Source organism: Nocardioides sp. (genome assembly GCF_030150155.1).
In the GTDB taxonomy this organism is placed as follows: Bacteria; Actinomycetota; Actinomycetes; order Propionibacteriales; family Nocardioidaceae; genus Nocardioides.
The window spans coordinates 1-56818 of record NZ_JASLGR010000047.1; the positions used below are offsets into that span (position 1 = coordinate 1).

53 protein-coding genes and 2 pseudogenes (1 of these 55 cut by a window edge) are annotated in these 56818 nt (G+C 70.2%); 15 read left to right on the top strand and 40 right to left on the bottom strand.

Going from position 1 to position 56818, the window contains the following annotated elements; translation table 11 throughout:
• Positions 1 to 263: 263 nt before the first annotated feature.
• From Q1V88_RS15115 to Q1V88_RS15175, 13 genes are all read right to left on the bottom strand, one after another.
• On the bottom strand, positions 264 to 935 hold the full coding sequence (locus Q1V88_RS15115) for a response regulator transcription factor (protein ID WP_300682122.1): 672 nt from the start codon (positions 933 to 935) through the stop codon (positions 264 to 266).
• 80 nt (positions 936 to 1015) lie between these two features.
• A complete protein-coding gene (gene raiA, locus Q1V88_RS15120; protein WP_300682123.1) occupies positions 1016 to 1636 on the bottom strand; it encodes a ribosome-associated translation inhibitor RaiA in 621 nt (206 codons plus the stop codon).
• Positions 1637 to 2043: 407 nt separating this feature from the next.
• Positions 2044 to 2793, bottom strand: a complete 750-nt coding sequence (locus tag Q1V88_RS15125; protein WP_300682124.1) for a phosphoribosyltransferase family protein — start codon at positions 2791 to 2793, stop codon at positions 2044 to 2046.
• An 81-nt stretch (positions 2794 to 2874) separates the two neighbouring features.
• Positions 2875 to 4623: an LpqB family beta-propeller domain-containing protein gene (locus tag Q1V88_RS15130; RefSeq protein WP_300682125.1), complete on the bottom strand. Its 1749-nt coding sequence runs from the start codon at positions 4621 to 4623 to the stop codon at positions 2875 to 2877.
• The gene (gene mtrB / locus Q1V88_RS15135) at positions 4620 to 6227 is read right to left on the bottom strand and encodes an MtrAB system histidine kinase MtrB (RefSeq protein ID WP_300682126.1); all 1608 of its coding nucleotides are present in this window, start codon (positions 6225 to 6227) and stop codon (positions 4620 to 4622) included. The genes Q1V88_RS15130 and mtrB overlap by 4 nt, the downstream gene beginning before the upstream one ends.
• Positions 6228 to 6247: 20 nt before the next feature.
• A complete protein-coding gene (gene mtrA / locus Q1V88_RS15140) occupies positions 6248 to 6943 on the bottom strand; it encodes an MtrAB system response regulator MtrA (RefSeq protein ID WP_300682127.1) in 696 nt (231 codons plus the stop codon).
• Between the two features lie 10 nt (positions 6944 to 6953).
• Positions 6954 to 8405 carry an adenosylhomocysteinase gene (gene ahcY / locus Q1V88_RS15145; protein ID WP_300682128.1) on the bottom strand — a complete coding sequence of 484 codons (1452 nt, stop codon included), beginning with the start codon at positions 8403 to 8405 and terminating at the stop codon, positions 6954 to 6956.
• Between the two features lie 81 nt (positions 8406 to 8486).
• Positions 8487 to 9170, bottom strand: coding sequence for a cyclodeaminase/cyclohydrolase family protein (locus Q1V88_RS15150; protein WP_300682129.1), 684 nt, complete (start codon positions 9168 to 9170; stop codon positions 8487 to 8489).
• A 1-nt stretch (position 9171) separates the two neighbouring features.
• Positions 9172 to 10098, bottom strand: coding sequence for a DUF808 domain-containing protein (locus Q1V88_RS15155; RefSeq protein WP_300682130.1), 927 nt, complete (start codon positions 10096 to 10098; stop codon positions 9172 to 9174).
• Positions 10099 to 10153: 55 nt separating this feature from the next.
• Entirely contained in the window at positions 10154 to 11179 is a 1026-nt protein-coding gene (locus tag Q1V88_RS15160) for an SIS domain-containing protein (RefSeq protein ID WP_300682131.1), read from the bottom strand.
• Between the two features lie 2 nt (positions 11180 to 11181).
• The gene (locus tag Q1V88_RS15165; protein ID WP_300682132.1) at positions 11182 to 11388 is read right to left on the bottom strand and encodes a Trm112 family protein; all 207 of its coding nucleotides are present in this window, start codon (positions 11386 to 11388) and stop codon (positions 11182 to 11184) included.
• Positions 11385 to 12758: a phosphomannomutase/phosphoglucomutase gene (locus tag Q1V88_RS15170; RefSeq protein ID WP_300682133.1), complete on the bottom strand. Its 1374-nt coding sequence runs from the start codon at positions 12756 to 12758 to the stop codon at positions 11385 to 11387. Before Q1V88_RS15170 ends, Q1V88_RS15165 begins: the two co-directional genes overlap by 4 nt.
• A gap of 47 nt (positions 12759 to 12805) precedes the next feature.
• Positions 12806 to 13159 carry a DUF3499 domain-containing protein gene (locus Q1V88_RS15175; RefSeq protein ID WP_300682134.1) on the bottom strand — a complete coding sequence of 118 codons (354 nt, stop codon included), beginning with the start codon at positions 13157 to 13159 and terminating at the stop codon, positions 12806 to 12808.
• 51 nt (positions 13160 to 13210) lie between these two features.
• Here Q1V88_RS15175 and Q1V88_RS15180 point away from each other — a divergent pair, with 51 nt between their 5' ends.
• Complete coding sequence (locus Q1V88_RS15180; RefSeq protein WP_300682135.1) at positions 13211 to 13678, top strand: metallopeptidase family protein; 468 nt, start codon at positions 13211 to 13213, stop codon at positions 13676 to 13678.
• Between the two features lie 14 nt (positions 13679 to 13692).
• Here the strand turns inward: Q1V88_RS15180 and Q1V88_RS15185 are convergent, their stop codons facing one another.
• The 3 genes from Q1V88_RS15185 to Q1V88_RS15195 all read right to left on the bottom strand — a co-directional run bounded on the left by Q1V88_RS15185 (position 13693) and on the right by Q1V88_RS15195 (position 18354).
• On the bottom strand, positions 13693 to 15120 hold the full coding sequence (locus tag Q1V88_RS15185; RefSeq protein ID WP_300682136.1) for a DUF5719 family protein: 1428 nt from the start codon (positions 15118 to 15120) through the stop codon (positions 13693 to 13695).
• Positions 15117 to 18005, bottom strand: coding sequence for a glycosyltransferase family 2 protein (locus Q1V88_RS15190; RefSeq protein WP_300682137.1), 2889 nt, complete (start codon positions 18003 to 18005; stop codon positions 15117 to 15119). Before Q1V88_RS15190 ends, Q1V88_RS15185 begins: the two co-directional genes overlap by 4 nt.
• A gap of 94 nt (positions 18006 to 18099) precedes the next feature.
• Entirely contained in the window at positions 18100 to 18354 is a 255-nt protein-coding gene (locus tag Q1V88_RS15195) for a WhiB family transcriptional regulator (protein ID WP_300682138.1), read from the bottom strand.
• 264 nt (positions 18355 to 18618) lie between these two features.
• On the opposite strand from Q1V88_RS15195, the gene cofD reads away from it, so the two are divergent.
• From cofD to Q1V88_RS15210, 3 genes are read left to right on the top strand one after another with little or no spacing between them, the layout of a single operon-like run.
• Positions 18619 to 19662, top strand: a complete 1044-nt coding sequence (cofD, locus tag Q1V88_RS15200; protein WP_300682139.1) for a 2-phospho-L-lactate transferase — start codon at positions 18619 to 18621, stop codon at positions 19660 to 19662.
• Entirely contained in the window at positions 19662 to 20636 is a 975-nt protein-coding gene (gene cofE, locus Q1V88_RS15205; protein ID WP_300682140.1) for a coenzyme F420-0:L-glutamate ligase, read from the top strand. The genes cofD and cofE overlap by 1 nt, the downstream gene beginning before the upstream one ends.
• A 57-nt stretch (positions 20637 to 20693) precedes the next feature.
• On the top strand, positions 20694 to 21497 hold the full coding sequence (locus tag Q1V88_RS15210; protein WP_300682141.1) for a DUF3105 domain-containing protein: 804 nt from the start codon (positions 20694 to 20696) through the stop codon (positions 21495 to 21497).
• Between the two features lie 98 nt (positions 21498 to 21595).
• Here Q1V88_RS15210 and Q1V88_RS15215 read toward each other — a convergent pair whose 3' ends face one another.
• The gene (locus Q1V88_RS15215; RefSeq protein WP_300682142.1) at positions 21596 to 22696 is read right to left on the bottom strand and encodes a sugar phosphate nucleotidyltransferase; all 1101 of its coding nucleotides are present in this window, start codon (positions 22694 to 22696) and stop codon (positions 21596 to 21598) included.
• 69 nt (positions 22697 to 22765) lie between these two features.
• On the opposite strand from Q1V88_RS15215, the gene Q1V88_RS15220 reads away from it, so the two are divergent.
• Entirely contained in the window at positions 22766 to 23488 is a 723-nt protein-coding gene (locus tag Q1V88_RS15220; RefSeq protein ID WP_300682143.1) for a TIGR03089 family protein, read from the top strand.
• Here Q1V88_RS15220 and Q1V88_RS15225 read toward each other — a convergent pair.
• The 5 genes from Q1V88_RS15225 to glf all read right to left on the bottom strand — a co-directional run bounded on the left by Q1V88_RS15225 (position 23485) and on the right by glf (position 31711).
• Positions 23485 to 26499 (bottom strand): FG-GAP-like repeat-containing protein, encoded by a 3015-nt coding sequence (locus Q1V88_RS15225; protein WP_300682144.1) that lies wholly within the window; start codon positions 26497 to 26499, stop codon positions 23485 to 23487. The genes Q1V88_RS15220 and Q1V88_RS15225 overlap by 4 nt on opposite strands.
• A 265-nt stretch (positions 26500 to 26764) precedes the next feature.
• Positions 26765 to 27544, bottom strand: a complete 780-nt coding sequence (locus Q1V88_RS15230) for an ABC transporter ATP-binding protein (RefSeq protein WP_300682145.1) — start codon at positions 27542 to 27544, stop codon at positions 26765 to 26767.
• Complete coding sequence (locus Q1V88_RS15235; RefSeq protein ID WP_300682146.1) at positions 27544 to 28449, bottom strand: ABC transporter permease; 906 nt, start codon at positions 28447 to 28449, stop codon at positions 27544 to 27546. Before Q1V88_RS15235 ends, Q1V88_RS15230 begins: the two co-directional genes overlap by 1 nt.
• Positions 28450 to 28457: 8 nt before the next feature.
• Entirely contained in the window at positions 28458 to 30506 is a 2049-nt protein-coding gene (locus Q1V88_RS15240; RefSeq protein ID WP_300682147.1) for a glycosyltransferase, read from the bottom strand.
• The gene (gene glf / locus Q1V88_RS15245; protein ID WP_300682148.1) at positions 30503 to 31711 is read right to left on the bottom strand and encodes a UDP-galactopyranose mutase; all 1209 of its coding nucleotides are present in this window, start codon (positions 31709 to 31711) and stop codon (positions 30503 to 30505) included. Before glf ends, Q1V88_RS15240 begins: the two co-directional genes overlap by 4 nt.
• Before the next feature lie 70 nt (positions 31712 to 31781).
• On the opposite strand from glf, the gene Q1V88_RS15250 reads away from it, so the two are divergent.
• Positions 31782 to 32864 carry a phosphatase PAP2 family protein gene (locus Q1V88_RS15250; RefSeq protein WP_300682149.1) on the top strand — a complete coding sequence of 361 codons (1083 nt, stop codon included), beginning with the start codon at positions 31782 to 31784 and terminating at the stop codon, positions 32862 to 32864.
• Here the strand turns inward: Q1V88_RS15250 and Q1V88_RS15255 are convergent.
• The 4 genes from Q1V88_RS15255 to Q1V88_RS15270 form a co-directional block, all read right to left on the bottom strand.
• Positions 32800 to 33732: a glycosyltransferase family 2 protein gene (locus Q1V88_RS15255; RefSeq protein WP_300682150.1), complete on the bottom strand. Its 933-nt coding sequence runs from the start codon at positions 33730 to 33732 to the stop codon at positions 32800 to 32802. The two genes, Q1V88_RS15250 and Q1V88_RS15255, sit on opposite strands and share 65 nt — an antisense overlap.
• Positions 33729 to 34673, bottom strand: a complete 945-nt coding sequence (locus Q1V88_RS15260; protein ID WP_300682151.1) for a glycosyltransferase family 2 protein — start codon at positions 34671 to 34673, stop codon at positions 33729 to 33731. Before Q1V88_RS15260 ends, Q1V88_RS15255 begins: the two co-directional genes overlap by 4 nt.
• Positions 34674 to 34718: 45 nt before the next feature.
• Positions 34719 to 36197, bottom strand: coding sequence for an LCP family protein (locus Q1V88_RS15265; protein WP_300682152.1), 1479 nt, complete (start codon positions 36195 to 36197; stop codon positions 34719 to 34721).
• A 111-nt stretch (positions 36198 to 36308) separates the two neighbouring features.
• On the bottom strand, positions 36309 to 36785 hold the full coding sequence (locus Q1V88_RS15270) for an acyl-CoA thioesterase (protein ID WP_300682153.1): 477 nt from the start codon (positions 36783 to 36785) through the stop codon (positions 36309 to 36311).
• A gap of 24 nt (positions 36786 to 36809) precedes the next feature.
• Here Q1V88_RS15270 and Q1V88_RS15275 point away from each other — a divergent pair, with 24 nt between their 5' ends.
• The 4 genes from Q1V88_RS15275 (at position 36810) to Q1V88_RS15290 (ending at position 40870) form a co-directional block, all read left to right on the top strand.
• Complete coding sequence (locus Q1V88_RS15275; protein WP_300682154.1) at positions 36810 to 38030, top strand: LCP family protein; 1221 nt, start codon at positions 36810 to 36812, stop codon at positions 38028 to 38030.
• A 50-nt stretch (positions 38031 to 38080) separates the two neighbouring features.
• Complete coding sequence (locus Q1V88_RS15280; protein ID WP_300682155.1) at positions 38081 to 38962, top strand: enoyl-CoA hydratase-related protein; 882 nt, start codon at positions 38081 to 38083, stop codon at positions 38960 to 38962.
• A 9-nt stretch (positions 38963 to 38971) separates the two neighbouring features.
• Complete coding sequence (locus Q1V88_RS15285) at positions 38972 to 39715, top strand: dienelactone hydrolase family protein (RefSeq protein ID WP_300682156.1); 744 nt, start codon at positions 38972 to 38974, stop codon at positions 39713 to 39715.
• A gap of 114 nt (positions 39716 to 39829) precedes the next feature.
• Positions 39830 to 40870: a GGDEF domain-containing protein gene (locus Q1V88_RS15290; protein WP_300682157.1), complete on the top strand. Its 1041-nt coding sequence runs from the start codon at positions 39830 to 39832 to the stop codon at positions 40868 to 40870.
• Here the strand turns inward: Q1V88_RS15290 and Q1V88_RS15295 are convergent.
• From Q1V88_RS15295 to Q1V88_RS15320, 6 genes and pseudogenes are all read right to left on the bottom strand, one after another.
• Positions 40842 to 42059, bottom strand: coding sequence for a lipid-transfer protein (locus Q1V88_RS15295; RefSeq protein ID WP_300682158.1), 1218 nt, complete (start codon positions 42057 to 42059; stop codon positions 40842 to 40844). The genes Q1V88_RS15290 and Q1V88_RS15295 overlap by 29 nt on opposite strands.
• Positions 42060 to 42061: 2 nt before the next feature.
• Positions 42062 to 43234 carry a thiolase domain-containing protein gene (locus Q1V88_RS15300; RefSeq protein ID WP_300682159.1) on the bottom strand — a complete coding sequence of 391 codons (1173 nt, stop codon included), beginning with the start codon at positions 43232 to 43234 and terminating at the stop codon, positions 42062 to 42064.
• Positions 43231 to 44301, bottom strand: coding sequence for a lipid-transfer protein (locus Q1V88_RS15305; protein ID WP_300682160.1), 1071 nt, complete (start codon positions 44299 to 44301; stop codon positions 43231 to 43233). Before Q1V88_RS15305 ends, Q1V88_RS15300 begins: the two co-directional genes overlap by 4 nt.
• Positions 44294 to 45247 carry a Zn-ribbon domain-containing OB-fold protein gene (locus Q1V88_RS15310; protein ID WP_300682161.1) on the bottom strand — a complete coding sequence of 318 codons (954 nt, stop codon included), beginning with the start codon at positions 45245 to 45247 and terminating at the stop codon, positions 44294 to 44296. Before Q1V88_RS15310 ends, Q1V88_RS15305 begins: the two co-directional genes overlap by 8 nt.
• Positions 45248 to 45266: 19 nt before the next feature.
• Positions 45267 to 46475, bottom strand: a complete 1209-nt coding sequence (locus Q1V88_RS15315) for a hypothetical protein (protein ID WP_300682162.1) — start codon at positions 46473 to 46475, stop codon at positions 45267 to 45269.
• 196 nt (positions 46476 to 46671) lie between these two features.
• Positions 46672 to 46896 (bottom strand): annotated as a pseudogene (locus Q1V88_RS15320) (acyl-CoA dehydrogenase family protein); the annotation flags it as partial.
• Between Q1V88_RS15320 and Q1V88_RS15325 the strand changes: the two are divergent.
• The 3 genes and pseudogenes from Q1V88_RS15325 to Q1V88_RS15335 all read left to right on the top strand — a co-directional run.
• Positions 46896 to 47270 (top strand): annotated as a pseudogene (locus tag Q1V88_RS15325) (IS3 family transposase); the annotation flags it as partial. The pseudogenes Q1V88_RS15320 and Q1V88_RS15325 sit on opposite strands and share 1 nt — an antisense overlap.
• Before the next feature lie 279 nt (positions 47271 to 47549).
• Positions 47550 to 47843: an SH3 domain-containing protein gene (locus Q1V88_RS15330; protein WP_300682163.1), complete on the top strand. Its 294-nt coding sequence runs from the start codon at positions 47550 to 47552 to the stop codon at positions 47841 to 47843.
• 16 nt (positions 47844 to 47859) lie between these two features.
• Positions 47860 to 48321: a hypothetical protein gene (locus tag Q1V88_RS15335; RefSeq protein ID WP_300682164.1), complete on the top strand. Its 462-nt coding sequence runs from the start codon at positions 47860 to 47862 to the stop codon at positions 48319 to 48321.
• Between the two features lie 670 nt (positions 48322 to 48991).
• On the opposite strand, the gene Q1V88_RS15340 is transcribed toward Q1V88_RS15335, so the two are convergent.
• Complete coding sequence (locus Q1V88_RS15340) at positions 48992 to 50164, bottom strand: acyl-CoA dehydrogenase family protein (protein WP_300682165.1); 1173 nt, start codon at positions 50162 to 50164, stop codon at positions 48992 to 48994.
• 14 nt (positions 50165 to 50178) lie between these two features.
• Positions 50179 to 51021 carry a 3-hydroxybutyryl-CoA dehydrogenase gene (locus tag Q1V88_RS15345; protein ID WP_300682183.1) on the bottom strand — a complete coding sequence of 281 codons (843 nt, stop codon included), beginning with the start codon at positions 51019 to 51021 and terminating at the stop codon, positions 50179 to 50181.
• A 94-nt stretch (positions 51022 to 51115) separates the two neighbouring features.
• Between Q1V88_RS15345 and Q1V88_RS15350 the strand changes: the two genes are divergently transcribed.
• A complete protein-coding gene (locus Q1V88_RS15350; RefSeq protein WP_300682166.1) occupies positions 51116 to 51814 on the top strand; it encodes a TetR/AcrR family transcriptional regulator in 699 nt (232 codons plus the stop codon).
• Here Q1V88_RS15350 and Q1V88_RS15355 read toward each other — a convergent pair.
• Entirely contained in the window at positions 51798 to 52853 is a 1056-nt protein-coding gene (locus Q1V88_RS15355) for a hypothetical protein (protein WP_300682167.1), read from the bottom strand. The two genes, Q1V88_RS15350 and Q1V88_RS15355, sit on opposite strands and share 17 nt — an antisense overlap.
• Positions 52854 to 53053: 200 nt before the next feature.
• On the opposite strand from Q1V88_RS15355, the gene Q1V88_RS15360 reads away from it, so the two are divergent.
• On the top strand, positions 53054 to 53497 hold the full coding sequence (locus tag Q1V88_RS15360) for a CoA-binding protein (protein WP_300682168.1): 444 nt from the start codon (positions 53054 to 53056) through the stop codon (positions 53495 to 53497).
• Here Q1V88_RS15360 and purE read toward each other — a convergent pair.
• The 5 genes from purE to Q1V88_RS15385 all read right to left on the bottom strand — a co-directional run.
• On the bottom strand, positions 53488 to 53994 hold the full coding sequence (gene purE / locus Q1V88_RS15365; protein ID WP_300682169.1) for a 5-(carboxyamino)imidazole ribonucleotide mutase: 507 nt from the start codon (positions 53992 to 53994) through the stop codon (positions 53488 to 53490). The two genes, Q1V88_RS15360 and purE, sit on opposite strands and share 10 nt — an antisense overlap.
• A gap of 18 nt (positions 53995 to 54012) precedes the next feature.
• Entirely contained in the window at positions 54013 to 55194 is a 1182-nt protein-coding gene (locus tag Q1V88_RS15370; protein ID WP_300682170.1) for a 5-(carboxyamino)imidazole ribonucleotide synthase, read from the bottom strand.
• 46 nt (positions 55195 to 55240) lie between these two features.
• Positions 55241 to 55552: a winged helix-turn-helix domain-containing protein gene (locus Q1V88_RS15375; RefSeq protein WP_300682171.1), complete on the bottom strand. Its 312-nt coding sequence runs from the start codon at positions 55550 to 55552 to the stop codon at positions 55241 to 55243.
• A 104-nt stretch (positions 55553 to 55656) separates the two neighbouring features.
• Entirely contained in the window at positions 55657 to 56586 is a 930-nt protein-coding gene (locus Q1V88_RS15380) for an adenylate/guanylate cyclase domain-containing protein (protein ID WP_300682172.1), read from the bottom strand.
• A 19-nt stretch (positions 56587 to 56605) separates the two neighbouring features.
• Positions 56606 to 56818 carry the 3' end of a biotin--[acetyl-CoA-carboxylase] ligase gene (locus tag Q1V88_RS15385; protein WP_300682173.1) on the bottom strand. It continues 570 nt past the right edge of the window, so only the last 213 of its 783 coding nucleotides appear in the window; the start codon falls outside the window, past its right edge; the stop codon is at positions 56606 to 56608.

Here is a 56818-nt window from a genome sequence, read left to right on the forward strand (position 1 = left end):
GTGCGACACAAGCGCATGCACGAACGACGCAAGCAGGCGGCGGACCGAGAGTCACAGAAGTCGCAAAGCGCTCCAACATCTCGGCCCGCCAACACCAAGCCTACGAGCGTCCAGGTGGCTTGACGTTCCTTAGGAACTCAGTTCCCGACCAGACAGGCCCCTGGCGTCCGGCGGGTGCGCTGGCAAGGCGGCGACGCGAAGGCGACCTTCAGAGCGCAGCGGTCGTCGAGCGTCGCCAACGCCGCCAGCGTGCCCGCCGGGCGTCAGGGAAGGTCGAGGAGCTTCTCGCGGACGGCGTACATCACGGCCTCCATCCGGGAATGCAGCTGCAGCTTCTCCAGGATGTTGCGGACGTGGTTCTTCACGGTGTTCTCGGAGATGAAGAGTTGCTTGGCGATCTCGCGGTTGTTGAGCCCCTTGGCCACCAGTCGGAGCACCTCGAGCTCGCGCTCGGTGAGCTTGAAGCCGCCGCCGGACTCACGCTCGGGGCGCGACATCTGCTTGAACTCGTCGATCAGCTTGACCGCCATCGAGGGGCTGATCAGGGACTGGCCGTCGGCGACCACGCGGACGGCCTGGGCGACCTCCTCGACCGAGGAATCCTTGAGCAGGTAGCCGCTGGCGCCGGACTTCACGGCGTCGTAGAGGTCGGCCTCCTCGTCGGAGACGGTGAGCATGATGATCTTGGCCGACGGCACCGCCGCCTTGATCGCCGAGCACGCCTCCAGGCCGGTGCGACGCGGCATCCGGATGTCGAGCAGGACCACGTCGGGGGCGGTCTGGGCGGCCAGCGCGGCACCCTGGTCCCCGTCGGAGGCCTCCCCCACGATCTCGATCCCGGTCTCGCTGCCGAGCACCATCATCAGGCCGCGCCGGAAGAGCTCCTGGTCATCAACGATGAGCACCCTGATCGGGGCTACGGACGCGACGGACATGTGCTCATCATGGCACGTTCGGGTGGTCCGGTTCGCCTTGTGGCGTCCCAGGACCACCCGAACGGGCTATCTGCTCCGCGTCACTCGGACAGGTCTAGTCCGATCACGCCGTAGTCGTAGCCGCGGCGTCGGTAGACCACCGACGGACGCTCGCTCTCCTTGTCCACGAAGAGGAAGAAGTCGTGCCCGACCAGCTCCATCTCGTAGAGCGCCTGGTCCAACGTCATCCGGGTCGCCGGGTGGACCTTCTCCCGCACCACCAGGGGCCCGTCACCCATCACGGTGATCGGACCGACCTGGCGCTCCTCGTCACCGCTCGTCTCCATCGCGGCGCCGTCGACCGGGGCACTGACCGAGGCCAGCGCCTGGCCGACCGAGACCGGGGCACGACGCCCACGGTGCACGCGACGACGGTCGGAGGCACGGCGCATCTGCGCCGTCATCTTGTCCAAGGCGAGATCGAGAGCTCCCATCTTGTCCGCGGCACACGCCTCGGCCCGCACCACGGGGCCCTTGGAGTAGGCGGTGAGCTCGACGCGGACGGCGCCCTTGTTCTGGCGCGGATTGGGTTCGCAGTCGACTTCGACATGCACCCGCATCAACCGGTGGTCGTGCTTCTCGAGCCGGAGCAGCTTGTCGGTGACATGCGTGCGGAACCGGTCGGTGACCTCGCAGTTGCGAGCCGTGACAACAATGTCCATGAGGACCTCCTAGGCCCGGCGATTCAACGCCGGATTGAGTGGAGCTGGTGTTGCTGGACCTTCCTGAGGGCATGGAGATCCGCCCGGCCGACCTGATCTTTGACCCCACACTCGCCTGCTGCGGTTTGGCGGCTTACCTGCCACGCCACCGTCTCCGGCCGGTACGCGATATCTGATCGCGTGGGCCGGGCAGGACTTACGACTAAGCCGCACCATGCTCCCCTCGCCACCAGGTGGCTCGGATTACGTGGGCCGTTTTGCCTGCGACTGGCATCGGCTTGTCGCACTGGGGCTCGGAAACCGGGCGCCTGTGCGACGCAATCACGGACCCGAACGGACTCCATGAAGAGACGTTAGACCGCCCCGGCGCTCGGGCCAACCCCTGGCCCGGATTCGGGACCAAGGACTTACTGAGAATCACCTCCCGGATGACGGCGCACGGTCGCCGCGACCACCGCGATCCCTGCCACCGGCAGGCCGACGGCGGCCAGGGCTCGCTGGGCCTCCCGGGCCGTGGAGCCGGTGGTGAGGACGTCGTCGCAGACCACCACCGAGGCCCGCGGGGTGATCCGGGCCAGGCGTCGCAGGGTCGTGGCACTGCAGCGCATCGAGCCGGTCAGGTTGGCGTGGCGGTCCTGGGCATCGAGCCCGGCCTGGTCCCGCACCCCCGGCCGCATCCGGAGCAACGGCACCGCGAGCACGGCGCCGGTCCCGGGCCCGGTCCCGTGCCCCCAGTCCCGGGTGGAGCCGGCCAGCGCCGCGGCACCGCGCGTGATCGTCCAGGTGCTGTCCAGGGCCCGCTCCCGGACGCTGGCAGGGCGTGAGGGCACCGGGACCAGGACGATCGGCCCGGGTGGCCCCAGGGCCTCCTGCAGGTCCCTCACCGAGGCCGCGAGCAGGGCCGACAGCGGCTCGGCCAGACTCCACAGCCGGTGCTCCTTAAGCCCGAGGACGAGGGCGCGGAGGGTGCCGTCGTACGGGCCGAGGGCGAACGGCGGCGCGAGACCCGGTGGCGTCGGGGTGGGCCAGGCCAGGTGCGCCCGGGTCGGCAGCGCGGCGCGGCATCCCGGGCACAGCAGTCGTCCCGGCCGCGAGCACCCGACGCAGCGGGTGCCCAGCGCGAGGTCGGTCAGGGCGTCGACGGCGGAGCTGGACACCTCCCCAGTCCATCGGCGCGAGCACTGCCGCACCACCGGCCTCACCGGGGCTGTGGACAACGTCGACGAGGACGGCGCCTGTCAGCCGACGTAGGTCAGGGCTGTGACTCCTGGGGCGATGGTCTCGTCGCGTCCCACCGTCGAGAGGCTGATCAGGTCGCGACCGTCGACGCCGTACGTCGGCTGCCCCGACGCCGGGGAGCCGATCAGTCCGGAGAGGACCTGCCCGACCAAGGTGCCGCCGGGCATCAGGGCGACACCGGCGCCGTCGACCGGCAGTGTGGTGACCCGGGCGGAGTCGTCGAGGCGGTGCAGCACCGTGACGCTGGTCGGGGACGCCCACACCATGTCGTCGATCTCGCCGAGGTCACTGCTGACCACCCGGGCCTCGCCGACAGCCCCGATCACGCCGTCGCTCGACGTCGAGATCCGGCTGACCACGACCCGGTCCACCATCCCGTTGCGGACCACGGCCAGCACCCGGGTGCCGTCGCGTGAGACCAGCAGCCGGCGTACGTCGGCACCGCTGATCCCCGGCAGCGTGACCTGCCGCGTCTGAGCGTCGGCGACCACGCTGATCCGGGCTCCGGTCCGGCGGCGGTCGACCAGCCAGAGCCGTCCCTCGCCGTCCCAGACCGGCTTGAGCAGGTCACGGCCGCCGCGCAGCACGGTCGTCACCGGCTCGTCCTGCTTCGTGGTCGCGGTCAGCAGCACCTCCTGGCCCGAGCCGGTCACCGCGGCGATCCGGGTGCCGCTCAGGTCGACGCCGATGCTGCGCAGGTCGTGCCGGCTCTGACCGAGCGGGCCGCGGGTCGAGGAGAGCTGCGGCAGCGTGCCCGCGACGACCTTGCGGTCCTTGACCCCGAACAGCAACGGGCTGGACTGGTAGCCCGCCGGGTCGAACTGCGGCCCGGCACTGGAGACGTCGAACTCGGTGCGGCCGTTGCTCAGCGAGACCGGCTGGCCGCCGATCGAGAGCTGCATCCGGGAGATATCGGAGTCCTGACGCAGGGTCCAGGCGAGCTGGGCGATCAGCTTGTTGGTGGCGTCGGCCGAGCGGACCTGGTCGTCGCCGTTGCCGCTGAGCTCGATGCTGGCCACCCCGTTGGCGTCGATCGGCACCGAGAGCCCCTGGGAGACGTCGGCGGGCACGACGGAGTGGATCAGGCCCTCCAGCTCCTTGCCCGGCCCGAGCAGCAGGTCGCGGACCAGGACGGTGGCGAGCTCGTTGCCGCGTGGCACGAAGACCGGCTCGGGGACGAGCTGGGTCTCCGAGGCATTGAAGTAGTACAGCGACATCTGGCTGTAGCGGCCCTCGAACCACCAGTCCGGCACGATCAGGGCGTTGGGCACCTCAGCGATGCGCCACTGGCCGTCCTCCTTGGTCATGGTGAAGGTGAGCCGGCGTTCGGTGGTCGCCACCGCGCCCTGCCACACGCCGCGGCCGTCGATCCGCCAGGTCGGGCCGAGCTGGACGCTGACGTCGTCACCGGAGGCGACGGCCGAGGCCTTCCCGGAGTACACCAGCACCTGGTCGTCGGGCTTCCAGCCCTTCTGCGCGTCGGCGGTGAGGAACTGGCCGGCGGTGCTGGTCTGCAACGGGGTCGCCAGCAGGGCCTCCAGGAAGCCGTCGACGATCTCGTTGGGGCCCATCCCCTTGCGCGGCGGTCGCGGGTCGATGGCGATGCCGGTCGCCCCGGAGGAGGTGGTGCCGGAGCCCACGGAGACGACCTGTCCCCCGGTCGGCACACCGAGGCAGGCGCTGGTGAGGACGGCGACCGCCGCCAGGGCGAGGGCGGCGCGGACCGCACGCCAGGACCGAGCGTTCATCGCCTCCCCCTCGTCGAGGTGCCCGCACCCGCCGGGATCAGCGGCAACGGGCTGTGCCGGAGCACCGAGCCGGTGCGCCGGGGAAGAGTCAACCGGAAGACCGCGCCGTGCCCGGGCTGACCCCAGGCCTGGAGCCAGCCGCCGTGCAGGGTGGCGTCCTCCAACGCGATCGCCAGACCGAGACCGGTGCCACCGCTGGTGCGCGCCCGGGCCGGGTCGGCACGCCAGAACCGGTTGAACACCATCGCCGACTCCCCCGGGGCCAGGCCGACACCGAAGTCACGCACCGAGACCGCCGTACCGGCGTCGTCGGAGGCGACCTGCACGAGTACGTCGCCACCGGGATGCTCCCCGGGCGGGGCGGCATGGTCGATCGCGTTGGTGACCAGGTTGCGCAGGATCCGCTCCACCCGACGGGCGTCGGCCTCGGCCAGGCAGGGCGTCGGCGGGGCGATCACCCGGATCTCCAGGCCGCGCTTGGCGGCCAGCGGGCGGGCTGCCTCGACGACCTGACGGCTCAGCTCGACCAGGTCGACGTCCTCGGTCTCCAGGGCTGCGGCACCGGCGTCGAACCTGCTGATCTCGAGCAGGTCGGTGAGCAGCCGCTCGAACCGGTCCAGCTCGGTCTGGAGCAGCTCCGCCGCCCGGGCCGAGGCCGGGTCGAACGTGTCGCGGGAGTCGTGCAGCAGGTCGGTCGCCATCCGCACCGTGGTGAGCGGCGTACGGAGCTCATGGGAGACGTCGCTGGTGAACCGGCGCTGGAGCCGGCTGAGATCCTCCAGCTGACGGATCTGGCGCTGCAGGGCGTCGGCCATCTGGTTGAACGACAGCGCCAGTCGCGCCAGGTCGTCCTCGCCGTGCACGACCAGCCGCTCCTGGAGCTGGCCGTCGGTGATCCGCTCGGCGACCTGACGGGCCATCCGGATCGGGGTGACGACGTGCCGGGCGACCAGCCAGGCCGAGGCGGCCATGAAGAGCAGCAGCAGCGCACCGGCGGCGAGCAGGGCGCGGTTGACCAGCGCGAGGGTGTCGGCCTCGTCGCTCATCGGGTAGAGGAAGTACAGGACGTAGCTCTTGCCGTCGGCCGGCAGCGTCACCAGCGAGCCGACCACGACCCCGGGGATGCGGGTGGTGCCCTCGCCGGTCGAGGACCTGATCGTGGTGTAGGTCCAGGCGGTCGAGGTGTCGCCGGCGAGGAAGTGGTCCTCCAAGGAGCGGGGCACGCTGGCGGTCTCCAGGCCGGGTGAGAACTCGGCACCGCCGTCGGCGATCCTGCCGCCGCCCTCGGCGAGGGGTCCGGCCATCACGACCTGGTAGCCGCGGGTCGCACCGCGCTGGATCATCGGCTCGATCAGGTCACGCTGCTGGCCTGCGGAGTCGCGGTCGATCGTGGAGGCGGCCGAGAGCCGGTCCTTGGCGTCGTCGATCTCGGTGGCGGTCTCGGCCACCACGGCGCTGACTCGGTGGTGCAGCAGGCCCTCGCGGACCCGGGAGACCAGGAACCAGCCCATGATCGAGCACGCGAGCAGGGAGAGCAGCACGGTGCTGATCACGACGCGCGCCTGGAGCGAGCGCCGCCAGAAGCTGCCCCAACCCGGGTACATGGCGACCGTGAGCCGTGCCGCTAGGACTGGCCGGCTTTGTAGCCCACGCCGCGCACGGTGAGGACGATCTCGGGGTTCTCCGGGTCGTGCTCGACCTTGGAGCGCAGTCGCTGGACGTGCACGTTGACCAGCCGGGTGTCGGCGGCGTGGCGGTAGCCCCAGACCTGGTCGAGCTGGACCTCGCGGCTGAACTCCTGCCACGGATTGCGCGCCAGGCAGAGCAGCAGGTCGAACTCGAGGGGGGTGAGCGCGATCGGCTCGCCGCCACGACTGACGACGTGGCCGGCGACGTCGATGCTGAGGTCGCCGATCTGGAGCGCCTCGGCGCTGACCGGGTCGAAGCGCCGCATCCGGGCGCGGATCCGGGCGATCAGCTCCTTGGGCTTGAACGGCTTGACGACGTAGTCGTCGGCGCCCGACTCCAGCCCGACCACGACGTCGACGGTGTCACCCTTGGCCGTCAGCATGACGATCGGTACGCCGGACTCGGCACGGATCTGCTTGCAGACCTCGATCCCGTCCAGGCCCGGGAGCATCAGGTCGAGCAGCACCAGGTCGGGGCGATAGGAGCGGAAGACCTCCAGCGCCTCATCGCCCCGACCGGTGACATGGGAGTCGAACCCCTCCTGACGCAGCACGATCGCCAGCATCTCGGCGAGGGAGGCATCGTCGTCGACGACGAGGATGCGCCCGCGCGCCTCAGGAGTGTTCGTCATCCCTGCTCGCTTAGTACCGGTAGTGGTCCGGCTTGTAGGGGCCTTCCACCGGCACACCGATGTACTCGGCCTGCTCGGCCGAGAGCTCGGTGAGCTCGACGCCGAGGGCGTCGAGGTGGAGGCGGGCGACCTCTTCGTCGAGCTTCTTCGGCAGCACGAAGACGCCGATCTCGTACTCGTCGGTCTTGGTGAAGAGCTCGATCTGGGCCAGCACCTGGTTGGTGAAGGAGTTCGACATCACGAAGGACGGGTGACCGGTCGCGTTGCCGAGGTTGTAGAGACGACCCTCGGACAGGATGATGACCGACTTGCCGTCGGGGAACGTCCAGGTGTCGACCTGCGGCTTGATGTTGTCCTTGACGATGCCCGGGACCGCGGCCAGACCGGCCATGTCGATCTCGTTGTCGAAGTGACCGATGTTGCCGACCAGGGCGTTGTGCTTCATCTTCTCGAAGTGCTCGACCCGGATGATGTTGAAGTTGCCCGTGGTCGTGATGAAGATGTCGGCCTCGCCGACGACGGACTCGAGGCGCTTGACGGCGTACCCGTCCATCGCAGCCTGGAGAGCGTTGATCGGGTCGATCTCGGTGACGATGACGCGAGCGCCCTGGCCACGCAGTGCCTCGGCGGTGCCCTTGCCGACGTCGCCGTAGCCGCAGACCACGGCGACCTTGCCGCCGATGAGCAGGTCGGTGCCGCGGTTGATGCCGTCGATGGCGGAGTGGCGGGTGCCGTACTTGTTGTCGAACTTCGACTTGGTGACGGCGTCGTTGACGTTGATCGCCGGGAACAGCAGGGCGCCGTCGTTGAACCGCTCGTAGAGGCGGTGCACGCCGGTGGTGGTCTCCTCGGAGACGCCCTTGATGCCGTTGGCGATGGTGGTCCAGCGGGTCGGGTCGGCCTCGACGGAGCGAGCCAGGACCCGGAGGACCTCCTTGAACTCGGCGTTGTCGGTGCTGTCGACGGACGGCACGGAGCCGGCCTTCTCGAACTCGACGCCCTTGTGCACGAGCAGCGTGATGTCGCCGCCGTCGTCGAGCAGCAGGTTCGGGCCGACCGGGTTGCCCTCGGCGTCGGTGAAGTCGAAGACCTTCTCGGCGAGGTCCCAGTACTCGGCCAGGGTCTCGCCCTTCCAGGCGAAGACCGGCGTACCGGCGGGAGCCTCGACGGTGCCGCCCGAGGAGGCGGGGCCGACGACGACCGCAGCGGCGGCGTGGTCCTGGGTGGAGAAGATGTTGCACGAGGCCCAGCGGACGTCGGCGCCGAGCGCGGTCAGCGTCTCGATCAGGACGGCGGTCTGGACGGTCATGTGCAGCGAGCCGGCGATGCGGGCACCGGCCAGCGGCTTGGTCTCGGAGTAGCGGGCGCGCAGCGCCATCAGGCCCGGCATCTCGTGCTCGGCGAGCGTGAGCTCCTTGCGGCCGAACGCGGCCAGGCTCAGGTCAGCAACCTTGTAGTCCATGAATGCATCCTTCATGTCCGAAGTTGTGGACTGCGGTGCATCTGCACTCGTTCGGGATCTCCCGCGCAGCACCTGATCAGGCTACCCACGAACGCGGTCCACCACCGCATCGAGACGAGCGACGATCTCGCGGTGCGCCGCGAGGATCTCGGCCATCGGGCCGGCGCTCTCACCGGCCAGCCTGAGGTTCGCGGCGAGGTTGATCCCGGCGATCCGGGCAGCGGCCCCGAGACCGGCGGCGGCTGCGGCGATGTCGGCGCGGAGCACCGGGTTGCCCCGCTCCTCGAGCTCGGCCAGCAGCGGCAGCGCCGCCACCCCGAGGCCGAGGATCTCGGCGCTGGTCCGGGCGCCTTCGCGGGCGGTGTCGGGCAGGTGGGCGAGCTTGGCCCGCCAGGCCAGCGCCAGGTCGGCCGAGGCCCGGGCGTCCTCGTCGATCAGGGTGACCGCACGCTCGCGCAGCAGACGGGTCTGCTCGACCAGGGCCAGCGTGCGATCGTCGTACGTCGCCACCATCTCGGCCAGGGCCAGGCCGGTCGCCGCCATCAGGGCCGCCCCGGCCCCGCCACCGGGGTTCGCGCCGTGGCCGGCGAGCCGGTCGAGCCAGCCGCCGATGGGCTCCTGGGCGGCCGGTTCCTCGGGCTCGGTCTGCTCGACCACCTCGGGGACGACCCCGGCCTCGAAGAACGCCTCGAACGCCTCGGCGCCCGGCGCCGGCTGTCCCGGTGCTGCCTGTCCCGAGGTCGGCCGCCCCGGCTCGAGGGTCATCTCAGTGTCCCTTGCGCGGGATCAGGTGCAGCACGCCGACCACGATCGCACCGATCACGCAGCCGATCGCGGCGGAGACCAGGGTGTTGAAGACCCAGCCGAGGATCGCGCCGATCCCGCTGACGTGGTGGCTGATCGAGTGCTGGACGTCGTGCACCCAGCCGTAGGGCTGGTGCAGGCCGAGCTCGTGGCTGCTGGACAGGATCAGGTGGCCGCCGACCCAGATCATCGCCGCGGTGCCGATCACCGACAGCGAGGTGAGCAGCACCGGCATGAAGGTGACCAGGCGGCGACCGAAGCGGGCCAGCAGCGGACGCTCGCCGCGGGCGAAGTGCAGCCCGACGTCGTCCATCTTCACGATCGCGGCGACCACGCCGTAGACCCCGATGGTGATCAGGACCGCGACCACCACCAGGATCATCAGCCGGGTCCAGATCGACTCGTCGGCGACCTCGTTGAGGGCGATCACCATGATCTCGGTGGACAGGATCAGGTCGGTGCGGATCGCCCCGGCGACCATCCTCTTCTCGGCCGCAGCGTCGACCAGGGCAACCTCGGTCTCCTCGTGCCCGCCACGCAGCGCCTCGACGACCTTCTCCACGCCCTCGAAGCAGAGGTAGAGGCCACCGCAGATCAGGATCACCGGGATCACCCCGGAGGCGAACTGGCTGAGCAGCAGTGCGATCGGGAGGATGATCAGCAGCTTGTTGCGGATCGAGCCGAGCGCGATCCGGCCGACGATGGGCAGCTCACGGTCGGGCTTGAGGCCGGCGACGTACTGCGGCGCGACGGCGGTGTCGTCGATCACCACGCCGACGGTCTTCGCCGTGGCCCGGCCTGCTGCCGCCCCGACGTCGTCGAGGGAGGCGGCCGCCAGCTTGGCGATCGCAGCGACGTCGTCCAGGAGTCCGAAAAGGCCCGCGCTCATGGTGCGAAGGGTAACGATTCCTCGGTCGCCGCCCGCTCACCGGGCGGCCGGTTCCTCACTCGGCGGCGAACCCGAGGTGGAGGTACTCGGCGGCGTAGCGCCCCGAGAGCAGCAGGTGGGCGTAGCGGGCCAGCGCTCCCCCGCTCTCGGCCGAGATCACCTCGACCCGGATCGTGCGGGCGTCGGCGGAGCCCACCAGCGCCCGTCGTTCGGCCAGCAGTGCCGGCGAGGAGGCGTGCTCGACGCCCTCGTCGAGCAGGAGCAGGGCCGGTCGGGCGGCCAGGCCGTCCTCGATCGGGTCGTCGAAGATCGACGCCACCCGGGTCGCCTCCAGGATCGGCAGCAGTCCGTCGGCGTCACCGCTCAGGGCCGGCCGTCCCGCGGCACGGCGCAGCAGCACCGCGACCTGCCGGGCGGCGTCGGCGGCCAGCACCGACCCGCCCCAGACCAGCGGCACCGACTCGCTCAGCGCGATCGAGCAGAGCTTGGCCGGGTTGAGGCTGAACTCGCGGAACGGCGTGCACTCCAGGGCGACCCGGTCGAGCACGTCGGCGATCTCCTGCACGCCCGGGGGCGCGGTCAGGCGCAGCGCGGCGAGGAAGTCGAGCGCCGCCACCCCGACCGCGAACGCGTCGGCGGTGGCGACCGGCAGCAGCACCGAGTCGGCACCGCTGACGTGGTCGGCCAGGATCGAGGACTCCGGCGCCGAGGCGACCACGCGGCACCCGCGCCGGCTGGCCTCGGCCAGGGTCAGGGCGAGCTCGGGGTCGCCGCCGTCGGGGGCGACCGCCAGCACCAGGTCGAGGGCGCCGACCCAGCCGGGCAGTCCGACGCCTCGCCAGACCACCATCGGCACCGGCGCGGAGATCGCCCCGGCCAGCTCGACCAGGCGGGCGCCCGAGCCGATCAGGATCACCGCCCGGGGTCGCTCCCGGAGCCGTTCGGGCAGGTGCGCGAGCACCTCGGCGACGGCGGTCGCCTCCCGGCGGACCCGGGCACCGGACTCGGCGAGGCCGCGCAACCGAAGATCGGCCGTGCCGAGCACAGCCGCATCATCGAGCCGGGCCTCGTCGAAGTACATCGTCAGGCGGGCTTACGGGCCTCGTCGACGAGGAGGACCGGGATGGAGTCCTTGACCGGGTAGGCGTAGCCGCAGCTGCCCTGGCAGACCAGCTCGCCGTTGGCGCCTTCGAAGCTGGTCTCGGTGCGCGGGGTGAGCTCGCCGTGGCACTGCGGGCAGACGATGATCTCGAGCAGGGCGGCGTCGAGGCCGAGGGAGGGGCTGGTCACTGGACATCCTTCGTGATGATCGCGAGCGCTTCGTCGCGAATGGCTTGCATGGTGGCGGTGTCGATGCCCTCGGCGTTGAGCCGCAGCAGCGGCTCGGTGTTGGAGGCACGGACGTTGAACGCCCAGTCGGGGTGGCTCACGCTCAGCCCGTCGAGCTCGTCGATGGTGACGCCGTCGCGGCCGGCGTACGTCGCCTTGAGCTCGGCGATCACGGCCTGGGCGTCGGGAACGGTGGAGTTGATCTCCCCCGACAGCGGATAGCGCTCGTACGGCGCCAGCAGGGCGCTCAGCGGGGCGTCGGTCTCGGCCAGGGCGGCCAGCGCGTGCAGGGCGGCCAGCATCCCCGAGTCGGCCCGCCAGAAGTCACGGAAGTAGAAGTGACCCGAGTGCTCGCCACCGAAGACGGCGTCGGTCTGGGCCATCACCGCCTTGATGAAGGAGTGGCCCACGCGGGTGCGCACCGGGGTGCCGCCGAGCTCGGTGACGATCTCGGGCACGGCGCGGGAGGTGATCAGGTTGTGCACGATGCTGGCGCCGGGGTCCTTGGCCAGCTCGCGGGCGGCGATCAGAGCGGTCAGGGTCGAGGGCGAGACCAGCTCGCCGCGCTCGTCGACCAGGAAGCAGCGGTCGGCGTCGCCGTCGAAGGCCAGTCCGATGTCGGCGCCGGTCTCGCGGACCTTGGCCTGCAGCGCGACCAGGTTCTCGGGCTCGATCGGGTTGGCCTCGTGGTTCGGGAAGGTGCCGTCGAGCTCGAAGAAGAGCTCGGTGACCTCGATCTGGGGCAGCTGGGCGAAGACGGCGGGGGCGGTGTGCCCGGCCATGCCGTTGCCGGCGTCGACGACGACCTTGAGCGGGCGACCGGTCACCGGTGCCAGGGCGAGCAGGTGGTCGACGTACGCGCCGAGGACGTCGGTGGTGCTGATCGTGCCCGGGGTGGCGGCCGGCTCGGCGAACTGGGCCGAGAGCACCAGGTTGCGGATCTCGGCCAGGCCGGACTCCATCCCGACCGGGGCGGCGAAGGCGCGGCACTGCTTGATGCCGTTGTACTGCGCCGGGTTGTGGCTGGCGGTGAACATCACGCCGGGGATGCCGAGGTGGCCCGAGGCGAAGTAGAGCTGGTCGGTGGAGGCCAGGCCGATCAGGACCACGTCGGCACCCTGGGCGGCGGCACCCTCGGCGTAGGCCTGGGCCAAGGCCGGCGAGGAGGGGCGCATGTCGTGCCCGATCACGATCCGGTCGGCGTCGAGCACCTGCACGAACGCGCGCCCGGTCGCGGCCGCCAGGGCCTCGTCGATCTGGTCCGGGACGGTGCCGCGGACGTCGTACGCCTTGAAGACGGCGTTGATGTTGTCGGGGTCCAGACTGGCCATGGTGCCTCAGCCTAGCGGCCGCACCACGGCGCGGTCAGCGACTCGGCTCACTCGCTGCTGAGCACGCGCAGGTGACCGTGTCGCTTCGTCTCCCGTACGCCGACCTCCGGCTCGGGCGCAGCGGCGGGCGTGGAGCGCCCCGCCTCGCGGACGGCGTCGGCCAGGGCGAGCAGGTCGTCGTTGCTCGGGGCGGGCTCGGTCGGGATGTTCGCGAGCCGCAGGACCTCCCAGCCGCGCGGGGCCGAGAGTCGCTCGGAGTGCTCCGAGCAGAGGTCGTAGGCATGGGGTTCTGCATGGATCGCCAGGGGTCCCAGCACCGCGGTCTGGTCGGCATAGACGTACGTGAGGGTCATGACGGCGGGACGGGTGCAGGCCGTGCGCGAACAACGACGAGCAATCACAACCGGTGACGTTACCCGCTTCGCCTCGATTCGCTGACTAGGCTCGCTGATGTGCCGATCACGTACACCCCTGGCCCGCCCGGGCCCGACCGCCGCTCGGACCGTCCCTCACGTCGGGATCGGCGCGGTCGGGGCATGCGCGGCCCCGGGGTGGTGCCCGTCGTCCCGGGCACTCCGAAGCTGCGCACCGCGCGGGACCGGTTCGACTCCCTCGCCCTGGCGGTGATCAGCGAGATCGACGGGCGTTGGTCGAGTCGGCTGGGGCTGGTCGAGTACGCGGTCGAGGACACCCCGCAGGTGCCCGACGACTGGCGCACCGACCAGGTGCCGCTGTCGTCCCTGATCCGTGGCACCGGTGCCACGCCGAGCCGGATCGTGCTGTTCCGGCGGCCGATCGAGCATCGCTGCGAGACCCGCTCGGATCTGGAGGCGATGGTGCTGACGGTAGTGATCGAGCAGGTCGCCGAACTGCTCAACGTCGAGCCGCAGGTGATCGACTCCCGCTACCAGCAGGACTGAGGCCCCGGGACCGCTCAAGGGCCGAAGGAGACCGCCGGCACCGCACCGGAACGCTGCAGGGTGCGCAGCCGCAGGACCGCCGCCCCCTTCGCGCCCCCGGTGCCGGTGATCAGCACCGCGCCACTCACCCCGGTCCGCTCCGGTGTGACCTCGACTGAGCGCACCCCGCCGGGCAGGGTCAGCACCGACGCCTTCTTCGGGGTCAGCGAGACCCGCTGCGAGATCAGCTGCGTGCCGTCGGCACCGCGGCCCACCACCGTGGCCACGCCGAGGGCGTCAGCACCGGCCAGGACCAGCTTCTTCGCGCCGGCGGGCACCAGCAGGGTGGTCGCCTCCGAGACCGTCTCGCCCGGCACCAGGAAGCTCAGGTCGCCGTCGACGACCGAGCGCAGCGAACTGGTCACCGGCGCACTGGCATCGATCTCCACACCGACGGCGTCGCCGCCCTTGTCGGCGCGCAGCACCGCGTCCAGGGCGGTGCTCACCACCGTGTGCGGCGCCACCGAGATGGTCGTGAGACCGTCGGGGGCGAACGTCGAGTCGGCGGTGATCAGCTTCACCGTGGCGGTGACCTGGTCCTCACCCGGGTTCGCGATCACCAGGCTGTGCCGACCCGACCCCGACTGCAGGCCGAGCAGCCGACTGGTCGCTGCGGGCGCGACCTGCGGGGCCAGCCACTCCTCGGTGGTGGTCCCCCCGGTCAGGCGCTCCCCCCGATCCCGTACGGCGACACCGACCTGTCCCCGCACGACGCTGACGTGCAGCGCCATCACGCCGGTGCGCGGCACCAGGGCGCCCAGGTCGAGCTGGACCGACCTGCGTGAGTCGACGGCGACGCCCCGCAGCGCGGGGACCGAGAGCAGGCCCTCGTCGCTGAGCACCTCGATGTCGGCGATCGCGGGACCCTGGTTGGGGTTGACCAGCTCGATCACCGACGCCTGGGTGGGGCCGGCACCGACGCCGGTGAACCACTGGTCGCCCAGCGGCTGGGTGCAGTCCCAGGCGGTCAGGTGCGTCTGGGTGGTCACCGAGCCGAGCAGGCCAGGGGCGACGTCGCCGGTGGCACCGACCACGACCGGGGCCGTGTCGGCGGAGCGGGTCAGCACCCGCTGCCCGGTGAGCGCGACCTTCGTCGGGGCGCTGCGGCTCCCGCTGGGCTGCTGCGCCACCTGCGGGGCCCGGGTGAGGGTGCCCGCGCCGGTGGTGCCGGCGTCGGTGGCCGAGCCGAGCGCGAGCGTGGCCGCCCCCGAGGCCTTCGCCGAGAGCGCGCCGGGGCAGATCACCTCCGCAGAGGTCAGGGCCGCGCTGGAGGGCGCGGTGGTGAGGATCTGCGGTGCGTCGGGCCGGGTCAGCGCGAGCGCCCCAGCGATCACCAGCGGCAGCGCCGCGGTCAGGACGACGGTGGCGTCCAGGCGGCGCCCGCCGTGACGTGAGCGGTTCATCGGCTCCTCCTCGCCACGCTCGGCGCAGCCATCACGACGACCACCGCCAGGCCGATCCCGGCGATCACCAGCAGCGTCCAGCGCAGCCAGTCGAACGGCCCGTCCAGAGCGACAGCCGAGGGCTCGGTGTCGAGCTGCCAGGCGCGGGTCGTGCGCGACTCCGTGCTGGCCTGGGAGAGGCCACCGGTGGCGTCGATGGTGGCGGCCACGGTCGCGTCGGCGGGGGCGGGCGCGACGACGTACTGGATGCCGTTGGCGGCCAGGCTGGTCACGGTGGCCTCGTCAGGACGCGACACGAAGGTCTGGATCAGGCGGGCGAACGCCGCCGGGGGCTTACTCAGTGCCAGCACCTCGTCCTGGCCCAGGGTGACGCCCTCACCGCGGACCACCTCGTAGCGCACCCCGTCCTCGACCGAGCCCCGCAACACCAGGATGCCGTGCGCGGCGCCCTTCTGGGAGTCCTCCAGCATGTACCCCGGCAGCACCCGGCTGACGGTGTCACCGAGGGCGCCGTGGCCTCCCACGGCAGCCCAGCCGAGACCTCCGAGGACCGGGACGACGGCAACCAGGGCGACCAGACCCGCCAGCACCCGGCGCTCGCCGCGCAGGCCACCGGCCATCGCGCCACCGAGCGCCCCCTGGGTGCCGACCACGATCGCTACGATCGCGCAGCCCTGCAGCAGCACCATCGGGAAGCCGGTGCCGACCGGAGCGGCCTGCGCACCGAAGTGGAGCACGACGAAGGAGAGCAGCAGAGCGACCACCGCGGCGATCACCCCGACCAGCCAGCAGACCAGCACCGGGATCCGGGTGCGGGCCGGGATCAGGGCGAGCAGGGCGAGCACCGGGAGCACCAGGCCCAGCCACCACGGGGCGCCCAGGTCGGTGATCCGGCCCAGGGCCAGGTGCCAGCCGTCGACGGCGTGGGCCGGCGGTCGGCCGGCGTCGAGCAGCAGCGAGACGCCCGCGCCGTGGCGCAGCGCCGAGACCCACCACGGGGCGAGCAGCACCACGGGGACGGCCATCGCGATCGCGGGCGGGCCCCACAGTGTGCGCTCGGGACGGAGCCGGAGCAGCACCAGGGCGACGGCCACCACGACGACGGCGAGCAGCACACAGACCAGCCAGGCGGTCGGGGTGAAGGCGACGATCAGGGTGAGCAGCAGGCCGGTGCGCCAGGCCGCGCGCCAGCGTCGCTCGGCGGTCGGGTCGGCGAAGCCGAGAGCGGCATGGGCCAGCCAGGGCAGCAGCGCGCTGGCCACCACGGGACCGAGCCGGCCGTCGCTCCAGGCACCGGAGACCAGGGGCACCGCGGCCCACGCGAGCGAGCCCCACAGGATCAGCCAGCGCGACGCGCCGCGAATGGAGAGTAGGCGCCCGACCACCCGCATCAGGCGCCAGGCGCCCCACAGTGCGAGCAGCGGGGAGACGATCAGCACGACGCTGACCGCGGCGGCAGGCTTGCCGCCGAGGACCGTGGCCAGCAGCGTCAGCGGGCCGAGGTACGGCGACGCCGGGACGCCGGTGCCCTGGCCGAGCTTGTGCCAGGAGTCCACCAGCAGGCTCCACCACGAGCCCACCCCGCTCGGGGCGGGGCTCAGCCCGCCGCCCACAGCGGTCCCCCACGCCGTACGGGTGGCGATCAGCAGGACGACGACCCCGAGACCGAGCAGCACGGCGATCGGGTTGGTCAGGAAGCGGGCCACCACGCCGGTGTCGCGCAGCATCGCGTCCTCGTCGTCGAGGTCGCTGGTCTCGCCCGCGGTGGAGTGGTGCCGGGCGGCGAAGGAGGCGGGATCGGCCTCGGCCGCGGCGATCCGACGGCGTTCAGCGACGTCGGCGGCTTGGTGAGTCAGGGCCGAGGCGAGGTCGCCGACGGCGTCGAGGCCGTGCCGGTAGGGCAGCCACCAGGGCGCCAGCAGCGCCCTGACCTGTCCCGGTGGCACCGCGTCGAGCTGTCGTCGGGCCCGGCGGGCGGCATGCACCGGACCGGGGCGGAGGTAGATCGAGACCAGGGCGGCGAGCTCGTCGAGCGCCTGCGGGACCTGGCGGACCAGGATCAGCCCGAGCACCCGCAGCAGCGAGCCGAACAGCGTCCGGACCAGCTGGAAGGGCAGCGAGCGTGCCCGGGAGTTGGCCAGCAGCGTGTAGAGCGCCGCGCGGCGCTCCTGGTAGTGCGGATGGCGCCCGGTCAGGGCGGTGCGCCGCAGGCCGCGGTGGGCGGCCTCGGCATGGAAGACGACGGCCTGGGGCACGATCATCGTGGTCAGTCCGGCCCGCGCAGCACGCCAGCCGAGGTCGATGTCGTTGCCGAAGATCGGCAGCTGCGGGTCTAGTCCACCCAGGGTGTCCAGGGCGCTGCGCCGGATCAGCATGCCGGCGGTGTTGACCGCCAGCACGGTGCGGATCTCGTCGTGCTGACCCTGGTCGTACTCGCCGCGCTCCAGACCGGTCTCGCGGCGGCCGGTGCCGGAGATGGTGACGCCGAGCTCCAGCAGACCGCGCAGCGAGGGCCACTCGCGCAGCTTGGGACCGACGATGTCGACCTCGGGGAACTCCTCGGTGGCGATCATCAGGGTCTCCAGCGCCGCCGGGTCCGGGGTGGAGTCGTCGTGCAGCAGCCAGAGCCACTCGATGTCGTCGTGGAGCTGGGCGCGGGCGTGCTCGATCGCCGCCGGGTAGGAGGTGGTCGAGCTCAGCACCTCGACCTGGCCGTAGGCGTCGCGCAGCAGATCGGCGCTGCCGTCGAGGGATCCGGTGTCCACGGCGACCAGCTGGTCGGGGGCCCGGCGTTGCGCCGCGATCCCCTCCATCACGGTCGACAGCCAGCGTGCTCCGTCATGACTGACGAGCACCAGTGCTACGCGCCCCCCGGTCTGCTCCACGAGGCACGACCCTAGCCCGGTGGACCACACCCCAGAAATGCGAAGACCCCCGGCGGGGCCGGGGGTCGTCACATCGCGTCACATCGCGTGGTGGTCAGACTGCGCGCTTCTTCAGCTTGCGGCGCTCCCTCTCGGAGAGACCGCCCCAGATTCCGAAACGTTCGTCATTCATCAGTGCCGACTCGAGGCAGTCGTCACGGACATCGCAGGTCTGGCAGACCTTCTTCGCCTCGCGGGTCGAGCCGCCCTTCTCAGGGAAGAACGCCTCGGGATCGGTCTGCGCGCACAGGGCACGCTCCTGCCAGTTGCCTTCCTCGGCGTCAGGTCCGAGGAGAAACAGCTCTCTCATCGTTCATTCGCCCTTTCGACCCGTGCGTGTTGGCAGCCCTGGGTGGACTCCCGGAAAGCCCCTGAACCCGCCCCTTCTCATCGTGCCGAGAAAGTGTGGATCAGGGAGAACAACACAGGCGCAATTACATGCCTGTCGTTCCGCCAAGTCAAGCCCGAGGTCTGCTACAGCATCACGCAAGCCCGAGGGCTGTGACGAAGGCGATCCCGACGCCTCCCCCGACCACCCCGCATGTTGGGTACGGGCTCGGGGGAGGATATGGCAATGAGTTCGACGCTGCGTTCCCTCACTGTCCTGTCCGGCGGTGTCGGTGGTGCCCGCTTCCTCCGCGGCCTGCTGCACGGCATCGCGTCAGGGTCCCTGCCCGGTGTCGCCCCCGACGCGCAGGTCACGGTGATCGCCAACACCAGCGACGACCTGTGGCTGCACGGCCTCAAGATCTGTCCCGACCTCGACACCGTGATGTACACCCTCGGCGACGGCATCGACCCCGAGCGCGGCTGGGGCCGGCGCGAGGAGACCTGGCACGTCAACGAGGAGCTGAGCGCCTACGGGATCGAGAACACCTGGTTCGGCCTGGGCGACCGCGACGTGGCCACCCACCTGGTGCGCACCCAGATGGTCGAGGCGGGCTACCCGCTCTCCGACGTCACCCGAGCCCTCTCCCGGCGCTGGCTGGAGCCGACGTACGGCGACCGGCTCACGCTCCTGCCGATGACCGACGACCGCACCGAGACCCACGTCGTCATCGCCGACGCCGAGTCCCCCAGTGGCAAGCGGGTGATCCACTTCCAGGAGTACTGGATCCGGCTGCGTGCCTCGGTCCCGGCCGAGACCCTTCTCTTCGTCGGCCTCGACGAGGCCACCCCGGCGCCGGGCGTGACCGACGCGATCACCGGGGCCGACCTGGTGATCGTGCCGCCCTCGAACCCGATCGTCTCGGTCGGCACCATCCTCGGCGTGCCCGGGATCCGGGAGGTGCTGCGCGCCACCACCGCCCGCGTCGTCGGCCTCTCCCCCATCATCAAGGGCCACCACGTGCACGGCATGGCCGAGCAGATGCTCACCTCGGCCGGTGTCGAGGTCAGCGCCGCCGGGGTCGGCGGGCTCTACGGCGCCCGCGCCCACGGCGGCGTGCTGGACGCCTGGCTGGTCGACAGCGCCGACGCCGACGCCGTCGAGCCGCTGAGCGCCGCCGGACTGCCCACCGTCGCCGTGCCGCTCCTGATGAGCGACCTGGACGCCACCGCCGCGATGGCCGCTGCCGCGATCACCGCCGTCACCTCCGGCCCCGGGCAGGCGCACTGATGCTGACCGTCTGGGCCCCGGCCGGGGTCGGCGAGATCGCCGCGGGCGACGACCTGGCCGCCACCCTCCTCGCCGCTGTCGCGGCCGACGGGGGCGCACTGCGCGAGGGCGACATCGTGGTGATCACCTCGAAGGTGGTGAGCAAGGCCGAGGGCCTTCAGCGCCATGCCACCCGCGACGAGGCGCTGCCGGGCCAGACCCGCCGGATCGTGGCCCGACGCGGCCCCACCCGGATCGTGCGCAACCTGCTCGGCCTGACGATGGCCGCGGCCGGGATCGACGCCTCCAACGTCGAGGCCGGCACCATCCTGGTGCTGCCCACCGACCCCGACGCCACCGCCCGCGCGGTGCGCGCCGCCCTCCAGGCCGCGACCGGCCTCACCCTCGGCGTGATCATCACCGACACCGCCGGCCGGGCCTGGCGCGACGGCCAGACCGACATCGCGATCGGGGCGGCCGGGCTGACGGTGCTGGAGAGCTTCGCCGGGGTCGAGGACGCCTACGGCAACCCGCTGGTGGTAACCGCCCCGGCCGTCGCCGACGAGCTGGCCTCGGCCGCCGAGCTGGGCCAGGGCAAGCTCGGCGCGCGACCGTTCGCGGTGATCAGCGGCCGCGCCGACCTGGTCCTGCCCGCCGATCAGGACGGCACCGGGGCCGGGGCGCTGATCCGGGCCGAGGGGTCCGACCTGTTCGGCTACGGCGCCCGCGAGGCCGTCGTACGGGCACTGAAGGGTGACCCCGCCGACCGGCTCCCGTTCGGTGCGCCCTCGCCGGCAGCGGACCTGATCGAGGCGCTGGCCGAGCTCGGCGTCGCCGCCGATCCCAGCGCCGTCGGGGCCGACGGCGAGACCGTCGAGCTGGCCCTCGCCGCGGGCACCGACACCGACCGTCTGGCGCCGCTGTTCTTCGCGTTCGGCTGGAAAGTCGACACATTCACAGACGCTTGTCCCCACGTCTCACCGCAAACTCCGTAGACTCTGCCCGTCCTGCACCGTGCAGCACTGACGCACCACCACAGCGAGGAAAGCCCCGTGGCCAAGAAGACCGCCGCCCAGAATTCACGTCGGGCGGTTATCGACGACATCCGCAAGAAGCAGTCGAATGCCGACAAGCGACGCGGGCTGACCATCATCGTTCCGCTGATCCTGGTCGCCGTGCTGATCGTGGTCGCCGCCGCCTACCGGCCGGTCAAGGACTGGTGGGACGAGCGCCAGTTCGCCGACACCAACCTCGCCTCGATCGGTGCACCGGCCTCCTCGTGCACCGACATCACCACCAAGGCCGCTGAAGGCAACCAGCAGCACGTCGCGACCGGCACCACGGTGACCTACACGACCGCCCCGCCGGCCTTCGGCGCGCACTGGAACGAAGCCGGCGTCGCCCCCGTCGCGATGGCGAAGAAGTTCTACGCCTGGGACGAGCGGCCCCAGCTCGAGGCCCTGGTGCACAACCTGGAGCACGGCTACACGATCGTCTGGTACGACGAGACAGTGAACAAGAACAGCTCCGAGCTGACCCAGCTGCGCGCCATCGCGGCCAAGTTCCCCGGTGAGTCCAACTGGCGCTACAAGTTCAAGATCGTGCCGTGGTACACCTCGCAGGGCAACCTGCCCAAGGACATGACGCAGACCGACACCGCGCACGCGGGCGGCGCGACCTTCCCCCAGGGCCAGCACATCGCGATCACGCACTGGTCGGCCGGCGGCACGGCGACGACCGACACCTCCAAGCAGCTCGGCGTCTTCCAGTACTGCTCCAAGATCTCCGGCGCCGCGCTGAAGACGTTCATGGAGAAGTACCCGTACGTCGACTCCCCCGAGCCCAACGCGATGTGATCGCACCGATCACGCGCAGCAGCTGATCAGCACCTGATCTCCCTGTTCCACACGACGAAGGGCCGACCCCCTGGGGTCGGCCCTTCGTCGTCCGTGGCTCAGGTGAGCTCGGGCTTGCCGTCCTTCTGCAGCCCGGCGACGAGCTGCTTGACCTGCTGGGCGTGCGCCCGGGTGGTGACCAGGACGGCGTCCTCGGTGTCGACCACGACGATGTCCTCCAGCCCGACCACGGCGATGGTGCGACCGCTGTTGGGCACCACCAGGCCGCTGGAGTCAATCGAGCGGACCAGGGCGGCGTCGCCCAGCACGGTGGGGCCCTCGTTGTCCACGGTCAGCGCCGCGTCGAGCAGGGTGGCCAGCGAGTCGAAGTCGCCGACGTCGTCCCAGCCGAAGCCGGCCGTCACCATCACGACCCGGCCCGCGGCAGCGGCGGGCTCGGCCACGGCGGTGTCGAGCGGCTCCTTGGGCAGCGTCGGCCAGATCTGGGCGACCTGGTCGGGCTTGGCCGCGATCCGGCGCAGGTTGGCCACGAACGCCGGGTCCTGCTCGGCCAGCAGGTCGAGCAGGACGCTCGGCCTGACCACGAACATGCCGGCGTTCCACTTGTAGCCGCCGTGGTCGAGGTAGCCCTGGGCGACCTCCACCGACGGCTTCTCCACGAACTGGTCGACCCGGCGCGTGGCCGGGTAGCCCTCGAGCTCGTCGACGGCATGGATGTAGCCGTACGCCGAGGAGGCGAAGGTCGGCTGGATGCCGATCGTGACGAGCCAGCCGTCGCGGGCGACCTGCACCGCCTCGCGCACCGCCTCGGTGAACTTCTTGGCCCGGGTGATCACGTGGTCGGCGGCGAAGGAGCCCATCACGGCGTCGGGGTCCTGGTTCTCCAGCACCGCGGCGGCCCAGCCGATCGCGGCCATCGAGTCCCGCGGCGTCGGCTCGGCCAGGATCCGTCCGGCCAGCGCCGGGAGCTGGTCGAGCACCGCCTCGGCGTGGGCGTGGCCGGTGACCACCAGGAAGCGGTCGTCGACCAGGGGCTCGAGCCGGTCGAAGGTCTCCTGGAGCAGGGACCTGCCCGAGCCGGTCAGGTCGCGCAGGAACTTCGGCGCCGTCTGCCGCGACAGCGGCCACAGCCGGGTGCCGGCCCCGCCTGCGGGGATGACGGCATAGAAGTTGTCGATGTTGAGCTTGCCGATCGCCATAGCCATGAGGGTAGGGCAGCACGGTGGTGCGGGTCCGCCGGACCAGCAGGTGGCGGGGAGAATGGTGGCGTGACGACCTCCACCTTCGCCGGCGTGCTCGCCGCCCGCCTCCGAACCGATCCCGGCCAGCCGCTGGTGACCTTCTACGACGAGGCCACCGGGGAGCGGGTCGAGCTCTCCACCACGACGTGGGCCAACTGGGTGGCCAAGGTCAGCTCGCTGCTGATCGACGAGCTCGGTGCCGAGCGCGGCCAGCGGCTGCGGATCGACCTGCCACCGCACTGGCTGGGCACCGTCTTCCTCGGCGCCGCCCTCAACACCGGCCTGGTCCTGGTCGACGACGACCGGCCCGACGTCGTGGTGACCGGCCCCGACACGGTGGCCGACTGGGCCCCTTCGGCCGGCACGATCACGGTGCTGGCCTGTTCGCTGCGGCCGCTGGGCGTCCGGTTCGCCGAGCCGTTGCCGGCCGGCGTACTCGATGTCGGGGTGGAGGTGTGGAGCCAGCCCGACGCGTTCATCGCACTGGACCCGCCGGGGCCCTCGGATCCGGCGGTGGAGCTCGCCGGGTCGGATCTGACCCAGGCACAGCTATGGGAGGCGGCCGTGGCTTCCCCTGCACACGGCCGCCTCCTGTCGGAGACGAATCCGGCTTCCCCACCGGGGATCGTCTCCCTTACCGGGCCACTCGCGAAGGGTGGCTCGGTCGTCCTGGTCGCTCATGCCGATCCCGACCGGCTCGACCTCATCGCTGAGACCGAGCGGGTCACGGACCGCTTCCTCATGCCTTAGCCGGCCAGGTCGTAGCCCTTGAATCCGTAGCCCATCACCCGGCGCGGGCTCAGGGTTCCGTCGCTCTTGCCACGCAGCGAGTACAGCGTGCCCGCACCGTCGCGGACGACCAGGTCGGAGTGGCCGCTGCCGGCCAGCGGTCCGACGCCGATCACCCAGTCGTAGGCGCCCATGCCGGTGGAGACCACCTTGGGGCTGCTCAGGCCGCCCGGCCCGTTGCCCTTGTAGAGCAGCAGCGAGCTGCCGTTGCGGACCAGCACGTCGGGCGCCTTGTCGGCGTCCCACGCCCCGCCGGGGACCTGGGCCGACCCGGCGATCCGGTTGTAGACCGCGTAGCTGGTCGACACCCCGGTCTTGCCGTTGCCCGGGAAGAGCCGCATCCCGCTGGCGTTCTGCGCCATCAGGTCGGCGTTGCCGTCTCCGGTCATGTCGCCGACGGCGGAGATCATCGTGTAGCCGGCGAAGTTGCCCAGCAGGTAGGCGCCGGAGAAGGTGCCGGCACCGTTGCCCAGCGTCAGGTAGAGCTTGCCGTCGGTAGTGCGGTACAGGACGTCGCCCTTGCCGTCGCGGTTCCAGTCCCCGGCGTTGAGCACGAGGTTGGCCTTGGCGAGGTTGAGGTTGGTCACCACCGGGGTGCCGAGGTCGGTCGCGGTGGTCTTCTTCAGCAGGTGCAGGTTGCCGTTGGTCACGGTGAGGATGTCGGGGCTGCCGCCGCCGACGACCTGGGTGGCACCGCTGATCGGACCCTCGGTCTTGAACCCGGCGTACGGGCCGAGGTTGCCACTGAAGCCGGTGCCGCCGTTGCCGAGGCGGACATAGCCCTTCTTGGTCGAGGCCGAGCGGTAGATCACGTCCGCCCTGCCGTCGAAGTTGAAGTCGGCCACGGCCAGCGAGGTGGCACCCTGCCAGCCACCGCCCAGGCTGCGCTTCTTGCCGAAGGTGCCGTGGCCGTTGCCCGGCAGCCAGGAGAGGTTGCCCTTGGTGTCACGCACGACGAGGTCGACGCGCTTGTCGCCGTTGATGTCGCCGGCGCCGATCCAGTTGAACGCCTTGAAGCTGCGCTTGTCGATCCGGCCCTGGCGGAAGCCGCCCTTGCCGGTGCCGAGCAGCAGCACCAGCCGGCCGGTCTTCGCGTCGCGGGCGGCCAGGTCGTTCTTCCGGTCACCGTTGACGTCGCCGAGCGGGATGATCAGGTTGCGACCGCGGGCGGCCTTCGTCTTGTACGCCGCCTTGCCGAACGCCCCGGCACCGTTGCCCGGCCGCAGGGCCAGGTCGCCGGCCCCGTTCCAGGCCACCACGTCGGCCTTGCCGTCGCCGTTGAGGTCGGGCGAGAGCACGAAGGAGCTCTTCTTGCCGCCGAAGGTGGACACGGTCCCGGAGAAGCCGGAGACGCCGTTGGTCGGGATGATCACGCCGCGCTTGTCGCTGCTGCGTCGGGCGATGATGTCGGGGTAGGAGCTGCCGACCAGGTTGGCGTTGCGGGCAGCGAAGGCCCACCCCTTCTGCAGCGCGGCGGTGGCGCGCCGGATGTCGGGGATGCGGGCGTAGAGGTACTTGCCCGGGCAGGCGGTCGACTTGGTGTCGCGGTGCCCCATGATCGGGCTGGAGAAGGTCCGGCCGCTGATCTTGGCGCTGGTCGCCGAGGCCGAGATGCCGTGCAGCGACAGCTTCCAGGCGAACAGGGCGGCGTACGCGCCGATGATCTCCTGGGAGGGCTGGGCGATGTCGTAGTTGCCGATCGCGCTCATCGCGAACGAGTCGTTGTTGTAGTTCTCGGTGTGCGCGCCGACGACCGGGCGGCTGACGCCGCCGTAGCGGCCCTCCCAGATCCGACCGAAGCGGTCGACCAGGAAGTTGTAGCCGATGTCGCGCCAGCCCTTCGACTTCACGTGGTAGGCGTAGATGCTGCGGATGATGCCCGGCACCTCGGCGGCGGTGTAGTCGTTCGCGTTGACGGTGTGGTGCACGAAGGCGCCGTGGATGGTGCCGTACGACGGCGCGGTCTGTTCGCGGATCTTCTCGTCGGCACCCCACTGGGCGCGGCTGTAGATGTACGGCTTGGCCACCGAGGTGGCGGCCAGGTCGAGGGCGTCGTCGGTGGTGGCGCCCTCGAGGGCGTCGGCGACGGCGGCGCTGTCGGTCGGGTCGGTGTCGGCGGCGGCCAGGCTGAGCCCGTCGGCGCTGCCGGTGCTGGTGTCGGTGTGGGCAGCCGCACCGTTGGCGGTGCCGGTGGAGTCGACCAGGTTGCCCGAGGCGTCGGGGGCGGCGTCGGGCACGGTCGGCAGGTCGTTGGTGTTGATCTGCGGGCTCTGCTTGGCCGAGGAGGTGGCCTTGCCCGGGTCGATCACGGCCAGGGTCATGTCCTGGGGGACCTGGCCCTGGGTGATCTCGGCCTTCACCTGGACCTGGTCGACGTGGCCGACCAGGGCCTCGTCGGTGCCGGGGCGGGCGGTGCGGGCCTCGGCCGAGCCGGTGTCGGGGCCGTGGTCGTCGTGGTAGTCCAGGTCGGACCAGGCGCCCCAGGTGCCGCCGGTGTTGGTCCGGATCTGGAGGGCGATGTCGTCCTCGGAGAGGTTCTGGCCGCGCTCCCAGGTCACGCCGACGGTGCCGAAGCCGGTGACGTCCTGCGGGTCGCTGACGATCGTGGTGGTGCCGGTCTTGGTGTCGGCGACCGTGGTGGCGCGGAGCTTCTCCGAGCCGGCCAGGTAGACGGCGCTGCGCGCAGCGTCTCCCCCGCTGGTGGCCAGCGCGGGGCGCTGCCCGGCGGCCGGGGCGGTCAGCGGGATCTCCCGCACGATCGGGTCGACCTCGCCGGTGGGGACCTCGGAGGCCTGGTCGGCGACCGACTCGTAGGCGGCCAGGGCGGTCGCCACCGAGCCGTCGTCACCGGACTGACCGGCCGAGGGGTGGTCGCGGACCACGTCCAAAGAGACCACGTTGGCGGCCGGGACGAGGGCGGCGAAGACCGCACCGATGACCAGGATCTGCTGGGTACCGGCGACGAATCGCAACTTCTGAGGGTGCATCACAAACGCTCCAGGTGTGCGGGGAAGAGTCACACAAGGCCTCAACTTTCACACCCGTCACACCCCTTTGGGAAGGGTCCGTGAGTAACTACAACGTTGCAATTTCCATTCGACACGCCGCAAAATCGCAGATTAAAGTAAAATTACAAGCGTGTAATTCGCACAGAAAGGCCCCTGGCCCCTCCCGAAGGAGGGGCCAGGGGCCTGCTGCTGGGTGCCGCTGTGCCGCGGCGGAGGAGCGCTGCGGGGCCTAGACGTCGGCGCCCAGCTCGTTGTCGACGGCCGCGGTGCCCTTGACCGCCAGGTCCTCCTCGTAGCCGACGTAGCGGATGCCGCCCTCGGTCGGACCGTCGTAGCCCATCACGCCCTTCTCCAGGACGATCACGCGGTCACACATCCGGGCGACCGAGGCGGCGGCGTGGCTGACGTAGACCAGGGTGACGCCGGAGTTGCGGATCTCCTCCATCTTGGCCAGGCACTTCTTCTTGAACGGCTTGTCCCCCACCGCCAGCACCTCGTCGGCAAGGAAGATGTCGCCGTCGACGTGCACCGCGACGGAGAAGCCCAGCCGGGAGTTCATCCCCGAGGAGTAGGTGCCGACCGGCGCGTCGATGAACTTGCCGATGTCGGCGAACTCGACGATCTGCTCCAGCTTGCGCTGGGTCTCCTTCTGGCTCATCCCCATGATGGCGGCGTTGAGAAAGATGTTCTCCCGCCCCGACAGCTGCGGATGGAAGCCGGCACCGGTGGCGATCAGGCCGGCGATCCGGCCGCGGGTGAGCACCTCGCCCGAGTCGGGCCGCATGGTGCCGTTGATCAGCTTCAGCAGGGTCGACTTGCCCGAGCCGTTGAGCCCCATCAGGCCGACGGACTCGCCCTGCTCGATCTCGAAGGAGACGTCGTTGACGGCGGTGAAGGTGTCGCTGATCTGCTGGCCGCGCAGCATCGCGACCGTCATCTGCTTGAAGGTCTTGTGGTAGCGCAGGGTGAAGTTCTTGGTCGCGTGATCGACCTTGATCGCTGTAGCCATCAGAGTCGCTCCGGGATCCGCTTCTCGAACTTGCTGAACACCAACTGCCCGATCAGCAGCAGCACCAGGCTGCTGCCCAACGCGATGAAGCCGCGCCCGATGAAGTGGTCCGGCATCATCGCCAGATGCTTGTTGCGCGCGTCATGGCCGGTGGTGGTCCAGAACGCGCGTTGCATGAAGAGCACCGCCATCGCGATCGGATCGGCGAGGTACAGGTTGACCAGCCAGTTCGGCAGGTGGGCCTGGACCATCTCGTAGGAGTAGACCATCGGCACGCCCCAACGGACGTAGTTGGTGATGATCCCGACGAAGCTGCCGAAGTCGCGGAAGAAGACGTTGGCCACGCTGAACAGCAGCGCGAGCGCGGTGCCGAGCACCATCGCCAAGGCGATCGCGAAGCCGAGGCCGACCACGGTCATCATGTCCGGGTGCCAGCCTGAGAAGAGGCAGACGATCACCATGATTACGACCTGCGGGCCGACGTGCACCAGCGAGACCAGCATCGCCGCCACCGGGAACATCTCCCGTGGCAGCGCCATCTTCGTCATCAGCGGCTTGTTCCGCACGATCGAGCGTGTCCCGGCACCGAAGGTCTCGGTGAAGAAGTGCACGATGATCAGGCCCGCGAAGACGTGGATCGGGTAGTTCGGGATGTTCCCGTGGGCACCCATGATCTTGCCCATGATGAACCAGTAGATGAAGAACTGGCTGAGGGGGTTGATGTAGGACCAGATGAAGCCCAGCGCGGAGCCCTCGTAGCGGGCCGCGAGCTCGCGCTCGACCAGCAGCTTGAGCAGGTAACGCCGTCGGAAGACCTCCAACAGCCCCTGGGTGGCCGAGGGCGGCGTGAGCTCACCTTCGACGACCCTCACCTGGCGGGGAACCGCCGGCGCAACGTCACTCATGACCTGATCTAGGCCTCTCCCCCGGTGCTGTGGCCGGCCGTGCCAGCCTCACCGGACTCGTCGGTCTCGAGCCAGGGCCTGAACGTCTCCGTCCACGCCTCCGGCGACGTGATGTCCTTCAAGGCTGCACGGTACTGGGCGGCCAAGGCCGGCCACTCGCGGCGGTACCGCTCGTGGATCACCAGGGTGCGCTTGAGCAGGTCGCGGTAGCGCTCCGGGTCGCGCTTGTAGAGCGCCGCCGAGCTGCCGTCGTTCATCGACACGATCGCCGAGTCGAAGCCAGCGAGCTTGTACCACTTGGCGTCGATCGCGGGGATCTCCGCCTCGGGGAACTCCTCGGCCATCGCACGGGTCGGGCGGAACTGGCGCAGGGGCGCCATCACGGCCGCGATCAGCTGCTCGCGCCGACGCGGCACCGCCGAGATGGCGGCGTCCTTCTTGCGCGGTTTGGCCCGGCGCACCGGCGGGAGGTCCTCGCGGTCGGGGATCAGGCGGGCGTCGCTGAACTGCTTGCGGAAGGCGTTGACCTCACCCAGGCGGGTGGGCAGCATCGCGTGCAGGTGCTCGGGCCCGGCCAGCACGTCCTCCATCGCCTGAAGCCGCAGCTCCGCGGTGGAGTACTGCATCGCGACCAGGTGGGCGATCTGGTTGTTGCGGCTCTCGCGCAGCACCCGTCCGCCCTTGGGGAAGACCGAGTGCAGCAGCGCCGCGATCAACCGGTTGCGGTGGTGGAAGTAGGCCTGCCAGTCCAGGGCGTCGTTCTTGTCCGACCACGGCACGTGCCAGACCGCGGTGCCCGGCAGGGTCACCGTCGGGAAGCCGGCCTCCTTGGCCCGCAGGCCGTACTCGGAGTCGTCCCACTTGATGAAGAGCGGCAGCGACAGGCCGATCTCCTTCATCACGCTCAGCGGGATCATGCAGGAGAACCAGCCGTTGAAGTCGACGTCCCAACGCTTGTGCAGCCAGCGCGCCGACCGGATGTTGCGGGTGGAGAAGTCCCAGGCGCCGTAGGCGTCACCGGGGGTCAGCCACCAGAACCGCCAGGGCTGGACGATCTCACCGAAGCTGTGCAGGCGCGAGCGTGAATAGATGTTGAACATCATCCCGCCCACGATGGTGGGGCGCCGGGCCAGGTCGCCGAAGATCACCTGGCGGATGACGGCCTCGGGCTCGCACACGACGTCGTCGTCCATCAGCAGGACGTTGGTCGCGGTGCCCTTGTTCAGGGACTCCAGCTGGCCGCGGGCGTAGCCGCCCGAGCCGCCCAGGTTGCCCTGCTCGATCATCCGGAGCTTGTCGCCCAGCGCCTCGACGGCGGCGGGGAACTCCGGGCTGTCCTTGACCAGCTTGGTGCCCTGCTCCATCACGAAGACGGTGTCGAGGTACGGCGCCAGGTCGGCGTCACCGAGCTGCTGGAGCAGCTTGGCGCAGAACTCGGGGCGGTTCATCGTGGTGATCGCGAGGTCGGTGGTGCCGTGCTCGGCACGCTCGGCCGGGACCTCGGCGGTCCACTGCGCCGACACCACGGCCGGCTCCTCGCCCGCGACGACGTCGTACCAGTACCAGCCGCCGTCGACGAACGGACCGAGCGAGAGGTCGAAGGTGTAGGTGTTCTCCCCCGCCTCGGAGACGATCGCCTCGACGCGCTGGCTGTTGCCGTTGGCCAGGGACTTGTAGACGATGACGTGCGCGTCCGCGCCGGCGACGGTGACCGCCAGGGTGACCTCCTCGACGATCGTCCACCGACGCCAGTACGACGCCGCCAGCGCGTTGAAGAAGGAGCCGAACGAGACGGTCTGGCCCGACAGCACCTTGAAGTGGGTGCGGTCCACGACCTGCTCGGGCTGGACCCGGCGACCGGTGCCCGAGCCCTGCCGGATCTGCGCGTTGTGCACGGCGCGGGCGGCGGGGTCGCCGCCGACGACGTACTTGTCCTCATCGAGGTTGGCGTCCTCGAGGTCGACGTAGAGCGCCATCACGTCCATGTCGCGGTCCAGCGGCATGATCTGGCGCTGGAGCAGGCGGGTCGCGGTCTGGGTGGTGCTGAGGGAAGTCACTCTGCGATTCCTCCCGACGCGAAGGTCGCGCCGTCGGTGAAGTGGGGCTTGATCTTGTTATCGAACATCGACAGGGCCGAGCCGATCGCCATGTGCATGTCGAGGTACTGGTAGGTGCCCAGGCGGCCGCCGAAGAGGACCATCGGCTCCTTCTTGGCGAGGTCGCGGTACTTCAGCAGCTTCTCGCGGTCCTCGGCGGTGTTGATCGGGTAGTACGGCTCGTCGCCCTCCTCGGCGAAGCGGCTGTACTCGTGCACCACGATCGTCTTGCCCGGGGTGTAGGTGCGCTCGGGGTGGAGGTGCTTGAACTCCAGCACCCGGGTGAAGGGCAGCTCGGCGTCGTTGGCGTTGACCACGCCGGTGCCCTGGAAGTCGTCGACGTCGAGCGTCTCGGCCTTGAGGTCGATGGTGCGCCACGACAGCCGGCCCTCGGCGTTCTCGAAGTACTCGTCGACCGGGCCGGTGTAGACGACGGGGACCTTGCCCTTGTACTCGTCGGCGACGGCGAGGAAGTCGACGCCGAGGCGGACCTCGATGTTCTCGTGCTCGGCCATCTTGTTCAGCCAGGCGGTGTAGCCGTCGACCGGCAGACCCTCGAAGGTGTCGTTGAAGTAGCGGTTGTCGAACGTGTACCGGACCGGCAGGCGCGTGATGATGTCGGCGCTCAGCTCGGTCGGGTCGGTCTGCCACTGCTTGGCGGTGTAGCCCTTGACGAACGCCTCGTAGAGCGGGCGGCCGATCAGGCTGATCGCCTTCTCCTCGAGGTTCTTCGCGTCGGCGGTCGCGATCTCGCTGGCCTGCTCGGCGATCAGGGCGCGCGCCTCGTCGGGGGTGTGGGACTTACCGAAGAACTGGTTGATCAGCCCCAGGTTCATCGGGAACGAGTAGACCTGGCCCTGGTACTTGGCGAAGACCCGGTGCTGGTAATTCGTGAACGCGGTGAACCGGTTGACGTACTCCCAGACCCGCTTGTTCGAGGTGTGGAACAGGTGGGTGCCGTACTTGTGCACCTCGATGCCGGTCTCGGCGTCGAACTCGGAGTAGGCGTTGCCACCGATGTGGTCACGCCGCTCCAGGACGAGCACCTTCAGACCGAGCTCGTTGGCGGCTCGCTCGGCGATGGTGAGGCCGAAGAATCCCGAGCCCACGACGACGAGGTCGGGCTGGCTCTGAGGGGCAGATGGAGCGGCAGGTACGGTCGACACAATCGGTCAGTCTACGAAAGGCCGGACCAGGGTCCGCATTGCCGCGCGGGGCAGGATTATTCTGTCCGCGATGAACATCACAAGCGTGCTGCGCCGGACTGCAGGGCAATGGGGATTGGCGTGGGCGTGCAGCCTGGCACTGGTCGTCATCATGCTCGTGATGTCCGCGACGACCGGCATCTCCCTCAAAGACCCTGACAACGTCATGCCCGGGTACATCCGCTTCCCCCTGATCGTGGTCGGTGTGCTCGCCGTCGACGTGGTGCCGCGGATCGTCTACCGGATCGCCAAGGGCGGCCTGGGCCTGGCGGGTGCGTTCCGTAGCGTGATGAAGGAGCGCTGGCCCGCCTCGCACTGGTGGTTCGCCGCCAACGGCGTCGTCTCCTGGTACGTCTGCTACGCGGCGTTCCGCAACGTGAAGTCGATGGCGCCGATCGCGAACACCAGCGAGTGGGACGACCGGCTGGCCTCCTTCGACCGCTGGCTGCTCTTCGGCCACGACCCGGCCCAGCTGCTGCACGACCTGCTCGGCACCGGCTGGGCGGCGCACCTGCTCTCGGGCGTCTACTTCCTGTGGATCGCGATGGTCCCGGTCTCGATCGCGATCGCTCTCGTGTGGACCCGCTTCACCAGCGCCGGCGCCTGGTTCGTCACCGCGATCAGCGTCGACTGGCTGCTCGGTGCGGTGCTCTACTACGTGATCCCCACCGTCGGGCCGATCTACTCCGACCCGCAGACCTTCGCCGGCCTGCCGCACACCTACGTCACCGATCTGGCCTCCTCGATGTGGGAGGACCGGGTCGAGGTGCTGGCCGCACCGACGACCCACAACGGCCTGCAGACGATCGCGGCGTTCCCGTCGCTGCACGTCGGCATCATGGTGACGATCACGATCATCGTGGTGCTGATGCGGCTGCACAAGGTGATCCGCTGGGCGGCCTACCTGATGCTCGTGCTGACCATCCTGGCGACGGTCTACCTGGGCTGGCACTTCCTCGCCGACGTCTTCGCCGGTGCGCTGCTGGGCGCCTTCGCGGTCTGGATCTCCGCGATGGCGACGGGCAACCGGAAGGGCTGGAAGCCCTACCTCACGCCGCGGGAAGCGACCGGGACGGACGAGAACGCATCCCCCGTGCTGACCACACAGCCCTGAGCACGTTCCGGGCCTCGCCCGGGCGACCCTTGGCCAGCGCGACCAGCGCGACCGCCACGGTGATCGCCCAGGGCTTGGCCCGGACGAGCACGTTGGTGCCGTAGCGGAAGTGCACCACGAAGAGGTTGCGGTACATGTAGAACCCCTTCCAGCCGGCCAGGTCGTGCTGCTGGGAGAAGTCGATCTGTCGGATCAGGCGCGCGTCGCGCAGCCCCCAGATCGTGCGGCCCGTCGCCCTCGCCCGCAGCGCGTAGTCGACGTCGTCGTAGAAGATGAAGAAGCCGGCGTCGGGCAGACCGATCTCGGCGACCACCGAGCGGCGGACCATGAAGCCCTCGAAGGCGACGTTCTCCAGAGCGACCCGCTCCGGCATGGAGGCGCGGTCGGGGTACGTCGAGACCACGCTGGCCGTCTTGGGCTTGATCGCCAGCGGGTTGGTCAGGTCGAACCGGAGAGCGGCGTACTCGGCGAGATCACCGCGAGTGCCCTCCCGCACCGCCATCAGGCAGTCCTCGTCGGCGGCGAGCAGCACCGTGAGGCAGTCCGGGGCCGGGACGACGTCGTCGTCCATCAGCCAGATCCGGTCGTAGCCGCCCCGCCAGGCCTCCTCCATGCCGCGCCGGAAGCCACCGGCACCGCCGAGGTTGTCCGGGCTGGTGATCACCTGGAGGCCGGCCAGGGTGCTCGCTGCGAGCACCTCGGCGGTGTGGTCGCTGCTGGCGTTGTTCACCACGATCACCGCGTCCGCCGGTCGCTCCAGGCGGCCCAGGCCGAGCAGCATCTGCTCCAGCAGATCGGCGCGGTTGTAGGTCACCACCACGATCGCGACCGTCTCGGCGGCCGGCGTGGGGTGCGGGGCGTCGGTCATCGGAGGAACCTCTCGTGGCCGGTGAAGTCGCCGCACAGGGCGGCCCGCCAGGCCTGGATGCTGAGCCAGATCCGCTTCGGTGCGCGCCTGGTGAAGGTGTAGAACCACAGCGTCTTGGCGATGAACGCCGCCGCGTGCGGCACACCGCGGTACTCGCGCAGGTTGAGCAGGTTGTTGCGCGCCATGCAGTAGTGCTTGAGGTCGCTGGGTGAGTGGTTGTACGTCGTCGCCCCGAACATCATCGGGGTGCCGAGCTCCCCCACCGACGGGTGGTGGAACCGCGCCGCGGCGACGGTGGCGATCCGGGCGCCCGAGGCCTCGGCCCGGAGCCGGTACTCGTGGTCGTCGCCCCAGATGAAGAACTCCGCCCGCGGTACGCCGATCCGCTGCACCAGTCCGCGGGTGACCAGGACCCCGTTGAACGGGATCACGATCTCCTCCAGCACGCCCCGCACCGCCGCGGCCTCGACCGCGGCGACGTCGTGGGCGACCCGGGTGCCGCCGGGCAGCCGGATCGGGAAGACCAGACGCTGCGGGTCGGCCTCGTCGACCACGATCGGGCCCCAGAACTCCAGGTCGGGGTGGGTGTCGCCGTAGGCCAGCAGGGTGGGCAGGCAGTCGGGGGCGGGGACGCCGTCGTCGTCCATCAGCCAGACCAGGTCGGCGCCGCGCTCCATCGCCCAGCTCAGACCGGTCGCGAAGCCGCCGGCACCGCCGGTGTTGGTCTCCAGGGTGCGCGCGATCACCGGCACCGACGGGTGGTCGTCCTCGGTGCCGTCCAGCGCCGCGAGCCACTCGCCCGTGCCGTCGGTGGAGGCGTTGTCGACGACCAGGATCTCGTCGACCTCGACCTGGGTGTCGAGCCGCTCCAGGAGGCGTTGCAGCAGGGCCAGCCGGTTGAAGGTGACCACGACGGCTACCAGTCGTCGGGACTCACTCACGAGGCACCATCCTAGCGTCGCTGGGGCCGGAGCCCGCCTGGACGCTCAGCAGGAGGCAGCGAGGTCGTCGGACTGGTTGGCGGCGTAGCCGGTCTTCAGGGAGCCGATCGAGCCACCGGTGACGAGGGTGTCGGAGCCGCCGGTCGAGCCGGTCGAGCCCGAGGAGCCTGCCGTGGCCGACGTACCGGCCGACGGGCTGACCTTCGTGGTGCCGGTGGCCTTCTTGCCGCTGATCGCCTGGGCGATCATCCGCTGGGCCTTCTTCTGGTTCGGGTGGGCGGTGATGATCGCCGGCGGCACCAGGGAGACGGTCGCGATCTTCTGGCTCTTGGCCTTGAGGGCGAGCGAGACGAAGGTGTCGACCTCGCTGGCCGGGATCGAGGTGGAGATCATCGAGGAGCTCGCGTCGGCGATCTTGGTGAAGTGGGTCAGCACCTTGGCCGGACTGAGCTGGGAGAGCATCGCACCCATCACGCACTTCTGCCGCGCCATCCGGGAGTAGTCGTCGCTGGAGTCACGGGCCCGGGCGAACCAGAGCACCTCGTGGCCGTCGAGCTTGCGGATGCCGGGCTGGACGTAGCCGGTGACGTCCTTGCCGAGGCCGCCGACCGGGATCGGCTGGCGGACGTTGAGGGTGACGCCGCCGACGGCGTCGACGAGCTTGTGGAAGCCGTGCAGGTTGACCATCGCCCAGTAGTTGATCTGCAGGCCGGTGATCCCCTCGATGCCCTCGATGGTGGCGTCGACGCCGGGGTTCTCGGAGTCGGGGAAGAGGTCCTTGTGGTCCTCGGCCCAGGTGGAGAGCCCGTTGAGGTACTTCCCGGTGCCGCCCCAGCCGTTCGGGAACTGCTGGGCCATCACCGAGCCGGGCTTGAAGCGGAAGTTCGACATGTTGCGCGGTAGGCCGACCAGCACCGTCTTGCCGGTGCCGGCGTCGATGCTGGCGACCGTCATCGAGTCGGGGCGCAGGCCCCAGCGACCGGCACCGGAGTCGCCACCGAGCAGCAGCACGTTGTAGCGGCCGGCGTGGGCGCCGGTGACCTTGGTGCCGGAGAACATCGCCGCCGCCAGACCGCGCTGGGCGTTGACGACGTGGGAGCTGTAGAAGAGCACGCTGGCCACCGCCAAGCACAGCGCGGCGTTGATCCCGAGCGTGACCCGGCGGTGCTGGGTCAGCAGCGACGGCGGGCGGCCGATCCGCCAGGCGTCGACGAAGAGCGCAGCCCAGCCGATCGCGAGCGCGATCAGGAAGAGCCGGACGAGCTGCAGGAAACCGGTGTTGAAGCCGAGCCTGATGAAGAAGCCGTGGTTGATCACGCCGTAGGCCCCGACCAGCATCGTGACCACCAGGGCGATCGCGAGACCGCGCAGCACGCCGCGGCCGACCCGCTTGTTGCCGGCGACCAGCTGGGCCGACCCGGGCAGCACCAGGGTCATCAGGAGCAGCGAGACAGCCCGGCGGTACCGCACGCGGGCGGCCCGTTCGTCGGTGCTGATGCGGGGTGAACTCGTGGGTGCTGACATGACGGCCTTCTCGGACGTGGCTGGTGCTCGACTGACGCCAGACGGGGGAAGATCCAGCCCGGCCAGTATCACCAGTCACATGTGTCACAACTGTGACAACACGCCGGACCGTTACGAAGTCGGAGCCGACTCCCCCACCGGCTGGTCCGGCTCCTCGGCCAGGCCCGGGACCGGCACCGGCCGCCCGTCCTCACCGATCGCGACCATCACGAAGACGACCTCGGCGACCCGGGTCCGCTCCCCGGGCGTCGGGGTGCTCAGCGGCTCGTTCTCGATCAGCACGCTGACCCTGATCGAGGTCCGACCGGTGCTCACCACCGACGCGGTGGCGTAGACCAGGGACCCGACCTCGACCGGCACCTCGAAGGAGGCGCCCTCGATCGCCCGGGTCACCGTCGTCATGCCGCAGTGCCGTCGCGACGCGACCCCGGCCGCGGAGTCGGCCATCTTCAGGATCTCACCGCCGTGCAGGGTGCCGTGCACGTTGGCCTGGGGCAGCCGCGCGATCTCGGCGAGGCTGACCCGCGAATAGCTCGCGGGGCGCGCAGATCCGGGGCGGACACGTCCAGTGGGGTCGGGGTCGTTCACCCGTGGCACGGTACCGTCGAGCGCATGTCTGACGGTCAAGGCCCCGATTTCAACTGGTTGTACACCGGGAAGGGCACACCGCCACCCGAGGGACAGAACTCCACCCCGGAGCCGGAGTCGACCCGTGTGATGCCGGTGCAGCAGCGCCCCGGCACGGGTGCCGGCACCCCCTCCGGTACGCCGCCCACGGCACCCCCCGCGCCGCCGCGCCAGCCCCCGGGGCCGCCGAAGGGCACCGAATACGGCAGCAGTCGCGGCCGGCCCTCGATGCCGAGCTTCAAGCGCCCGCGGGTCAAGACCATCGTGCGGGTGATCCTGCTGGTCCTGGTGATCTGGATCGGCTCCCTGGTCTGGGTCGGGCTGGGTGACGTCAAGGCCCTGCACAAGGTGGCCTGGGAGCCCAGCGGCACCCGCCCGGCCGCCCAGCCCGGCAGGACGTACCTGATCGTCGGCTCCGACTCCCGGCTCGGCCTGAGCAAGGCGCAGAAGAAGAGGCTCGACGCCGGACCCGACATCGGGCAGCGCACCGACACGATCAAGCTGCTCCACACCGGCAGCGGCCCGACGGTGATGCTCACCCTCCCCCGTGACTCCTACGTCCCGATCCCTGGCCACGGCTCGTCCAAGATCAACGCCGCCTTCGCCTGGGGCGGCCCCGAGCTGCTGGTCAAGACGATCGAGCAAGACACCGGCCTGCGCATCGACGGCTACGTCGAGATCGGCATGGGCGGCCTGATCAACCTGGTCGACTCCGTCGGCGGGATCACGATCTGCCCCACCACGAACATGACCGACCCGCTGGCACGGCTCAAGATCAAGAAGGGCTGCCAGCACGCCGACGGCTTCACCGCCCTGGCCTACTCCCGCTCCCGGCACGCCCAGAAGCTCGGCGACCTCGGTCGCGGCGAGGCCCAGACCGAGGTGATCGGCCAGGTCGGCTCCAAGATCCTCTCCCCGACCCGGCTGCTCAACCCGTTCGCCCTGAACGCCCTCAAGCCAGGGATCTCCGGCATCTCGGTGGGCAAGGGGATGAGCAACATCGACGTCGCCAAGTTCGGACTCGCGTTCCGGTCGGTCTCGGCCGGCAAGGCGATGCAGTGCGGCATCCCGATCTCGGACATGTACATCCACTGGGACAAGCAGCGCGCGCTGAAGATGCTCGGCTACCTCAAGACCGACACCACCTCGCAGATCCCGGCGTCGCTGTGCACGCCGTCGGGGCTGCCGAAGTCGGTGACCGGCTGAGGCCGGCACCGACACCTCCGCCGACCCCGAGAACGACGAGGATCCTGCCCATGACGACGTACGAGACCCTGACGCTGGCCGTCGACGACGACGGCATCGCCCTGCTGACCCTGGACCGTCCCGAGGCGCTGAACGCGTTCAACCTGACGATGTCGCGGGAGCTGCTCTCGTTCTGGACCGAGCGCGCCACCGAGGACGACATCCGGGCCGTCGTGGTGACCGGGGCCGGGCGCGCGTTCTGCGCCGGGATGGACCTCACCGGCGAAGGCAACGTGTTCGGACTCGACGAGACCGTCACCGACCTCTCCCCCGCGACCCTCGCGGCGCACCTCGACGAGGAGCCGTACCTCACCGGGGTGCGCGACGTCGGCGGCAAGATCGCCCTGGCGGTGCTGGCCCTGCCCAAGCCGGTGATCGCGGCGATCAACGGCCCTGCGGTCGGGATCGGCGCCACCATGACACTGCCGATGGACCTCCGCCTGGCCTCCACCCACGCCCGGATCGGCTTCGTCTTCGGCCGGCTGGGGATCGTGCCCGAGGCGACCTCCTCGCACCTGCTGCCCCGCCTGGTCGGCCTCCAGCAGGCCCTGGAGTGGGTCTACTCCGCCGACATCATCGACGCCGAGGCGGCGCTGGCCGGTCGGCTGGTCCGCTCCGTGCACGCCCCCGACGAGCTCGTCACCACCGCCCTGGAGCTGGCCCGCTCCTTCGTGGTCGGACGCAGCGCCGTGGCCCTCGGCCTGGCCCGGCAGATGCTGTGGCGCAACACCGAGTCACCGCTCCAGGCCCACCTGGCCGACTCGCTGGCGATGTGGCACACCTCCGTCGGCGACGGCAAGGACGGCGTGGCGGCGTTCCTGGACAAGCGCGCACCCCGGTTCAGCACCCGCCCCTCCGACCTGCCGGAGGTCTTCGGAACCCCCGGCGACTAGCCTGGGACCGTGGCCGACACGATCGAGATCAGCACCCCCGACGGCGCCGTGGAGGCCTACCTGGGCTGTCCCGAGGGAGCACCGCGCGGCGGCATCCTGTTCTTCATGGACGCCTTCGGGCTGCGTGGGTGGATCGGCGAGATGGTCGACGAGATCGCGAGCTGGGGCTACGTCGTGCTGGCCCCGAACGTCTTCCACCGTGACGGCACCGTCGCCGAGCTGGTCCCGCCGATCGACCTGATGGACCCCGCCGAGCGAGGTCGCTTCTTCGCCGAGCTCGGCGGCCGGGAACGGATCGCACACCTCACTCCCGAGCTCGCCGCCCGCGACCTGCCCGCCTACGTCGCCACCCTCCAGCAGTACGCCGGCACCGGGGCGCCCCTGGGCACGACCGGCTACTGCATGGGCGCCCGGCTGGCGTTGCGCGCCGCGGGACAGTCCGACCTGTTCCGTGCCGTCGGTGGGTTCCACGGCGGCTCCCTGGTCACCGACGACCCGGCCAGCCCGCACACCACGGTCAGGGCCGGCGTGACCTACCTCTTCGGTCACGCCGACCAGGACGGCTCGATGACCCCGGCCGACGGCGCCGTCCTCGACGACGCCCTGCGGGCGGTGGGAGCACCGTTCACCTCGGCGTTCTACCCCGGCGGCACCCACGGCTACACCATGCGCGACACGTCGAACTGGCACGAGCCGTCGTACCAGCGGCACTGTCGCGAGCTGCGGGAGCTGTTCGCCGACGTGCTCGGCTGAGCCCGGCTGAGCCTGGCTGAGCCCGGTGCAATCGGGCGAAGCCACACATCCGATGCCCGGACGCGAGAGACTGGACCCCGGCCCTCGCACCCTCGACCTCCGACGGGAACCCAGATGCGCTCTGCTCTCGTACGCAGACTCGGACATCTGCCGACCCTCACCCTGCTCTCGGCGCTCTTCTACGGCCTGACCGGCCTGGCGTTGGAGATCGCGACGATCTGGTACTTCCCGGGCAAGAACCCGCGCGAGGTGCTGGGGATACTCGGGGCCGTCGCGATCGCGCTCAGCGCGCACACCCTGCGCCGCGGGGTCAGGTTCACCACCGCCGAGGCGACCGGGTTCCTGGCGATCTACCTGACCGGTGCCGCTGCGCTCAGCTTCACCACCGGTCGCGACCTGGCCGCGTTCAGCAACGGCCTGGTGCTGCCGATGCTGGGGCTCTACACCGGGTGGCTGCTGCCCCGCCGGGCCGCGCCGGTCTTCTACCTCGGCCTGGTCGGCTGGCTGGTGGCGATGACGCTGCGCGGTGACCCGATGCTGACGGCGATGGCCTTCGTCGGCGCCGGGCAGTCGGTGGTGGCCGTCGAGGTGGCGTGGCGGCTGACCGTACGGATCTCGGCGCTGATGTACGTCGACTCCCTCACCGGGGTGCTCAACCGAGCCGGGGTGACCCGACGCGCGGCCCTGCTGATCGACCGTGCCCACGCCGAGCGCAGCACTCTGAGCCTGGCCGTGATCGACCTCGACGACCTGCGCAAGGTCAACAACACCGCCGGTCACCGCGCCGGTGACGCGCACCTGGTCAGCGCCGTGGACAGCTGGGCGCCGCTGGCACGCGAGGGCGACGTGGTGGGGCGGATCGGCGGCGACGAGTTCGTCATCCTGTTCCCCCGCACCGACGAGGCCGCCGCCCGGGTCCGGCTGCGCGCCCTGCAGGAGGTCTCCCCGGTGGCGTGGACCTTCGGCGTCACCCAGGTACGCAGCGACGACACCTACGCCTCGGCGGCCGAGCGCGCCGACCTGCGGATGTACGCCGACAAGCACGTCGTCCACCCGCCGGCGGTGACGGCGCCGCAGGCCCGGCGCTCGACCGAGGACGCCGGGCCCTCCGGGGTGACCGAGGGTCTCAGGCCCCGGGAGGACCGAGCACCGTGACCGAGCAGGCGCCGCCCAGGCCGAGGTTCTGGGCCAGCGCCACCTCGGCTCCGGCCACCTGACGTCCACCGGCGGTGCCGCGCAGCTGCCAGACCAGCTCGCTCACCTGCGCGAGGCCGGTCGCCCCGAGCGGATGGCCCTTCGCGATCAGACCGCCCGAGGGGTTGATCACGCACGCGCCGCCGTACGTCGTCGCGCCCGAGGCCACCAGCGCCGCGCCCTCACCGGGACCGCACAGCCCCAGCGCCTCGGTGACCAGCACCTCGCTGATCGAGAAGCAGTCGTGCACCTCGGCCACGTCGACGTCACCGATCCGCAGCCCGGCACGGCTCAGCGCGGTGGCCGCGGCCCGTTCGGTCATCCGTACCCCGACGGCGTGGATCGCCTTGAGCGGCGAGGTGCCCTCGAACGCGTCGGCGGTGTCGGAGACCAGCTCCTGGGCCAGCAGCGGCACCGCGGTGGCGCCCAGCCCGCGTTCACGCACCACGTCGGCGCTGGCCACGATCACGACCGAGGCACCGTCGGACATCGGGGAGCACTGCGAGCGGGTCAACGGGCCGGCGACCTGCTTGTCGGCCAGCACCTCGTCCAGGCTGAAGGGCCGCTGGAACTGGGCGAGCGGGTTGCGGGTGGAGTGCTCGTGGTTCTTCACCGCGACGGCGGCGATCTCCTCGATCGTGGAGCCGTAGTAGGCGATGTGCTCCAGGGCCGCCTGGGCGAAGATCCGGGTCTGGGCGGGCCCCGACCCGACGTCGGGTCCGGCGGCGACCACCGCGAGGTGCGGGTCGATCGTGGTGACCCGGGGCGGCGTGGCAGGTCCGGCCATCGCCTCCTTGGTCATCTGCTCGAAGCCGACGGCGACGGCGATCCGGGCCACGCCGCAGCGCACCCACTCCTGGGCCAGGTGGAGCGCAGTGGCACCGGTGGCGCAGTTGTTGGTCACGTTGACGATCCCGATGCCGGTGATGCCGGCGTCGTAGAGCGCCCGCTGGCCGGCGGCCGAGGGCTGGAAAACGTGGCCGACGGCGGCACGGTCGATGTCGGCGTAGGTCAGCCCGGCGTCGGCCAGCGCCTCGTCCAGGGCTCGGCCGACCATCGCAGGATAGGTCTGCGGGTTGGTGCCGATCCGCTCGAACGGTGTCATGCCGACACCGATCACGTACGGCGTCGTGCTGGTCGGACGGGTCATGATCATGCTCCTGGCTTCTCGGCGCCGACGACCCAGAGGGCGTGGAACTGCGACGCCCCGCCCATCGCATGGCCGATGGCACGACGGGCGGCGTCGACCTGGTGGTCGCCGGCGAGTCGACGTACCTGCTGGGCGGCCTCGGCGAAGCGGACCAGTCCGGTCGCCCCGGTCGGGTTGCCCGAGAGCACCCCTCCCGAGGCGTTGACCGGCAGGTCCCCGGTCATCGCGGTGCGACCCTCGTCGGTCATCCGCCAGCCCTGGTGGCGCTCGGCCAGGCCGAGGTTCTCCAGCCAGATCGGCTCGTACCAGCTGTACGGGATGTAGAGCTCGGCCACGTCGATCTCGCGGGCCGGGTCGGTGATCCCGGCGGCACGGTAGGCCTCGGCGGCACACGCGCTCCCGGCGGCAGGATCGACCTCGTCACGCCCGGCGAAGTGGCCGGTCTCGGTGCGCCACGCCATCCCGTGGATCCAGGCCGGCGGGCGACCGGTGGCGGCGCTGATCCGCTCGGCGTCGGCCTCCCCGGTCACCACGATCGCTGCCGAGCCGTCCGAGGACGGGCACGACTCCAGGAAGCGGATCGGGTCCCACAGCATCGGGGAGGCCTTGACCTCCTCGACGGTGATGTCGGGCTTGTGCACGTGCGCGAACGGGTTGCCCAGGGCGTTGAGGCGGTGGTTGACCGCGACCTGCCAGCCGATGTGCTCAGGCGCCCCGGAACGGGTGATGTAGTCGCGGATCACGGGGGCGAAGTGGCCGCCGGCACCGGCACCGAGGGAGACCCCGAAGGGCAGCGGGCGCGACAGCGCCCAGGTGAAGTTGCCCTCGGACTCCTTGCTGTAGGCCACCACCAGCACCCGACGGGCCAGCCCCGCCTCGATCAGGTGGGCACCGTAGATCGCGGCGTGACCACCGACCGAGCCACCGGTGAAGACCCGGGTGACGGGCAGGTTGCGCCCGCCCATCGCGTCGGCGAGGTAGAGCTCGGGGTTCATCACCCCGTCGAAGAGGTCGGGCGTCTTGGAGAGCACGATCGCGTCGATGTCGTCGACCGTGAGCTCGGCGTCGGCCAGGGCCGCGGCGACCGACTCGCGGATCAGGCCCGCGATCGAGACGTCGCGCTTCTTGGCCTGCTGGGACTGTCCGACACCGACGACGGCAAGGCGCTGGCTCATCGCTCCCCCTCCAGCAGGCAGATCAGGTTCTGTTGCAGGGCCGGGCCGCTGGTGGCGTGGGCGAGCGCGCGCTGCGCCTGGCCTGCAGCGATCCGTCGCGCCGCCTCCCCCACCCGGATCAGGCCCGTGGCCGTGGTCGGCGCCCCGGCCAGTGGCCCACCCGACGGATTCAGTACGACGTCACCACGCAGCCCCAGCTCGGCCGCGAGCAGCGGCTCGACGTAGGAGTACTCGGCGTGCAGCTCGGCGACGTCGACGCTCTCGGCCCCGAACCCGGCGAGCTCGGCGGCCCGCTGGCCCGCCCGCCGGACGGTGGCCGAGGTGGTCAGGTCGCGGTTGCCCGGGTAGTGCGTGTCGAGCCGGTGGTCGATCGCCCGGATCCAGACCGGGGCCTCGCTCAGGGCGCGGGCCCGGTCCCCGGCGGCGAGGATCATCACCGCGGCGGCGTCCCCGACCGGGGCGATGTCGAGGTCGCGCAGCGGGCTGGCGACGTACGGCTGGGCGAGCAGGTCCGCGACCCGGTGCTCGCCGCTGCGCAGGGCGTGCGGGTTGTGCTGGGCCGCAGCCAGGCAGCGCGCCACCGTGGCGGCGCTGTGCTCCTCGCTGAGGATCCCCGCGTTCAGCAGGGCGCGGGCCTGGAGTCCGGCCAGGGCATGGCGGTGCGGGCGCAGCGGGGTGAGGAAGTAGGGGTCGAGCATGGATGGGGCGACCTGGTCCAGGTCGACGGGCAGCGTGCCCCGCCCGATCCCGTAGACCAGGGCGATGTCGCCGTGGCCGAGCTGGAGCCAGGCCCAGGCCTCGTACAGGGCCCAGGCGGCGTCCATCTCGACGTGGGACTCCGAGATCGGCGGCCAGGCGCCGACGGCGTCGAGGGACTCGATGTAGGAGAACGTCCGACCCTCGTGGAAGTCGTGGGAGCCCGAGACGAAGAAGTCCACGTCGGAGCGTTCGATCCGGGCGCTCGCCAGGGCGTCGCGGATCACCGGGGCGAGGATCTCGGCCATGTCGTGCTGGCGGTTGACCCGGCAGTCGGACTGGGCGAAGGAGACGATGCCGACCTCACGCATCGACGTCACCTCCCACCGGACGCACCGGAGACACCGGACGGAAGTGGGCGATGCTGCCCAACGACGGGGTGCGCTCGGCGTCGGGCACCCAGACCGGCTCGACCGGCAGCCCGATCCGCACGTCGGCAGGGTCGATCTCCCAGATCCGGTGCATCAGGCGGTTGGCGGCCCCGTCGAGGCGGATCTGCGCGACGACGTACGGCGGCGTGTGCACCTGACCGGGAAACGGGAAGTTCACCACGCAGAAGGTGTCGATCACCCCGGTGCCGGGCAGCTCGAACGGCTCGCCGAGCTCGACCAGGCAGCGGGCGCAGTGGTCGGGTGGCGGGGCGTAGACCTGCTCGCAGACCGGGCAGGTGCGGGCCAGGATCAGGCCGTCGGCCAGGCCACGCAGGGCCACGGAGCGCCCCACCCCGGCGACGTAGGTGTACTCCATCTTGAACGGCAACTCGAGGGTGTCGACCGGCCCGGCGGTGGCATCAGCACTCCCCTGGACCGTGCTGGCGCTGTGCTCGGGGACGAAGGCGACGATGTCGGTCATCGAGCCGACCCGCTCCTCGCGCCACCGTGCCTGCACCCGCATCCCGACGGTGATCGCGGCGGGGTCGCCGCCGGTGTCCAGGGCATGGAACAGCGCACCACGGGTGCCGTCGAGGGCGATCAACGCCCAGGCGAAGCCGCCCCCGGGCACCGGGTCCCCGGGCCGCGAGTCGACCCAGGTCCAGGACTCCACGACACCGTGGTCGCTGACCGGCACCAGCCCGTGGGTGGGTGCGGCGGTCTCGGGGTCGAACTCGTGCGGTGGGCACAGCACCGCCCCGTCAGCGGTGAGCGCCCCGACCAGGCGCCCGGCCCGAAGCTGACCGAAGAAGACCGCCAGCTGCGGCCCGACGGTTCGCGAGAAGCCGAACTCGATCCCGAACGGCGCGGTGAGGGTGGGGGTCACCTCGCAAATAGAACAGGTTCTATTTGCGTTTGGCAACAGGTCCCTTCTCAGCACGAGCCGCCACGGCGGCCATCACCTGCTCCACCAGGTCGGAGACCTCCCGCTCGACCGCCTCGCCGGTGAGCGTCGGAGCGCCGATCCAGGAACCGTCCCGCAGGACCGTGACGCTCAGGCATCGCGCCGTCCGCCGCAACCGGATGCCGAAGGCTCCGCCGCACAGGTCCAGGTGCTCGGGGAGGTCGTACTCGAGCCAGATCTCGACGGGGAGTCCGTCGAGCCACTCACTCACGCCGGCCTCCCCCGCGCCGATCCGGTCGAAGAGTGCGAGTTCGATGGCCTCGGTGAGGTCGACGTCAGAGTCCCAGATGAGGCGGCTCCCCCGGACCCCGAGGCCGAACCCCATTACCAGACCGACACCCGGTGTCGCGTCCATGCGATCCGAGCCGTATGCCGCCCGCACGATGGCCGGCACAGCGACACCGGGGGTCGACTCATGGTTGTGAGCGCCCGACCACTCCTGATGGATCTCACCGCGATCCGGATCAAGAGTGACCACGACGCCTCCGTGCGGCGATCCGACCCTCGGCACGAGGTGAACCGTCCGCTTCGTCCAGCGCAGTGTCTTCGCACTCGCCCGGAAGTTGACCAAGGCGTTGTAGGCGAGCGCGGGCGCCGACCGCGCGATCAGCACCTCCGACGTACGGTCGCGGACCTCGATCGCCACCCGCCCCCAGCCGTCGTCGTCGACCCGGTAGACGGCCCGGGCGGTCATCGACCGGTCCGGGCTCGTCTTCCACGACGAGGCCCACCGGAACTCCAGGTCCTGGGCGAGGACGCGGGCACGGACCCGCTCGATCGCCTCCAGCGGCCAGCCACGGTGGGGCGCCAGCTGGACGACGGCGTCGTGGATCAGGTCCAGGACCAGTCGCCCCCGCTCACCCGCGGAGAGGCCGACCACGGCCTCCGGGACGAAGACGGTGCCCGACTCCCAGTCGGTGGGCTTGTCCGTGTCGACCTGGAGCTGGACCTCGTCGGCCTCATGCGGATGGGAGAAGAACCGCAGGCTCCGCTGCGGACCCTCGAGGTTCTCGTCGGCCAGGGCCTCGGAGTAGGCAGCAGCGACCCGGCAGGCCGACCGCACCAGCGCATCGGTGGCGGGAGCATCGGCCCACGGCCGATCCTCCCGCCCACCGGAGGGCCAGAACTCAACGCGTCCGAACCGGACCACTGGCTCCCCCTTGCGCCGACGTGTGCGGGAGTCTAGTGGCTCGTGTTCGAAGTTTTGGGACGGTTGGCGTGCTCGGGGTGCGTGCCTCGCAAGGCGGAGGACCGAAGGCGGGCCGCAGGCCCGTCGAGTGTTCGACAACGCAGCGAGGTGCGTGCCCCGAGTGCGCGAACCGACCAACAACTTCTCACACGAGCCACTAGATCTCCGACTGGATGCCGGCCAGCAGCTGGCGCGCCATCACGATCCGCTGCACCTGGTTGGTGCCCTCGTAGATCTGGGTGATCTTCGCGTCGCGCATCATCCGCTCGACCGGGTAGTCGCAGGTGAAGCCGTAGCCACCGAGCAGCTGGACGGCGTTGGTGGTGACCTCCATCGCGACGTCGGAGGCGAACGCCTTGGCGGCGGTACCGAAGAAGGTAAGGCAAGCTCCACCCGTGCGCCTTCAAGGACATGTTCCCGAACCGGACCATGGGCTACTCGATCAGTGACCGGATGCAGTCCCGGCTTGCGGTTGAGGCACTAATCAACGCCGTCGCCAGGCGGGGCGTCGTCGCTGGCTGGATGGGCAGAGTCGGCGCAGCAGGTAACAACGCGGCGACGGAGAACTTCTTCTCATTGCTCCAGAAGAACATCTTGAACCGGCAGCCCTGGCGCACCCGAGAATACCTTCGAATCGCCATCGCGACCTGAATCGAAAGGACCTACCACCGACGCCGACGCCGCGACCGACTCGGTCGATTGACGCCTGTTGAGTACGAGACCATCATGACCGCGCCGGCCACTCGGGCTGCATGAACCAACCTGTCACCTGATCGTGCAGCAGACCCAATCGTCGGCTGCGAACTGGATGCGAACCCTTGCCGACTCGTCTGTCCCCCCTGGCCCGAGACAAGTTGTCACGTTCGTAACAACTTTCCATTTGAAGGATCGCTCATTCTGCGAAGTGGCTGACAGTGGGGTGTTCCCCGGAGACGGTGGAGGCTCAACCACCTACGAGGGGAAAGAGTCTTGCTTCGTCTTGGGAAAGAGTGGCAAGGAAAGAGGGCCGCACTGGTTGCGGCGCTAGGCGTGCCCGTGGTTACCGGAGCGATGCTGGCGGCCACGGCGGTCCCTGCTACGGCCGGCTACATCGGTACCTACGCCAAGAACAACGTGAAGATCCGCACCGGCCCGTACACGTCGTCCACACTGGTAGGCCAGGGCTACCTCGGCCAGGACAACTGCATGTCCTACTACCGCACCGGCACGGTCGTCGACGGGGTCAACCGCTGGTGGTATCACGTGAACTTCTCCAACGGGAAGCGTGGATACTCCGCCGAGGAACGGCTCCGTGTCTACTCCGCTCTCTACGCCTGCTACGACGTCTGAGCCCGAGGAGGCCGGAATGAACACCAACACCAAACGCAACCGCTTCGCTGCCGTCAGTGCCGGAATCGCGGTCGCCGCGGTCGCAGGCTGGGCGATCCAGTCTGCGAACGCGGCGACGGACGCCGGGGGCCAGGACCATGTCGTTCCTGACGCCATCAGCAGCCTAGCGCCCACCAGCACGAGCCCGGTTTCTGGGTGCCCGGCGGGATCTGCGCCCGAGCTCAAGGTCGATCGGGACCCGGAGGAGACGACTGGCGGAGCCAAGACGGTCCTCGAAGCTGTCCAGCAGCTTGACCCGAAGGTCGACGCCGTCAGTGAGGAGCCCTTCGGCCGGCGGGCCGGCGCTCCTATCTGGGTCGATGCAGGGGGTCAGACCTATCTCGTTACAGCGCTTGAGGATGACACCTGGTTCGCATCAGGTGCCAGCCTTGCGGGCTGCGGTTTGGTGAGCGACATGCTCACCGGCATCGAGAAGTAGCCCGGTTCTTCAAACTTGAGGCCCGCCTGATCCCGGGGTGACCATGTGTAGACCCCAGGATCAGGCGGGCCCGCTTCTGCGTTAGATCGGTCAGTCACAGATGCCACGTTTGGGCCTGAGTTGCACAGATTTAGTGACCCAGTTGGTCGAGTAGGGCGGCAGACCTCGGCGGGAGTCTTGGGGGCAGCGGTGATGGTCTGCCCAGCGACGCTGAGGGTGATCTCGCGCAGCGGCCGCAGGGTGGTGACGAGTTTCTTGATGCTGACGCCGGTGACCTGCTGAAGGTGACGTGCGATCGCGAGCGCGGCGAACACGATGGTCTGGTGCGCCTCGATGGATTCGCGCTTGCGGTGGAACATCGGCCTCGCTCGTAGATCGGTCTTGGACATCCGGAACAAGGGACTGCCCCCCCCCCGGTCAGGTCAAGGTGTCAACCGAACTCCGGGCAGTCCCACAGACGCCGTCACTCGACCCTTGGGATGATGACTCCCGTGGAGTTCTAGCAGGCCCACTTCGCGACTCTCAACCGAGAGCCGCACCCCGTATGGGACCGGCGAAGAACCTGGGGCGCTTCAACCTGTGCCGTCTGGTGCCGTTTCGCTCCACACACAAAGGGGGCCGGATGACGAAAAACGTCATCCGCCCCCCTTAAGTGCCTTATCTGCGCAGGTCAGAGGGTCGACTGCACCCCCGCCAGCAACTGGCGCGCCATCACGATCCGCTGCACCTGGTTGGTGCCCTCGTAGATCTGGGTGATCTTGGCGTCGCGCATCATCCGCTCGACCGGGTAGTCGCGGGTGAAGCCATAGCCACCCAGCAACTGGACCGCGTTGGTGGTGACCTCCATCGCAACATCAGAGGCGAACGCCTTGGCGGCAGCACCGAAGAAGGTCAGGTCGGCGTCGCCGCGCTCGGAGCGGCCCGCGGCGGCGTACGTCAACTGACGAGCCGCCTCGATCCTCATGCCCATGTCGGCGACCATGAACTCGATGCCCTGGAACTCCGCGATCGCCTTGCCGAACTGCTTGCGCTCCTTGATGTAGCCCAGCGCGTAGTCCAGAGCGCCCTGGGCCACGCCGACCGCCTGCGCGGCGATGGTGATCCGGGTGTGGTCGAGGGTCTTCATCGCGTACTCGAACCCGCGGCCCTCCTCACCGATCAGCCGGTTGGCAGGGATGCGGACGTTGTCGAAGTAGACCTCGCGCGTCGGCGAGCCCTTGATCCCGAGCTTCTTCTCCGGGGCACCGAAGCTCACCCCGGGGTCGGACTTCTCCACCACGAAGGCACTGATGCCCTTGGACCGCTTGGTCGGGTCGGTGGTGGCGAGCACGGTGTAGAACTCCGAGACGCCGGCGTTGGTGATCCAGCGCTTGGTGCCGTTGAGCACCCACTCGTCGCCGTCGCGCACGGCGGTGGTCTTCTGGTTGACGGCGTCCGAGCCCGCCTCGGGCTCGGACAGACAGTAGGAGAACCCGCCCTCCCCCGCGGCCAGCTTGCCGAGGTACGTCGCCTTGAGCTCCTCGGAGCCGCCGATCATCACCGGCAGCGAGCCGAGCTTGTTGACCGCAGGGATCAGCGAGGCCGACACGTCAGCGCGCGCGATCTCCTCGATCACCAGGACGGTCGCCAGTGCATCGGCGCCGACGCCGCCGTACGCCTCGGGGACGTGGGGGGCGTAGAAGTCGGTGGCCAGCAGGGCGTCGTGTGCCTCCTGGGGGTAGCGGGCCTCCTCGTCGACGGCGGCGGCGGCCGGGGCGATCTTGGCCTCGACGATCTCCCGGATGGCACGTCGGATCTCGACCTGCTCCTCGGAGAGGGCGAACATGGGGTGCTGCTCAGACATGCAGGGTTCCGATCTCAGTAGGTGTAGAAGCCGCGGCCGGTCTTGCGGCCGAGCAGGCCGGCGTCGACCATCCGGTTGAGCAGCGGCGGGGCGGAGTAGAGCGGCTCCTTGAACTCCTCGTACAGCGACTCCGCGACGGCCTTGGTGGTATCCAGACCGATCAGGTCGGCCAGCGCGAGCGGTCCCTGCGGGTGGGCGGCGCCGAGCACCAGGCCCTGGTCGATGTCCTCGGCCGAGGCGAAGCCGGACTCGTACATCCGGATCGCGGAGAGGATGAAGGGGATCAGCAGCGCGTTGACCACGAAGCCGGCGCGGTCCTGGCAGTCGATCGCGCTCTTGCCCAGGTCGTCCTGGACGAAGGAGCGGGCGAGCTCGACCGACGCGGGGTCGGTGAGCAGCGAGGGCACCAGCTCGACGAGCTTGAGCACTGGCACCGGGTTGAAGAAGTGGATGCCGAGCACGTGCGTGGGTCGCTTGGTGACGACGGCCAGCTTCATGATCGGGATCGAGGAGGTATTCGAGGCCAGCAGCGCGTCGGGGCTGGTCACGATCTCGTCGAGCTTCTTGAACAGCTCGGTCTTGGCGGCCTCGTCCTCGACGATCGCCTCGACCACGAGATCGCGGTCGGCGACGGCGGTCAGGTCCTCGACAACCCGGATCCGTGCCAGTACGTCGGCGGCGGAGTCGATCTTGCCGCGCTGCTCAGCCTTCTCCAGCGAGGCGGTCAGCCGCTTCGTGGCCGCCTCGACGGCCGCCGGGCTGGACTCCACCACGATGACGTCCTTGCCCGCGCGGGCACAGACCTCGGCGATGCCCGAGCCCATCAGGCCACCGCCGATGACACCTACGCGCTGAATGCTCGTCACGCGCTTCTCCTCTTCCGTACGCTGCTCACGAATGAAACTCAATTCCATGTTTACGGTACTCCGTCCCATGAACTAGGTTCAAGCCGTGCCCACCGACGCGTCCTCCTCCCCCGAGCAGACCTCCACCCGGGACCGCCTGGTCGCCGCGGCGTTCGACCTCTTCGCCGAGCAGGGCTTCGAGAACACCACCGTCGACGAGATTGCCCAGCGCGCAGGCGTGGGCCGGTCCACCTTCTTCCGCAACTTCGGCAGCAAGGAGGACGCGATCTTCCCCGAGCACGACGCCCTGCTGGCACGGATCGAGGAACGGCTGTCCACCGCCGATCCCGAGACCCGCGGCCTCGCCGTCGCCGAGGCCGCCCGACTCGTCCTCCAGCACTACCTGGCCGAGGGCGCGCGGGCACGCACGCGCTACCGGCTGACCCGGTCGGTGCCCGCGCTCCAGGCCCGCGAGGTGGCCGGCCTGCGCCAGTACCAGCGCCTCTTCACCCGCTTCCTGGCACGCTGGTGGGCCGACGAGACCGACGGCCCACTGCGCGCCGAGCTGATGGCGGCCGCCATCGTCACCGCCCACAACCACGTCCTGCGCCGCTGGCTGCGCGGCGAGGCCGAGACCGCCGGCGAGACGCGGCGCGGCTTCGACCACGCCATCGACATCGTGCTGGAGCAGCCCACGAACGACGACGACTCCACCACCGTGATCGTGATGCGATCAGGTGGTGGAGTCGAGGCTGTCGCCAACCGGCTCCGGCGAGCCCTCGCCGAGGTCAGCGCTTCACAGTGAGGGTGATCCGCTTGCTGGCGGGCTTGGCCTTGCCGCCGCCGAGGAAGCGGACCAGCAGGCGGTGCTTGCCCACGGCCAGCTTCGGCAGCGCGACCTTGAGCTTGCCCTTGAGCGTGGTGTAGCCCAGCGCCTTGGTGCCGTCGCAGACCAGGACGGCGCCCTTGGCCTTCTTCTTGCCTCCGGCCTTGTAGGTGCCGGAGATGGTGAGCTTGGCGTGCGCCCGCGCCTTGACCTTCTTCTTGGCGAGGGCGAGCTTCAGCGTCGTCTTCTTGGTGCCGACCTTCGGCAGCGCAGCCGTGCAGGGGTTGAGGGCCGGGGCCGTCTTCGGGCCGGTCGTGCCGGTCTTGGTCGGCGTCTTCGACACCACACCGCCGGCCAGGACGATGCGGTTGTGGTCGACCACCGTGGCGGTGGCACCGCCGACGGTCGAGATCGTGCAGCCCAGGGTGGTGACGGCACTGCCGACGGCCGAGCTGAGGAACTTCAGGTCGAACGCGGACGGCGCGGTCACCGAGTAGGTGCCGTCGCTCGGCGCGGTCAGACCACCGGTGAGGTTGCCCAGCACCAGGTTGAGCGGGTTGCTCTGCCCCAGCGTGCTGAGGTCGCCCAGGGTGAAGGTCTGCGACAGGCTCCCGCCGAGCGAGGAGACCGTCGTGCCGAGGCTGTTGACCAGGTCGAACTCGACGTCGGCGACCTGCGCGGTCAGCGAGGTCGAGGAGCCGAACGCGGTGCCGAGCAGCTGGTTGATGATGTTGAGCAGCGGGTCGAGGGCCGTGTGCAGCAGGCCGTTGACCACGTCGAGCAGCTGGGTCAGGACACTGCCGACCTGACCGACCAGCGAGTTGAGCACCGGCTGGAGCGGCGTACCCGTCGTCAGACCGTCGGTGAGCGACTGCAACGTGACGGTCAGCGGAAGGCTGATGCTCTTCAGCCCCGACGTGCCGGTGCAGGTGTACGTCGCGGTCGGCGCGGTGGTCGCGGCGTGGGCCGGCGCGGGCGCGAAGGCCAGGCCACCGGCGGTCAGCGCACCGGCTGCCACCACAGAGACGAGACGGGTTCGGATCGACAAGGTATTCCCTCCAGAGAAGTCACCGGGGCTCCCTCGAACCCGCGCCTCACCGTAGGACGGTCCCGACCCCACCGTCCTGCCTCCGAGCCGCCTTTGGGACCTTGTACCCACAAGGTTCGCCCGTACGTCGGACACGGAGCGCCCCACCGGCCGGGTGGCACGATGGAGCCATGAACGACACGCCCGCCTGGCTCGACCCTGCCACCATCGACCACCTGCTCGACGACACCGAGACCTGGGCGATCGTGGGCCTGTCGGGTGACCCGTACCGGACGGCGTACAGCATCGCCGCCGAGCTCCAGGAGCACGGCAAGCGGATCGTGCCGATCCACCCCCGTGCCGCCGAGATCGGCGAGGTGCTGGGCGAGAAGGCCTACGCGAGCCTGGCCGACGTGCCGTTCCCGATCGACGTCGTCGACGTCTTCCGGCGCTCCGAGGCGGCCGGTCAGTTCGCAGACGAGGCGGTCGCCGTCGGCGCGAAGGGCGTCTGGTTCCAGATGGGCGTGCTCGACGAGGAGGCCTTCGAGCGCACCCGTGCCGCGGGTGTGCCGATGGTGATGGACACCTGCCCGAGCAAGGTCTGGTTCCAGCGCGCCCGGGCTGCTCAGAGCTGAGCGTCGCGGACGACGGCACCCTTCGCCTGGGCGACGGCCTTGAGGTCGGCCTGGAAGTCGAGCACCCGGGCGGCCAGGTCGGCATCGCCCACGGCAAGGATCCGGGCCGCGAGCAGGCCCGCGTTGCGGGCGTTGCCGATCGAGACGGTGGCGACCGGGACGCCGGCCGGCATCTGCACGATGGAGAGCAGCGAGTCCATCCCGTCGAGGTACTTCAGCGGGACCGGGACGCCGATCACGGGCAGCGGCGTGACCGAGGCGAGCATGCCCGGCAGGTGCGCGGCACCGCCGGCGCCGGCGATGATCACCGACAGACCGCGCTCGTGGGCGCTCTTGCCCCAGGCGATCATCTCCTCGGGCATCCGGTGGGCCGAGACCACGTCGGCCTCCCAGGTGATGCCGAACTCGGTGAGCGCCTCGGCGGCGGCCTTCATCACGGGCCAGTCGGAGTCCGACCCCATCACGATGCCGACGCGGGCAACAGTCTTCTCGGTCATGTCTGCAGTCTCCTCAGGTCACTCAGAGTCGTTGCCGAGATCGCCGGCGAACCAGGCGGCGGCATGGCGGGCGCGCTCCAGGCAGGTCTCCAGGTCGTCGCCGTAGGCGTTGACGTGGCCGACCTTGCGTCCGGGGCGCAGCTCCTTGCCGTAGAGGTGCACACGCAGGTGCGGGTCACGGGCCAGAGCGTGCGGGAAGCCGTCGTACAGCCGACCGACCTCACCGCTGGCGGCAGCCTCGCCGCCGAGGATGTTGACCATCACGGTCCACGGTGCCCGCGGCGTGGGCGAGCCCAGCGGCAGGTCCATCACGGCCCGGAGGTGGTTCTCGAACTGCGAGGTCTCGGCACCGTCCTGGGTCCAGTGCCCGGTGTTGTGCGGACGCATCGCCAGCTCGTTGACCAGGATCTGGGTGGTGCCGTACTCGTCGACGACCTCGAAGAGCTCGACGGCGAGGATGCCGACCACACCGAGCTCACCGGCGATCCGGAGCGCGAGGGTCTGCGCCTGCGCGGCCAGCTCGGGGTCGAGGTCGGGCGCCGGGGCGATCACCTCGTGGCAGATGCCGTCACGCTGCGTGGTCTGCACGACCGGGTAGCCGGCGGCCTGACCGCTGGCCGAGCGGGCGACGAGGGCGGAGAGCTCGCGACGGAACGGCACCAGCTCCTCGGCCAGCACCTCGACGCCGGCCGCCTCGGCGACGGCGAACGGCTCGGCCAGGTCGGCCTCGGAGCGCACCACCCAGACGCCCTTGCCGTCGTAGCCGCCGCGGGTCGTCTTGAGCACGCACGGGAAGCCGAAGTCGACCACGGCCGCCGCGTCGGTGACGATCGCGTTGCGCGGGCACGGCGCACCGAGCTCGGCCAGCCGGGCACGCATCCGGCCCTTGTCCTGGGCGTAGACGAGCGCCTGCGGCCCAGGCCGTACGGCGACACCGTCGGCCTCCAGTGCGGCGAGGTGCTCGGTGGGGACATGCTCGTGGTCGAACGTGACCGCAGCACAGCCGGCGGTGACCCGTCGCAGCGTCTCCAGGTCGCGGTAGTCGCCCACGATCTGGTCCGGGATCACCTGCGCTGCCGAGACCCCTTCGGCCTCGGCCAGGAGCCGGAGCGGGAGTCCGAGAGCGATGGCGGGTTGCGCCATCATGCGGGCCAGCTGCCCGCCTCCGATCACAGCAAGGGTCGGTGCGAGCTCAGCCACGCTGACAGCCTATCGGTGCCGGCCCGCCCCACCGAACCGTGCGGGGTCACCGGATCAGCGGGCTCTTCTCGAAGCGCAGGCCCTTGCCCCGGATGGTGGTGATCAGGCTGGGGCGCCGGGTGTCGTCGCCGAGCTTGCGGCGCACCCAGCCGAGGTGGACGTCGATGGTCTTGGAGGAGGTGAAGAACTCGGTGTTCCACACGTCGCGCATCAGGTCCGCGCGGCTGACGATCAGGCCGGCGTTGGAGATCAGCTTGTAGACGAGGTCGAACTCCTTGCGCGACAGCGTGACCTCTTCGTCGTTGCGCCAGGCGCGGCGATTGTCCGGATCGACCCGAACGTCCTGAACCTCAATCACGGTCGCAACAGTAAAGGCGCACGGACGCGTTAATCGACCGTTTGCAGGTTAGGGCCAATGGCATCTTCATGCCATCCGCTGTGCAGACCCTGTGGACGTGCCTGTCAGTGCCGCATCACGGCGACGGGCTCGAGGACGCCGAAGCCGCGCACCGGCCGAGCCGGGAGCCGTCGGGTCTCGAACAGGTCCGGCGGCAGCTGCCCGGCGGTGGCCTCGTCGATGATGATCCGGTTGCGGCGGGCGACAGCGGTCAGCCGGGCCGCCATGTTCACCGGCGGGCCGAAGACGTCGCCCATCCGCAGCACCACCGAGCCGGTCGCGATCCCGACCCTGACATCGGGCATCCGCGGGTCCCGGCCGATCACGTTGATGATCCCCTCGCCGGTGTCCAGCGCCCGGATCGGGTCCTCGTTGATGAACAGCACCGAGTCCCCCAGGGACTTGATCACGCGCCCCTTCTGCAACGCCACGACGTCGGCGCAGCGGGACTCGAAGAGCTCGACCAGGTCGCCGATCTTCTCCTCCGAGAGCGTGTTGGACAGCGCGGTGAAGGAGACGATGTCGGCGAACCCGACGGTGACCTGGATGGTGTTGGCCTCGTCGGCGGTGTCCAGACGCCCCATCGCGTTGGCCATGTGGCGCCGCCAGGCGTAGATCATCAGCCGCTCGAAGGACGGGTTGAACGAGGTGGAGAACGTCTCTGCCGCGGCCCGCGGGGCGGTCGCGGTGCCGTCCTCCTCACCGTGCCCGTCGAACTGGTGGGCCAGCGCCGAGACCTCCCACTCGGCCAGCCGGGCCATCGACAGGCCCAGGCCCCGGGTCAGGTTGATCGCCATGTCGAAGTCGACGACACCGGTCTCGAGCACCTTCTCCACGGTGCGCAGCGCCTCGATGTCGGCCTCGCTGTAGATCGCCTCGCCGCCGGCGTCGGCGAACCCCAGGGCGCGCCACAGCCGCTTGGAGCGGTCCTCGGAGATCCCCGTGATCGAGGCGACCTCGGCCGAGGTGAAACGGGGGGCTTCGGAATCGGGCACGGGCGGCATCATCCCACTCTCAGACGGCCCGCAGGTGCACGACGTCACCGGCAGCCACGGTGACCGGACCGGTCTCGGTCGAGATCACCAGACAGCCCGAGGAGTCCACCGCCACGGCGGTGCCGAGGAGCATGTCGCCACCCGGCAGCTCGGCCCTGACCGAACGACCGAGGGTGACACTGACCGAACCGTACGTCGAGGCCACCTGCTCGGGGTCGGCGAGCCAGTCCGC

Bases quoted from the DNA above. Each gene is read 5' to 3' on its own strand.
- Q1V88_RS15160 (WP_300682131.1), bottom strand. From the start codon at position 11,179: ATGTACTTCGACGAGGCCCGGCTCGATGATGCGGCTGTGCTCGGCACG.
- Q1V88_RS15185 (WP_300682136.1), bottom strand. From the start codon at position 15,120: ATGAACCGCTCACGTCACGGCGGGCGCCGCCTGGACGCCACCGTCGTC.
- Q1V88_RS15115 (WP_300682122.1), bottom strand. From the start codon at position 935: ATGTCCGTCGCGTCCGTAGCCCCGATCAGGGTGCTCATCGTTGATGAC.
- ahcY (WP_300682128.1), bottom strand. From the start codon at position 8,405: ATGGACTACAAGGTTGCTGACCTGAGCCTGGCCGCGTTCGGCCGCAAG.
- Q1V88_RS15150 (WP_300682129.1), bottom strand. From the start codon at position 9,170: ATGACCCTCGAGCCGGGGCGGCCGACCTCGGGACAGGCAGCACCGGGA.
- Q1V88_RS15305 (WP_300682160.1), bottom strand. From the start codon at position 44,301: ATGCGTGAGGTCGGCATCGTCTCCTTCGCCCAGTCCGACTGCCGGGTC.
- Q1V88_RS15275 (WP_300682154.1), top strand. From the start codon at position 36,810: ATGTCTGACGGTCAAGGCCCCGATTTCAACTGGTTGTACACCGGGAAG.
- cofD (WP_300682139.1), top strand. From the start codon at position 18,619: ATGAGTTCGACGCTGCGTTCCCTCACTGTCCTGTCCGGCGGTGTCGGT.
- Q1V88_RS15255 (WP_300682150.1), bottom strand. From the start codon at position 33,732: ATGACCGACGCCCCGCACCCCACGCCGGCCGCCGAGACGGTCGCGATC.
- Q1V88_RS15215 (WP_300682142.1), bottom strand. From the start codon at position 22,696: ATGGCGATCGGCAAGCTCAACATCGACAACTTCTATGCCGTCATCCCC.
- Q1V88_RS15265 (WP_300682152.1), bottom strand. From the start codon at position 36,197: ATGTCAGCACCCACGAGTTCACCCCGCATCAGCACCGACGAACGGGCC.
- Q1V88_RS15300 (WP_300682159.1), bottom strand. From the start codon at position 43,234: ATGAGCCAGCGCCTTGCCGTCGTCGGTGTCGGACAGTCCCAGCAGGCC.
- mtrA (WP_300682127.1), bottom strand. From the start codon at position 6,943: ATGACGAACACTCCTGAGGCGCGCGGGCGCATCCTCGTCGTCGACGAC.
- cofE (WP_300682140.1), top strand. From the start codon at position 19,662: ATGCTGACCGTCTGGGCCCCGGCCGGGGTCGGCGAGATCGCCGCGGGC.
- Q1V88_RS15195 (WP_300682138.1), bottom strand. From the start codon at position 18,354: ATGAGAGAGCTGTTTCTCCTCGGACCTGACGCCGAGGAAGGCAACTGG.
- Q1V88_RS15250 (WP_300682149.1), top strand. From the start codon at position 31,782: ATGAACATCACAAGCGTGCTGCGCCGGACTGCAGGGCAATGGGGATTG.
- Q1V88_RS15335 (WP_300682164.1), top strand. From the start codon at position 47,860: ATGAACACCAACACCAAACGCAACCGCTTCGCTGCCGTCAGTGCCGGA.
- purE (WP_300682169.1), bottom strand. From the start codon at position 53,994: ATGACCGAGAAGACTGTTGCCCGCGTCGGCATCGTGATGGGGTCGGAC.
- Q1V88_RS15130 (WP_300682125.1), bottom strand. From the start codon at position 4,623: ATGAACGCTCGGTCCTGGCGTGCGGTCCGCGCCGCCCTCGCCCTGGCG.
- Q1V88_RS15235 (WP_300682146.1), bottom strand. From the start codon at position 28,449: ATGAGTGACGTTGCGCCGGCGGTTCCCCGCCAGGTGAGGGTCGTCGAA.
- mtrB (WP_300682126.1), bottom strand. From the start codon at position 6,227: ATGTACCCGGGTTGGGGCAGCTTCTGGCGGCGCTCGCTCCAGGCGCGC.
- Q1V88_RS15360 (WP_300682168.1), top strand. From the start codon at position 53,054: ATGAACGACACGCCCGCCTGGCTCGACCCTGCCACCATCGACCACCTG.
- Q1V88_RS15170 (WP_300682133.1), bottom strand. From the start codon at position 12,758: ATGGCCAGTCTGGACCCCGACAACATCAACGCCGTCTTCAAGGCGTAC.
- Q1V88_RS15230 (WP_300682145.1), bottom strand. From the start codon at position 27,544: ATGGCTACAGCGATCAAGGTCGATCACGCGACCAAGAACTTCACCCTG.
- Q1V88_RS15290 (WP_300682157.1), top strand. From the start codon at position 39,830: ATGCGCTCTGCTCTCGTACGCAGACTCGGACATCTGCCGACCCTCACC.
- Q1V88_RS15340 (WP_300682165.1), bottom strand. From the start codon at position 50,164: ATGTCTGAGCAGCACCCCATGTTCGCCCTCTCCGAGGAGCAGGTCGAG.
- Q1V88_RS15155 (WP_300682130.1), bottom strand. From the start codon at position 10,098: ATGAGCGCGGGCCTTTTCGGACTCCTGGACGACGTCGCTGCGATCGCC.
- Q1V88_RS15280 (WP_300682155.1), top strand. From the start codon at position 38,081: ATGACGACGTACGAGACCCTGACGCTGGCCGTCGACGACGACGGCATC.
- Q1V88_RS15295 (WP_300682158.1), bottom strand. From the start codon at position 42,059: ATGACCCGTCCGACCAGCACGACGCCGTACGTGATCGGTGTCGGCATG.
- raiA (WP_300682123.1), bottom strand. From the start codon at position 1,636: ATGGACATTGTTGTCACGGCTCGCAACTGCGAGGTCACCGACCGGTTC.